This window comes from Ruegeria sp. E8, from assembly GCF_056533985.1.
Genome location: NZ_JBQFOY010000020.1, coordinates 1 through 56,061, shown reverse-complemented (window position 1 = coordinate 56,061; position 56,061 = coordinate 1). Strand labels below are relative to the sequence as shown.

Annotated in this window: 56 protein-coding genes, 1 tRNA gene and 1 pseudogene (1 of these 58 only partly in view); 38 read left to right on the top strand and 20 right to left on the bottom strand. The window is 57.0% G+C overall.

The window, feature by feature from the left end:
- The 11 genes from ACR0LF_RS19820 to ACR0LF_RS19770 form a co-directional block, all read left to right on the top strand.
- A protein-coding gene (locus ACR0LF_RS19820; protein WP_480582962.1) for a TauD/TfdA family dioxygenase crosses the window boundary here: on the top strand, positions 1-237 show its 3' end. 816 nt of this gene lie to the left of the window's left edge; only the last 237 of its 1,053 coding nucleotides appear in the window; its start codon lies off the left edge, out of view; its stop codon occupies positions 235-237.
- 77 nt (positions 238-314) lie between these two features.
- Positions 315-1,700 (top strand): trypsin-like peptidase domain-containing protein, encoded by a 1,386-nt coding sequence (locus ACR0LF_RS19815; protein ID WP_480582959.1) that lies wholly within the window; start codon positions 315-317, stop codon positions 1,698-1,700.
- Positions 1,701-1,703: 3 nt separating this feature from the next.
- Positions 1,704-3,017 carry a replication-associated recombination protein A gene (locus tag ACR0LF_RS19810; protein ID WP_480582956.1) on the top strand — a complete coding sequence of 438 codons (1,314 nt, stop codon included), beginning with the start codon at positions 1,704-1,706 and terminating at the stop codon, positions 3,015-3,017.
- Between the two features lie 95 nt (positions 3,018-3,112).
- Positions 3,113-3,919, top strand: a complete 807-nt coding sequence (locus ACR0LF_RS19805) for a crotonase/enoyl-CoA hydratase family protein (protein ID WP_480582953.1) — start codon at positions 3,113-3,115, stop codon at positions 3,917-3,919.
- 120 nt (positions 3,920-4,039) lie between these two features.
- On the top strand, positions 4,040-5,083 hold the full coding sequence (locus ACR0LF_RS19800) for an RluA family pseudouridine synthase (protein WP_480583012.1): 1,044 nt from the start codon (positions 4,040-4,042) through the stop codon (positions 5,081-5,083).
- Positions 5,080-5,751, top strand: coding sequence for an HAD-IA family hydrolase (locus ACR0LF_RS19795; RefSeq protein WP_480582950.1), 672 nt, complete (start codon positions 5,080-5,082; stop codon positions 5,749-5,751). The genes ACR0LF_RS19800 and ACR0LF_RS19795 overlap by 4 nt, the downstream gene beginning before the upstream one ends.
- A 3-nt stretch (positions 5,752-5,754) precedes the next feature.
- The gene (locus tag ACR0LF_RS19790; RefSeq protein WP_480582948.1) at positions 5,755-6,462 is read left to right on the top strand and encodes an ATP12 family chaperone protein; all 708 of its coding nucleotides are present in this window, start codon (positions 5,755-5,757) and stop codon (positions 6,460-6,462) included.
- A gap of 206 nt (positions 6,463-6,668) precedes the next feature.
- A complete protein-coding gene (locus ACR0LF_RS19785) occupies positions 6,669-7,688 on the top strand; it encodes an amino acid ABC transporter substrate-binding protein (RefSeq protein WP_480582945.1) in 1,020 nt (339 codons plus the stop codon).
- 126 nt (positions 7,689-7,814) lie between these two features.
- Positions 7,815-9,047 (top strand): amino acid ABC transporter permease, encoded by a 1,233-nt coding sequence (locus ACR0LF_RS19780; RefSeq protein WP_480582942.1) that lies wholly within the window; start codon positions 7,815-7,817, stop codon positions 9,045-9,047.
- A 3-nt stretch (positions 9,048-9,050) separates the two neighbouring features.
- On the top strand, positions 9,051-10,349 hold the full coding sequence (locus ACR0LF_RS19775) for an amino acid ABC transporter permease (RefSeq protein WP_480582940.1): 1,299 nt from the start codon (positions 9,051-9,053) through the stop codon (positions 10,347-10,349).
- Between the two features lie 12 nt (positions 10,350-10,361).
- Entirely contained in the window at positions 10,362-11,153 is a 792-nt protein-coding gene (locus tag ACR0LF_RS19770; RefSeq protein ID WP_480582937.1) for an amino acid ABC transporter ATP-binding protein, read from the top strand.
- A 45-nt stretch (positions 11,154-11,198) separates the two neighbouring features.
- Here ACR0LF_RS19770 and ACR0LF_RS19765 read toward each other — a convergent pair whose 3' ends face one another.
- The 12 genes and pseudogenes from ACR0LF_RS19765 to rpmH all read right to left on the bottom strand — a co-directional run bounded on the left by ACR0LF_RS19765 (position 11,199) and on the right by rpmH (position 21,708).
- Positions 11,199-11,696: a SixA phosphatase family protein gene (locus ACR0LF_RS19765; RefSeq protein ID WP_480582934.1), complete on the bottom strand. Its 498-nt coding sequence runs from the start codon at positions 11,694-11,696 to the stop codon at positions 11,199-11,201.
- Positions 11,693-12,379 (bottom strand): ferredoxin, encoded by a 687-nt coding sequence (locus tag ACR0LF_RS19760; RefSeq protein ID WP_480582931.1) that lies wholly within the window; start codon positions 12,377-12,379, stop codon positions 11,693-11,695. Before ACR0LF_RS19760 ends, ACR0LF_RS19765 begins: the two co-directional genes overlap by 4 nt.
- A gap of 22 nt (positions 12,380-12,401) precedes the next feature.
- A complete protein-coding gene (gene argB / locus ACR0LF_RS19755; protein WP_480582928.1) occupies positions 12,402-13,265 on the bottom strand; it encodes an acetylglutamate kinase in 864 nt (287 codons plus the stop codon).
- Between the two features lie 60 nt (positions 13,266-13,325).
- Positions 13,326-13,979, bottom strand: a complete 654-nt coding sequence (gene yihA / locus ACR0LF_RS19750; protein ID WP_480582926.1) for a ribosome biogenesis GTP-binding protein YihA/YsxC — start codon at positions 13,977-13,979, stop codon at positions 13,326-13,328.
- Entirely contained in the window at positions 13,976-14,713 is a 738-nt protein-coding gene (locus ACR0LF_RS19745; RefSeq protein WP_480582923.1) for an MOSC domain-containing protein, read from the bottom strand. Before ACR0LF_RS19745 ends, yihA begins: the two co-directional genes overlap by 4 nt.
- Entirely contained in the window at positions 14,710-16,539 is a 1,830-nt protein-coding gene (gene yidC / locus ACR0LF_RS19740) for a membrane protein insertase YidC (protein ID WP_480582920.1), read from the bottom strand. The genes ACR0LF_RS19745 and yidC overlap by 4 nt, the downstream gene beginning before the upstream one ends.
- A 126-nt stretch (positions 16,540-16,665) precedes the next feature.
- Positions 16,666-18,198, bottom strand: coding sequence for a putative bifunctional diguanylate cyclase/phosphodiesterase (locus ACR0LF_RS19735; RefSeq protein WP_480582918.1), 1,533 nt, complete (start codon positions 18,196-18,198; stop codon positions 16,666-16,668).
- A 61-nt stretch (positions 18,199-18,259) separates the two neighbouring features.
- The gene (gene ttcA / locus ACR0LF_RS19730) at positions 18,260-19,153 is read right to left on the bottom strand and encodes a tRNA 2-thiocytidine(32) synthetase TtcA (protein WP_480582915.1); all 894 of its coding nucleotides are present in this window, start codon (positions 19,151-19,153) and stop codon (positions 18,260-18,262) included.
- 44 nt (positions 19,154-19,197) lie between these two features.
- Positions 19,198-20,814 carry an acyl-CoA dehydrogenase family protein gene (locus tag ACR0LF_RS19725; RefSeq protein WP_480582912.1) on the bottom strand — a complete coding sequence of 539 codons (1,617 nt, stop codon included), beginning with the start codon at positions 20,812-20,814 and terminating at the stop codon, positions 19,198-19,200.
- Positions 20,815-20,881: 67 nt separating this feature from the next.
- On the bottom strand, positions 20,882-21,124 hold the full coding sequence (gene yidD / locus ACR0LF_RS19720; protein ID WP_480582910.1) for a membrane protein insertion efficiency factor YidD: 243 nt from the start codon (positions 21,122-21,124) through the stop codon (positions 20,882-20,884).
- Positions 21,121-21,547 (bottom strand): annotated as a pseudogene (gene rnpA / locus ACR0LF_RS19715) (ribonuclease P protein component). The gene yidD and the pseudogene rnpA overlap by 4 nt, the downstream one beginning before the upstream one ends.
- A gap of 26 nt (positions 21,548-21,573) precedes the next feature.
- Positions 21,574-21,708: a 50S ribosomal protein L34 gene (gene rpmH / locus ACR0LF_RS19710; protein WP_005980833.1), complete on the bottom strand. Its 135-nt coding sequence runs from the start codon at positions 21,706-21,708 to the stop codon at positions 21,574-21,576.
- A 296-nt stretch (positions 21,709-22,004) separates the two neighbouring features.
- Between rpmH and ACR0LF_RS19705 the strand changes: the two genes are divergently transcribed.
- From ACR0LF_RS19705 to ACR0LF_RS19690, 4 genes are all read left to right on the top strand, one after another.
- A complete protein-coding gene (locus tag ACR0LF_RS19705) occupies positions 22,005-22,736 on the top strand; it encodes a TVP38/TMEM64 family protein (protein WP_480582908.1) in 732 nt (243 codons plus the stop codon).
- A gap of 3 nt (positions 22,737-22,739) precedes the next feature.
- On the top strand, positions 22,740-24,158 hold the full coding sequence (locus ACR0LF_RS19700) for a dihydrolipoyl dehydrogenase family protein (RefSeq protein WP_480582905.1): 1,419 nt from the start codon (positions 22,740-22,742) through the stop codon (positions 24,156-24,158).
- An 18-nt stretch (positions 24,159-24,176) separates the two neighbouring features.
- The gene (locus ACR0LF_RS19695) at positions 24,177-25,559 is read left to right on the top strand and encodes an ATP-binding protein (RefSeq protein WP_480582903.1); all 1,383 of its coding nucleotides are present in this window, start codon (positions 24,177-24,179) and stop codon (positions 25,557-25,559) included.
- Between the two features lie 64 nt (positions 25,560-25,623).
- Positions 25,624-25,700 (top strand) — tRNA-Arg (locus ACR0LF_RS19690).
- Between the two features lie 260 nt (positions 25,701-25,960).
- Here the strand turns inward: ACR0LF_RS19690 and ACR0LF_RS19685 are convergent.
- The 5 genes from ACR0LF_RS19685 to ACR0LF_RS19665 all read right to left on the bottom strand — a co-directional run bounded on the left by ACR0LF_RS19685 (position 25,961) and on the right by ACR0LF_RS19665 (position 28,175).
- On the bottom strand, positions 25,961-26,107 hold the full coding sequence (locus ACR0LF_RS19685; protein ID WP_480583009.1) for an alpha/beta family hydrolase: 147 nt from the start codon (positions 26,105-26,107) through the stop codon (positions 25,961-25,963).
- A gap of 1 nt (position 26,108) precedes the next feature.
- Complete coding sequence (locus ACR0LF_RS19680; RefSeq protein WP_480582900.1) at positions 26,109-26,693, bottom strand: malonyl-CoA decarboxylase domain-containing protein; 585 nt, start codon at positions 26,691-26,693, stop codon at positions 26,109-26,111.
- A gap of 170 nt (positions 26,694-26,863) precedes the next feature.
- Positions 26,864-27,079 (bottom strand): hypothetical protein, encoded by a 216-nt coding sequence (locus ACR0LF_RS19675; protein ID WP_480582897.1) that lies wholly within the window; start codon positions 27,077-27,079, stop codon positions 26,864-26,866.
- A 1-nt stretch (position 27,080) separates the two neighbouring features.
- Positions 27,081-27,737, bottom strand: coding sequence for a GntR family transcriptional regulator (locus ACR0LF_RS19670; RefSeq protein WP_480582894.1), 657 nt, complete (start codon positions 27,735-27,737; stop codon positions 27,081-27,083).
- Between the two features lie 51 nt (positions 27,738-27,788).
- Positions 27,789-28,175, bottom strand: a complete 387-nt coding sequence (locus tag ACR0LF_RS19665) for a YciI family protein (protein ID WP_480582890.1) — start codon at positions 28,173-28,175, stop codon at positions 27,789-27,791.
- A gap of 84 nt (positions 28,176-28,259) precedes the next feature.
- Here ACR0LF_RS19665 and ACR0LF_RS19660 point away from each other — a divergent pair, with 84 nt between their 5' ends.
- The 10 genes from ACR0LF_RS19660 to ACR0LF_RS19615 all read left to right on the top strand — a co-directional run bounded on the left by ACR0LF_RS19660 (position 28,260) and on the right by ACR0LF_RS19615 (position 36,469).
- On the top strand, positions 28,260-29,144 hold the full coding sequence (locus tag ACR0LF_RS19660; protein WP_480582887.1) for a fumarylacetoacetate hydrolase family protein: 885 nt from the start codon (positions 28,260-28,262) through the stop codon (positions 29,142-29,144).
- A complete protein-coding gene (locus tag ACR0LF_RS19655; RefSeq protein WP_480582884.1) occupies positions 29,141-29,806 on the top strand; it encodes a malonic semialdehyde reductase in 666 nt (221 codons plus the stop codon). The genes ACR0LF_RS19660 and ACR0LF_RS19655 overlap by 4 nt, the downstream gene beginning before the upstream one ends.
- Before the next feature lie 18 nt (positions 29,807-29,824).
- Positions 29,825-30,280, top strand: coding sequence for an OsmC family protein (locus ACR0LF_RS19650; protein WP_480582881.1), 456 nt, complete (start codon positions 29,825-29,827; stop codon positions 30,278-30,280).
- Between the two features lie 29 nt (positions 30,281-30,309).
- The gene (locus tag ACR0LF_RS19645; RefSeq protein WP_480582878.1) at positions 30,310-31,383 is read left to right on the top strand and encodes a C4-dicarboxylate TRAP transporter substrate-binding protein; all 1,074 of its coding nucleotides are present in this window, start codon (positions 30,310-30,312) and stop codon (positions 31,381-31,383) included.
- Positions 31,384-31,413: 30 nt separating this feature from the next.
- Entirely contained in the window at positions 31,414-31,965 is a 552-nt protein-coding gene (locus ACR0LF_RS19640) for a TRAP transporter small permease subunit (protein WP_480582875.1), read from the top strand.
- Entirely contained in the window at positions 31,962-33,266 is a 1,305-nt protein-coding gene (locus tag ACR0LF_RS19635; protein ID WP_480582872.1) for a TRAP transporter large permease, read from the top strand. The genes ACR0LF_RS19640 and ACR0LF_RS19635 overlap by 4 nt, the downstream gene beginning before the upstream one ends.
- Positions 33,267-33,276: 10 nt before the next feature.
- On the top strand, positions 33,277-34,143 hold the full coding sequence (locus ACR0LF_RS19630) for a dioxygenase family protein (RefSeq protein ID WP_480582869.1): 867 nt from the start codon (positions 33,277-33,279) through the stop codon (positions 34,141-34,143).
- 21 nt (positions 34,144-34,164) lie between these two features.
- Positions 34,165-34,971: an amidohydrolase family protein gene (locus tag ACR0LF_RS19625; RefSeq protein WP_480582866.1), complete on the top strand. Its 807-nt coding sequence runs from the start codon at positions 34,165-34,167 to the stop codon at positions 34,969-34,971.
- A 68-nt stretch (positions 34,972-35,039) separates the two neighbouring features.
- A complete protein-coding gene (locus tag ACR0LF_RS19620; protein ID WP_480856456.1) occupies positions 35,040-35,345 on the top strand; it encodes a hypothetical protein in 306 nt (101 codons plus the stop codon).
- A complete protein-coding gene (locus ACR0LF_RS19615) occupies positions 35,342-36,469 on the top strand; it encodes a cytochrome-c peroxidase (RefSeq protein WP_480582860.1) in 1,128 nt (375 codons plus the stop codon). Before ACR0LF_RS19620 ends, ACR0LF_RS19615 begins: the two co-directional genes overlap by 4 nt.
- A 477-nt stretch (positions 36,470-36,946) precedes the next feature.
- Here ACR0LF_RS19615 and ACR0LF_RS19610 read toward each other — a convergent pair whose 3' ends face one another.
- Positions 36,947-37,600, bottom strand: a complete 654-nt coding sequence (locus ACR0LF_RS19610; protein ID WP_480582857.1) for a GntR family transcriptional regulator — start codon at positions 37,598-37,600, stop codon at positions 36,947-36,949.
- Here ACR0LF_RS19610 and ACR0LF_RS19605 point away from each other — a divergent pair.
- The 12 genes from ACR0LF_RS19605 to ACR0LF_RS19550 all read left to right on the top strand — a co-directional run bounded on the left by ACR0LF_RS19605 (position 37,599) and on the right by ACR0LF_RS19550 (position 51,877).
- Positions 37,599-38,900 (top strand): Gfo/Idh/MocA family protein, encoded by a 1,302-nt coding sequence (locus ACR0LF_RS19605; RefSeq protein ID WP_480582854.1) that lies wholly within the window; start codon positions 37,599-37,601, stop codon positions 38,898-38,900. The two genes, ACR0LF_RS19610 and ACR0LF_RS19605, sit on opposite strands and share 2 nt — an antisense overlap.
- Positions 38,901-38,988: 88 nt before the next feature.
- A complete protein-coding gene (dctP, locus tag ACR0LF_RS19600; RefSeq protein WP_480582851.1) occupies positions 38,989-39,999 on the top strand; it encodes a TRAP transporter substrate-binding protein DctP in 1,011 nt (336 codons plus the stop codon).
- A gap of 30 nt (positions 40,000-40,029) precedes the next feature.
- Positions 40,030-40,605 carry a TRAP transporter small permease gene (locus ACR0LF_RS19595; protein ID WP_480582848.1) on the top strand — a complete coding sequence of 192 codons (576 nt, stop codon included), beginning with the start codon at positions 40,030-40,032 and terminating at the stop codon, positions 40,603-40,605.
- Positions 40,602-41,897: a TRAP transporter large permease gene (locus ACR0LF_RS19590; RefSeq protein ID WP_480582846.1), complete on the top strand. Its 1,296-nt coding sequence runs from the start codon at positions 40,602-40,604 to the stop codon at positions 41,895-41,897. Before ACR0LF_RS19595 ends, ACR0LF_RS19590 begins: the two co-directional genes overlap by 4 nt.
- Positions 41,864-43,789, top strand: a complete 1,926-nt coding sequence (locus tag ACR0LF_RS19585) for a bifunctional sugar phosphate isomerase/epimerase/4-hydroxyphenylpyruvate dioxygenase family protein (RefSeq protein WP_480627642.1) — start codon at positions 41,864-41,866, stop codon at positions 43,787-43,789. The genes ACR0LF_RS19590 and ACR0LF_RS19585 overlap by 34 nt, the downstream gene beginning before the upstream one ends.
- Positions 43,786-44,613 carry a citryl-CoA lyase gene (locus ACR0LF_RS19580; RefSeq protein WP_480582841.1) on the top strand — a complete coding sequence of 276 codons (828 nt, stop codon included), beginning with the start codon at positions 43,786-43,788 and terminating at the stop codon, positions 44,611-44,613. The genes ACR0LF_RS19585 and ACR0LF_RS19580 overlap by 4 nt, the downstream gene beginning before the upstream one ends.
- The gene (locus ACR0LF_RS19575; RefSeq protein WP_480582838.1) at positions 44,603-45,790 is read left to right on the top strand and encodes a Gfo/Idh/MocA family protein; all 1,188 of its coding nucleotides are present in this window, start codon (positions 44,603-44,605) and stop codon (positions 45,788-45,790) included. Before ACR0LF_RS19580 ends, ACR0LF_RS19575 begins: the two co-directional genes overlap by 11 nt.
- The gene (locus ACR0LF_RS19570) at positions 45,780-46,454 is read left to right on the top strand and encodes a hypothetical protein (protein WP_480582835.1); all 675 of its coding nucleotides are present in this window, start codon (positions 45,780-45,782) and stop codon (positions 46,452-46,454) included. The genes ACR0LF_RS19575 and ACR0LF_RS19570 overlap by 11 nt, the downstream gene beginning before the upstream one ends.
- Positions 46,447-47,637, top strand: coding sequence for a Gfo/Idh/MocA family protein (locus ACR0LF_RS19565; RefSeq protein ID WP_480582832.1), 1,191 nt, complete (start codon positions 46,447-46,449; stop codon positions 47,635-47,637). Before ACR0LF_RS19570 ends, ACR0LF_RS19565 begins: the two co-directional genes overlap by 8 nt.
- A gap of 154 nt (positions 47,638-47,791) precedes the next feature.
- Positions 47,792-48,706: a sugar phosphate isomerase/epimerase family protein gene (locus ACR0LF_RS19560; protein WP_480582829.1), complete on the top strand. Its 915-nt coding sequence runs from the start codon at positions 47,792-47,794 to the stop codon at positions 48,704-48,706.
- Positions 48,687-50,096, top strand: coding sequence for an aldehyde dehydrogenase family protein (locus ACR0LF_RS19555; RefSeq protein WP_480582826.1), 1,410 nt, complete (start codon positions 48,687-48,689; stop codon positions 50,094-50,096). Before ACR0LF_RS19560 ends, ACR0LF_RS19555 begins: the two co-directional genes overlap by 20 nt.
- Positions 50,096-51,877: a thiamine pyrophosphate-binding protein gene (locus ACR0LF_RS19550; RefSeq protein ID WP_480582823.1), complete on the top strand. Its 1,782-nt coding sequence runs from the start codon at positions 50,096-50,098 to the stop codon at positions 51,875-51,877. Before ACR0LF_RS19555 ends, ACR0LF_RS19550 begins: the two co-directional genes overlap by 1 nt.
- Positions 51,878-52,333: 456 nt before the next feature.
- On the opposite strand, the gene ACR0LF_RS19545 is transcribed toward ACR0LF_RS19550, so the two are convergent.
- On the bottom strand, positions 52,334-53,434 hold the full coding sequence (locus ACR0LF_RS19545) for a class I SAM-dependent methyltransferase (RefSeq protein ID WP_480582820.1): 1,101 nt from the start codon (positions 53,432-53,434) through the stop codon (positions 52,334-52,336).
- 199 nt (positions 53,435-53,633) lie between these two features.
- On the opposite strand from ACR0LF_RS19545, the gene ACR0LF_RS19540 reads away from it, so the two are divergent.
- Entirely contained in the window at positions 53,634-54,356 is a 723-nt protein-coding gene (locus ACR0LF_RS19540) for a response regulator (protein WP_480582817.1), read from the top strand.
- Here ACR0LF_RS19540 and ACR0LF_RS19535 read toward each other — a convergent pair.
- Positions 54,353-55,711 (bottom strand): sensor histidine kinase, encoded by a 1,359-nt coding sequence (locus tag ACR0LF_RS19535; RefSeq protein ID WP_480582814.1) that lies wholly within the window; start codon positions 55,709-55,711, stop codon positions 54,353-54,355. The two genes, ACR0LF_RS19540 and ACR0LF_RS19535, sit on opposite strands and share 4 nt — an antisense overlap.
- Positions 55,712-56,061 lie beyond the last annotated feature (350 nt).

Sequence of the window (56,061 nt, the reverse complement as noted above, 5' to 3'; positions counted from 1 at the left end):
CGGTTGCAACCCGGAGATATGCAGTTTGTTTATAATCACTCGCAGCTGCACGACCGGACGGGGTTTGTGGACTGGCCCGATCCGTCCGAGCGGCGGCATCTGTTCCGCCTGTGGCTGTCTCCGGACGGGGACCGGGAACTACCTGACGTATTCAAGCAGCGCTACGGATCGATTGAGGTGGGCAACAGGGGCGGGATCATCACCAAAGGGACCCGACTGCACGCACCCCTGGACTGAAAACAGCTCAGATCGCCCGCTTGCAATAGCGCGTCCATAGTCGCATATCCTACGAAGCTTTTGAGGTAGAGGTATCCATGCTTCGCGCGACACTTATCGCTTTAACCTGCGCATGCGCCACGATTGCGACGGCGGAAACACGTGTACCGCAGTCGCAGGCCGAGATTTCTCTGGGCTTTGCGCCGGTGGTGAAAAAGGCTGCGCCCGCAGTGGTGAACATTTACGCCAAGATCGTGCGGCAGGGGCGGGCCAGCCCGTTTTTCTCGGACCCGTTCTTTCAGGATTTCTTTGGCGGCGGCTTTGGCGCGCCGCAGCCACGGGTTCAGAACTCGCTGGGGTCCGGAGTTATCCTGTCCGATGATGGCTATGTCGTCTCCAACTATCACGTGGTTGGTTCTGCGACCGAGATCCGGGTCGTGACCACTGATCGCCGAGAGTTTTCTGCCACGGTCGTGCTGGGGCACGAGGAAAGCGATATCGCGATTTTGCGATTGGAGGAGGCAGAAGATTTGCCCTACCTGACCTTGCGGGATTCCGATCAGGTCGAGGTCGGAGAGCTGGCGCTGGCCATCGGCAACCCGTTTGGTGTGGGGCAAACGGTGTCTTCGGGCATTATCTCGGGTCTGGCGCGTACGGGTACGGCAACTGGCAGTGGGCGGGGGTATTTCATCCAGACGGACGCTGCGATCAACCCGGGCAATTCCGGTGGGGCGCTGATTGACGTGAACGGGGACCTGATCGGGATCAACACCTCCATTCTCACGCGCTCCGGCGGATCCAACGGTATCGGCTTTGCGATCCCGGCCAATCTGGTGGCTGAGTTTCTGAAACAGGCGCAGGAAGGCAACGACAGCTTTGTCAGCCCATGGGCCGGTATGGCCGGTCAGCATATGAGCGCGGATATCGCGGAATCACTCGGTCTGGTTATCCCGCTGGGTGTCGTGATCTCGGATTTGCACGAGCTTAGCCCGCTCCGCGAAGCGGGGCTCAAGGTGGGCGATGTCGTGACACATGTCGACGGGGACGAGGTAAACTCGCCCGCCGAGATGAAGTTCCGCATGTCTGTTGCTGGGGTTGGCGGGACGTCGGTTTTGACCCGATTGCGCGGAGAAAACAGCGATGAGGTCGAGGTTGCCTTGATCAAAGCGCCAGAAAAACCGGCGGCCGAAGAGACCACTCTGGATGACAACACGGTTCTGCCGGGCCTCGTTGTTTCGCGGGTCAACCCTGCGGTCATCAGCAAGCTGGGTCTGGTTTTGTCCCAGACAGGTGTCGTTGTGGTTGATCCCGGCCCTTATGGCGCGCGGGCCGGATTGCGGCCCAGCGATGTCATTGAGACGATCAACTCGGTCGACATCCAGCGCCCTAGCGACGTCGAGCGTGCAATGACCAACCCGGGCCGCCGCGTTCAGATGGGCATTCAGCGCGGTGGACGTTCCATCTCTTTGCGGTTCCGGCTGTAAATCGTGAGTGATCTGTTCGATACCGGTTCGACTGAACCCGCCGCTGTCCCACACCGCCCGCTGGCCGACCGATTGCGGCCACAGTCGCTGGGCGACGTTATCGGGCAGGAACAGGTGCTGGGCCCCGAGGCACCGTTGGGCGTGATGCTGGCGGCTGGCAGCCTGTCCAGCCTGATTTTCTGGGGCCCGCCCGGTGTTGGAAAGACGACGATCGCGCGGCTGTTGGCGCAGGAAACCGATCTGCACTTTGTTCAGATCAGCGCGATTTTCACCGGTGTTCCCGATCTGAAGAAAGTCTTCGAGGCCGCAAAAATTCGCCGCCAGAACGGGCAGGGGACATTGTTGTTCGTTGACGAGATCCACCGATTCAACAAGGCGCAGCAAGACGGGTTTCTTCCTCATATGGAAGACGGCACTATCCTGCTGGTGGGCGCCACAACCGAAAACCCGTCATTTGAGTTGAACGCCGCTGTGCTGAGCCGGTCGCAGGTTTTGGTGTTGGAACGACTCAGCCTCGCCGACCTTGAACGCCTGACGCAGCGTGCCGAGAAAGAGCTGGACCGCGCACTGCCTTTGACCCCCGCTGCACGCGATGCGTTGCAGGAAATGGCGGATGGTGATGGCCGGGCGTTGCTGAACCTGATCGAACAGGTCGCAGCCTGGAAGGTGGATGGGCCATTGGACCCGGATGCTCTGTCGACGCGCCTGATGCGGCGGGCAGCGAAGTATGACAAATCGGGCGATGAGCATTACAACCTGATCTCGGCCCTGCATAAATCGGTGCGCGGGTCTGACCCGGATGCGGCGCTGTACTGGTTCGCACGCATGCTGACCGGAGGTGAAGACCCGCGCTATTTGGCGCGCAGGATCACGCGGATGGCGGTTGAGGATATCGGTCTGGCAGACCCGCAGGCACAGGCGATCTGTCTGCAGTCCTGGGAGACGTATGAGCGGCTAGGGTCCCCCGAAGGAGAGTTGGCGCTGGCTCAGGCGCTGGTTTATCTGGCCTTGGCCCCGAAATCCAACGGGGCGTATGTCGGCTACAAGGCGGCGATGCGGCTGGCCAAGCAATCGGGCAGCGAGCCGCCGCCCAAACATATCCTGAACGCGCCCACATCTCTGATGAAGGATCAGGGGTATGGTGCAGGTTATGCCTATGACCACGATGCCGAGGATGGGTTTTCCGGTCAGAACTACTTCCCCGAGACAATGAAACGCCCGGTTCTGTACCAGCCGGTTGAACGCGGATTCGAGCGTGAGCTGAAAAAGCGCCTCGATTACTTCGCCAAGCTGCGGGCACAGCGCAACAGCTCGTGACGCAGGGTCAGTTCTGGACATGCCGCCGCGTCACAGGCGACAGGTTTGGATTTGAACGCTTCCCTCGGGTCAAGATCTGCTAGGGAGGACAGGAAATGCCGGTTTCAATTGAAAAGACCCGGGACGTCTGGACCATCATCCACGACAGACAAGATGCACGGAATGCCGTTGATACGGACCATGCAGAGGCATTGGTCGAGGCGTTCCAGAGTTTTGGGTCAAGTTCAGCCAAAGCTGCGGTGTTCTGGGGCAAAGGTGGCAATTTCTGCGCGGGGTGGGATCTGAAACTTGCCGCCTCACTGGCTGATCCGGATCTGCGTGAGGCGTATTTCGACAAGCATGCCTTCCCAATCGGTTCAGCCACCTCGACACTTGGGCCGTTGGGCCCGTCCCGGCTGGAGCTTTCGAAGCCGGTCATCGGCGCGATTGAGGGCGCAGCCGTGGCCGGAGGTATGGAGCTTGCCCTTTGGTGCGACATCCGTGTGATGGCGGAAACCGCATACATGGGTGTTTATTGCCGCCGCTGGGGGATCACCCTGATGGATAGCGGTTCGGTTCGTCTGCCGCGTCTGGTGGGGCAGGGCAAGGCGCTGGAGATCGCCCTTACCGGTCGAAAGGTCGAGGCCGAGGAATGTTATCGGATCGGGCTGGCGGAAAAGGTCGTCCCGCATGGCCAGGCGCGTGCCGCAGCGGAAGACATGGCCCGGGAAATCGCCCGTTTTCCGCAAGAGGCCGTTCGCGCCGACCGCCGATCGATTATCGAAACGCGTGGAATGCCGGTTCGCGAAGCGCTCAAGGTTGAATGGGCCAACGGGTTGGAATCGATCCGTCGCGAAGGAACCTCGGGCGCGGGTCGATTCCGGGATGGGGCGGGGCGGCACGGAGACTTCTCGAACATCTGAACACAAAGGCCTGACACCTTGACTCTTGCCGCGTTGCGCGCGACAGACGCCCATGATTTCTGGGACACGGACAAAGACGCAATCCGGGCGGATCAGCCGCGCGGCGCAAGGGGCAATGGCATGAGTGGCGTACAGATGATTACAGTCGCTGAAGGGGACGGTGACCAGCGTGTGGACCGCTGGCTGCGTCGCCTGTTCCCGCATGTCAGCCAGGGCCGTATTGAAAAGATGTGCCGCAAGGGTGAATTGCGCGTGGATGGTGGCCGTGCCAAAGCCTCGACCCGGTTAGAGGTCGGGCAGGTTGTTCGGGTGCCCCCATTGCCGGACGCAGATCACAAACCGGCTGAAGTCAAACATCGTATCTCGGATGCGGATGCCAAGATGATCCAGTCCTGCGTGATCTACCGCGACGATCACATCCTGGCCCTGAACAAGCCGCATGGCCTGCCGGTGCAGGGGGGCAGCGGGCAGACCCGGCATGTCGACAGCCTGTCCGAAGCGCTGCGGTTTGGCTATGACGAAAACCCACGCCTCGTGCATCGCTTGGACAAGGACACATCCGGAGTTCTGCTGCTGGCCCGCACGCGTGACGCCGCCAAGGGTTTGACCGCCGCTTTCCGTCACCGCGATACGCGCAAAATCTACTGGGCATTGGTGGCCGGTGTTCCGACGCCTTACCTGGGTGAGATCAAGACCGGCCTTGTCAAAGCCCCCGGTCATGGCAAGCACGGCGAGGGTGAAAAGATGATCCCCGTGCACATGAACGAGATCGACAGCACGCCCGGTGCGAAACGCGCGCACACGCACTATGCGACCCTTTACCGAGTAGCGGGCCGCGCCGCCTGGGTCGCGATGGAGCCGATCACCGGACGTACCCACCAATTGCGGGCTCACATGGCTGCAATCGGCCATCCGATCATCGGAGATGGAAAGTATGGTGGTTCGGGTCAGGAGAACCTTGGCGATGGCTGGGGTGCGCAACTGGGCGGGATCATCAGCAAGAAGCTGCATCTGCACGCGCGACGTCTGTCATTCCTTCATCCAACGACGCGCAAGCCAGTGACGGTGTCTGCGCCGCTGCCTGAACACATGAAACAAAGTTGGGACACCTTTGGCTGGACCGAAGATCTGGCTGCCGACGACCCGTTTGAGGAACTGCAATGAGCGCACCCTTGTGTTTGGTCCTGTTTGATGTCGACGGTACCCTGGTCGACAGTCAGGGCAGCATCGTGCACTCGATGACAACCAGCTTTCAGGCGGCTTCGGTGCCTGTGCCGACGCGTGAGGCGATCCTGTCCATCGTTGGCTTGTCCCTGCCGCACGCCATAGCGCGGCTGGCGCCGGACCAAGCGTCCTCGGTTCAGAACGATCTGGTTGAGGGGTACAAAGAGGCATATCACGCGCATCGCCTTGATTTGGGGGCGGCCAGTTCTCCGCTCTATCCCGGTGCAAGAGAAGCGATTGAAGCACTGCACGCCGTGCCCGAGGTACTTCTTGGGGTGGCCACCGGCAAATCACAGCGCGGGTTGGATGCGCTGATCGAAGCGCACGGGTTGGAGACGTATTTCGTGACCCGGCAGGTTGCGGATCACCACCCCTCAAAGCCGCATCCATCCATGGTGCAAACGGCGTTGGCGGAAACCGGTGTTGATCCGGACTGCGCGGTGATGATCGGCGATACAAGTTATGACATGGACATGGCAGCGGCTGCCGGGGTGCGCGGTATTGGCGTGACCTGGGGGTATCATGACCGGTCGGCGCTGACCTCGGCCACGTGTGTAATCGAAACCTTTGACCAGCTGCCCAATGCGCTGGCCGGGATATGGAATTGAATCATGAGCGACTGGAAACCGAAACGCTTCTGGAAAGACAGCACGGTTGCAGAGGCTGAGGGCGGGTTTACGGTTGAACTGGACGGTCGCCGGGTCAAAACGCCCGCCAAGGCGGGGTTGATCCTGCCGACCCGTCCCATGGCCGAAGAAGTCGCGGCGGAATGGGATGCTCAGGAAAAAGTGGTTGACCCCTCGACGATGCCGTTCACCCGCTCGGCTAATGCAGCGATTGACAAGGTTCGCATTCAACACGGTGAAGTTGCCGACATGCTCGCAGATTACGGCGACTCTGATCTGCTGTGTTATCGGGCAACTCATCCGCAGGAATTGCAGGATCGGCAGAGCGCTGAATGGGACCCGGTGTTGGATTGGGCGGAGGTGACGCTTTCTGCCCGGCTGCTGCCTGTCGCGGGGGTCTTGCACCAACCTCAGTCGGGTATGGCGCTGGAGACGTTGCGAACACAGGTTCATGCGCTGGATGCGTTTCAGCTTGCGGCCTTCCACGACCTTGTCAGCCTGTCGGGGTCCTTGATTCTCGGGTTTGCGGCTGCCTTGGATTGGCGCAATCCGGACGAAATATGGCGCATTTCAAGACTGGACGAAACTTGGCAGATTGAACAATGGGGCCACGACGACGAAGCCCACGCAGTCGCCGAGACAAAGAAGGCGGCGTTTTTGCATGCCAAGCGCTTTTTTGACCTATCGACTTGAGCCTTCCTGAGCTGAATTTTGGGTGTAAACGTAAAAACCTACCGGGTTGACCCATCGTTTTAGGTTATCCAACCCTTGACGTTTGTTTATGATTGCGCCCAAACTCATGCCCACTAAAGGGGAGACACCTTTGGGGTAACCTTTCCGGCATCCACTTGCCGGACAGAGCCGTTCCATACGGGACGGAAAATCAGGAAGAGGTAAAAATGAAAAAATCCGTAATCTTGGGCGCGGCAACAGTTGCCGGCCTGGCCGCAGGCGCAGCCGTGGCAGGTACTGTAGACGACGTAAAGGCGCGCGGTATACTGAACTGCGGTGTGACCACTGGTCTGGTCGGCTTCGCCGCACCCGATGCAAATGGTGAGTGGAAAGGCTTTGACGTTTCGCTGTGCCGTGCTGTTGCAGCAGCTGTTCTGGGCGATGCGAACGCGGTTGAGTTCGTTCCCACCACCGGCAAAACCCGCTTTACCGCGCTAGCGTCGGGCGAGATCGATATGCTGGCCCGTAACACCACCTGGACCTTCAGCCGCGATGTCGACCTGAAATTCGAGTTTGTGGGCATCAACTACTACGACGGTCAGGGCTTTCTGGCCCCTAAGGCACTGGGCGTAAGCTCGGCCAAGGAACTGGACGGCGCAACAGTTTGTGTTCAGACCGGCACCACGACCGAATTGAACCTGGCGGATTTCTTCCGCTCGAACAACATCAGCTATGAGCCGGTTCCGGTCGAAACCAACGCGGAAGGCCAGCAGCAGTATCTGGCTGGCGCATGTGACGTTTACACCACTGACGCATCAGGCCTGGCAGCAACCCGCGCCACGTTCGAAAACTCCGGTGATCACGTAATTCTTCCCGAAATTATCTCGAAAGAGCCGCTGGGCCCGTTGGTCCGTCACGGTGATCACGAGTGGGGCGACGTTGTCCGCTGGACTCTGAACGCGCTGATCTCGGCGGAAGAACTTGGCGTCACCTCGGCCAACCTGGAAGAGATGGCAGGTAATCCCGAGGCAAACCCGGAAATCAAACGTCTGCTGGGCGTAGAAGGCACTCTGGGTGAGATGCTGGGACTGGACGCCGATTGGGCCGCTCGAGCCATCGCGGCTGACGGCAACTATGGAGAAGTATTTGCCAAGAACATCGGCGAGGAAACTCCAATTGGTCTGGCACGCGGCCTGAACGGTCAGTGGACTGAAGGTGGTCTACTGTACTCGCCGCCGTTCCGCTAAGGCATAGATGGATGAGGGCGCAAGGAAACTTGCGCCCTCTTCTTTAATAAACTGCTGCGGGCAGATGCAGAGCGGGGACAACCTCGCCGAAGTAAAGTAGCCCGCAAGCTACGGGGATCCCAAAATATGTCGACTATGACTGACCCACCGAAAGCTGATTTTCGGTTGTCGATGCTCATAAACGATACCCGCTATCGCTCTCTTACGTTTCAGGTGATCGCGGCCATCGTTATTGCGCTATCCATCTGGTATCTTGGCAACAACCTGATCCAGAACCTCCGGGCCGCAGGCCTGAACATTTCCTACTCGTTTCTGAGCGATCCCGCTGGGTACGACATCAACCAGCGTCTGATCGAATATGACAGCCAGTCCTCACACGGGCGTGCCGCTGTCGTAGGTATTCTCAACACGCTTCTTGTCGCCTTTCTGGCCTGTATTACGGCCACTGTATTTGGTGTGATTGCAGGCGTTCTGAGGCTTTCGAACAACTGGCTCGTGTCGAAACTGATGGCCGTATATGTCGAGATCTTCCGGAACATTCCGGTTCTGATCTGGATCATCATCATCTTCACCATCATGACCGCAGTACTGCCGGGGCCGCGTGCGTTCCGCGGGGAAAACGCGACATCGAGCATGCTGTTTGATGCCTTTGCGTTCACGAACCGTGGTGTCTATATCCCACGCCCCGAGTTCGCACATGGCCTGTTCAGCGTCACATTGCTCAATTGGCTTGTGGTAATCGCAGGTTTGATCGGATCGTGGTTTGTCGCGCGTGAAATCGACAAGCGGGCAACGCACAAGCAAGAAGTAACCGGCATTCGCCCAAAAACCCTGATGCCGAAACTGGCCGTTTGGTTTGGTCCGTTTGTTGTGTTGATGCTGGTGATGGGCCTGACCTGGGACATCCCGGAACTGAAGGGCTTTAACTTCAGCGGAGGCATCAAAGTCGGTGGTCCTCTGATCGCACTGTGGTTCGCGTTGTCGATTTATACCGGTGCGTTCATTGCAGAAAACGTCCGCGCCGGTATTCAGGCAATCTCGAAAGGTCAAACCGAGGCCGCCGCGGCGTTGGGGCTGCGTCCGGGTCGCGTCATGAACCTCGTGGTTTTGCCTCAGGCGCTGCGGGTGATCATCCCGCCGCTGATCTCGCAATATCTGAACATCACCAAGAACTCGTCACTGGCGATTGCCGTGGGTTATGCGGACATCACTGCGACCCTGGGTGGTATTACGCTGAACCAGACTGGACGCGCGATCGAATGCGTTCTGTTGCTGATGCTGTTCTACCTGACCGCGTCGCTGCTGATTTCGATGGGGATGAACATCTACAACGCATCCGTCAAGTTGAAGGAGCGCTGAGCCATGGCCGATCAAACAACCAATCCGATCGCTTTCGTGGCCGAAGGGACAATCCCGCCGTCGCCACCACCGGCCAACCAAACCGGTTTGGTGAAGTGGCTGCGTGAGAATCTGTTTTCCGGTGTGACAAACACCGTCCTGACGGTTCTGTCGCTGGTCCTGATTTACCTTCTGCTGAAAAACACGTTGCCGTGGATTCTGAACGGGGTTTGGAATGCAAACTCGCTGGCGGAATGCCGTGAGATCCTGGCGGGCAAGACAGGGGCGTGTTTCGCGGTCCTGACCGAACGCTGGCCGCAGCTGATCTATGGGTTCAAATATCCCGCTGATGCCTACTGGCGTCCGAACCTGGCGTTTGTGCTGATGCTGGTTGCCATTGCTCCGGTTCTGTTCTTCGATCTGCCGCGCAAGCTGCTGATCTTTACCGGTCTTTACCCGTTTATTGCCTTCTGGCTGATCTGGGGTGGCACAATCCTTACGCCACTGGTGGCTCTGGTCGGTTGTGTGGCTGCGGGTGCCGTATTCCAGAAACTGGGCAAGAACAGCTTTGCCGCCGGGTTTTTCGGGGCCATCGTCGTTGCACTGATCGTGTGGAACGTTGGTGCGGCTCTGATCCCCGAAGGTGCGTCGGAAAACGCCTGGCTTTCGGCTGTTCCCAGCCGGGACCTTGGTGGCTTCATGCTGAACATGATGCTGGGCGTGACCTGTGTGTCGCTGTCGGTGCCGCTGGGCATTGCCTTGGCGCTGGGCCGTCAGTCAGACATGCCGCTGATCAAGTGGGTCTGCGTCATCTTCATCGAATTCATCCGTGGCGTGCCTCTGATCACGCTGCTGTTCGTGGCTTCGGTGATGCTGGCCTATTTCTTCCCGCCTGACAGCACGGTCGACCTGTTCCTGCGCGTTGTGATCATGATCACCATGTTCTCTGCCGCCTATATCGCCGAGGTGATCCGCGGCGGTCTGGCAGCGCTTCCGCGCGGGCAGTATGAGGCAGCAGATAGCCTTGGTTTGGATTACCCGCAGGCGATGCGTCTGATCATTCTGCCGCAGGCTCTGAAGATCTCAATCCCTGGTATCGTGAACGTGGCCGTTGGCCTGTTCAAGGATACCACGCTGGTTTCGGTCATCTCGATGTTCGATCTGGTGGGCATGATCCGGGGTCCAATTCTGGCGTCGACCGAATGGAACGGCGTCTATTGGGAGCTTCTGGGCTTTGCCGCGCTTCTGTTCTTCGTCGTCTGTTACGGCATCTCTCAATATTCTCAGTGGCTCGAGCGTCGCCTTGCCACAGATCATCGTTAAGGAGTTCAACACATGTCTGAACTTGCAATTGACCGCGAAATCGACCGCTCCAAGATGCAGGTGAGCGACGAAGTCGCCATCGAAATCAATGGAATGAACAAGTGGTACGGATCGTTCCACGTGCTGCGCGATATCAATCTGACCGTCAATCAGGGCGAGCGGATTGTTATCGCAGGCCCGTCGGGCTCGGGTAAGTCCACCCTGATCCGTTGCCTGAACGCGCTGGAGGAACACCAGCAGGGCAAGATCGTCGTGGACGGGATCGAGTTGTCCAATGACCTGAAAAACATCGACAAGATCCGGTCTGAGGTTGGCATGGTGTTCCAGCACTTCAACCTGTTCCCACACCTGACCATTCTGGAAAACTGCACGCTGGCTCCGATTTGGGTGCGCAAGACGCCCAAGAAAGAGGCAGAAGAGCGTGCGATGCATTTCCTGGAAAAGGTGAAGATCCCGGAGCAGGCTGACAAGTATCCGGGTATGCTCTCTGGTGGTCAGCAGCAGCGTGTGGCGATTGCCCGCTCGCTCTGCATGATGCCGCGGATCATGTTGTTCGATGAACCGACCTCGGCGCTTGACCCGGAAATGATCAAAGAGGTGCTCGACACCATGATCGAACTGGCCGAGGAAGGCATGACCATGCTGTGCGTGACCCACGAGATGGGCTTTGCCCGTCAGGTCGCCAACCGCGTGATCTTTATGGATGCCGGTCAGATCGTGGAACAGAACGAACCGGAAGAGTTCTTCAACAACCCGCAGAGCGAGCGGACCAAGCTGTTCCTCAGCCAGATTCTGGGTCATTGATCCCTGCTCAATTAAAGAAAAGGCGGGGTAATGCCCCGCCTTTTTCTATTCGATCAACTCACGCGGGATGGTGAACCCCAGCACTGTGCCGGATTGCCATTGGACCTCGGCCCAATTGTCTATGTCAAAAGTCATGACTGTTGTGGCACAGGTCGGATAGTCGAAAAAACGCATGTGGTCCGGGGGCTGCTGCACAAGGCGGTTGGCGAAATCGGCGATTCCGGGATTGTGGCCCAGCATCAACACAGTTAGTTCCGTGGCTCCGGAAAGCTCTCGCAACATGTCTTCTGAATCAGCGTGGTAGAGCGTTCTGTGAAAACGAACCTTTTCGGCCTGAAAGCCCATCCGGTCCCAGGTTTCGCGGGTGCGGGTTGAAGTCGAGCATAGCACTTCATCGGGCAGCCAGCCGTTTTCCCGCAACCACCCAGCAATAGCGGGGGCTGATCTGCGTCCACGCTTGTTCAGCGGACGTTCATGATCGCCCAGCTCTGGATGATCCCAGCTGGATTTCGCGTGGCGCGTCAGGATCAGTGTACGGGTCATGACGGGTGAAAGGCCCTCATATGATGGGCCGACTGTTCGGGATCGCGCCGCGCGCCTGCGCTGAGCGGGCAGGCGAGGCGGGCCAAACATCCACCTGTCATGCAGGTCTGACCTTCTGGTGTGTTTAGGTGATCGCGGCAAGCGGCGATGTTATAGAATTCCTGCGCATTCAGCGCCCCGACCGGGCAGGTCGTTGTGCAAGGCGCGGCGCAGGTTTCACAAGGTGACACGCCGGAGTTTTCGGGGATGGCGAATTCTCCTGCAAAGTGCAATGCGCCGCGATACGAAATCATCATGCCAACGGTGTCATGCACCAGCGCGCCAACCGGGCTGCTGAACGTACGCCCTGATTTGAGCGCCCAGTCAATGAATGGCGTGTACGGGGGACCCCCAAATGGGAAATAGGCCCGAGCGCCGAGCGTTAGCGCCATCTTGCTGACCACCCGTGTCGACCATCTGTCTACCGGGTCGGGCTCTTGCCATTCCGGCGATGCTTTCAGGATGGGCCAGAAATCCGCGCCGGCCCCTAACAGGATCAGTGTCCCAGTCTCGAGCTGCTTGGTTGCAGCACGACGTGGATGCAGCGCGCCCATGACGATCAATCCCGCCCGACGGGCTGCGTCCTCAACCTGTTCGTATCTCGCAACACTGGGATCAGAGGAAGGTCGTGCAAGATGTGTCATGTCTCCTCCTCTCGTGCGGGGTTCAGTCTGGTCGTATCAGCGACCCAGCCCCGTGTTCCGTGAACAGCTCCAACAGCACAGCATTCGGTGCGCGCCCGTCAAGTATGACAACAGCACGTACGCCACTGTGCAAGGCATCCAGCGCGGTTTCGGTTTTGGGGATCATGCCGCCGGCAATGGTACCTTCGCGGGTCATCTCCCTGATCTGGCCCGCCTTCAGTTCGGTCACGACGTCGCCCGCCGCGTTCTTGACACCCGAGACGTCGGTCAGCAGCAACAGACGGTCAGCTTTGAGCGCCGAGGCAATGGCCCCGGCGGCTGTATCACCGTTGACGTTGAATGTCTCACCGTCTCGGCCCGCACCTAGCGGAGCGATCACCGGGATCACGTCATGTGAGAACAGGTCATGCAAGATCTTAGGGTTCATGTCAGAGGGGGTGCCAACAAAGCCCAACGATGCATCTGTCTGGTCGCAGACCATCAGGTTCGCATCCTTGCCAGACAGGCCCACTGCAGAGCCGCCCTGATCGTTGATCGCCTGAACGATGCGCTTGTTGACGAGCCCGGATAGAACCATCTCGACCACTTCGACAGTCGCCTTGTCGGTCACACGCTTGCCGTTCACGAAGTCGGACTGGATATCAAGCTTGCCCAGCATCGCATTGATCATCGGGCCGCCGCCATGCACAACCACAGGGTTCACACCCACCTGGCGCATTAGAACCACGTCACGGGCAAAGCTCTCCATCGCTTCGTCGCTGCCCATGGCGTGCCCGCCCAGCTTGATAACGACGATAGCCCCGTCATAGCGCTGCAGATAAGGCAATGCACTGTTGAGTGTGGCTGCGGTGGCGATCCAGTCCCGGTTCATATCTCGTGTCTTCATGGCTATAGTCCCTCTGGAAAACCGTGTTAGGACCTTTGCACGGCGCTGCCAAGGGCGAAGCTATTCCAGATGCGCAATGATGGACCGTAGGGTCGCGATTCCGTCGCCCTTTTCGGATGAGGTCAGCACGATTTCCGGGAATGCCGCGGGATGTTTGGACAGGGCCGCACGGGTCTGTTCCAGCACCTTCTCACGGTCCTTGGTCTTTACCTTATCTGCCTTGGTCAAAACGCACTGAAAGGTCACGGCACTGGTATCCAGAAGCTTCATGATTTCGGCATCGACCGGTTTCACGCCGTGTCGCGAGTCGATCAGGACAAAGGCACGGCGCAAGGTCTGGCGACCGCTGAGGTATTGTTTCAGCAGCTTCTGCCATTTCTCGACCACTTTCACCGGGGCGTTTGCATAGCCATAGCCCGGCAGGTCCACGAGATATAGCTCGGGGCCTTGGGTGAAAAAGTTGATCTCTTGCGTGCGACCGGGGGTGTTGGAGGCGCGAGCCAGGCCTTTCGTGCCGGTCAAAGCGTTGATCAGGCTGGATTTGCCAACATTCGAGCGCCCGGCGAAGCAAACTTCAAGCCGGTCAGGGGCAGGTAGGCCGTTCATTGCGACAACGCCTTTGACAAACTCGGACGGGCCCGCAAACAGCTTGCGTCCGCGTTCCTTGGCGAATTCGTCCGGCTCTTCGGTCAGTGGGAAGGGAAGCGTTGTCATAGCACCTGCACCTCATCGTTCAGTCGGATCTCACCGCCTTGTAGAACTTCAGCATAGACGCCGAAATCCTGATGGTCCCAGCTGCTCAGAGCGCGCAAGGTGTCCGCGTCCCGTTCGCCGGTTTCGGGGTTGGCGGTGGTAGCCATACAGCGCGTGATACGTTCGCGCACTCTAAACACGGCTTCACCAACGCGAACGTCACGACCCAGCCAGTCAAACTCCTCCCACAAAGGCAGACCTTCGAACCAGATATTCCCGCGCCATCTGACGGTGGACAGTTTCTGGTCCAGTTTCTGTTCGACCGCGCGGTGCGAAGCCATGTTGCACAGGCTGACCGACGGAAAGTCACTGTCGGTCATGCCCCGCCCCGGCACCCGGACAATCCGGGCCGATGCGGCGCGGTCTGCGGGCATAAGCGGCTTCACCCAATCCAGAAAGACGTCTTGCTCGGTGTCGGGCTGAAAACTCAGATCCGCTCGTTCGGGGTGGCGCAAGGTCACTCTGTCCCCCAGCATCTCTGCCGAGATTGCCGCCAGTTTGGGTGCTTTTGCCGCACGGCTGAAGTTCGAACAGGGGGCCCAGTCCGAACCATCGGTTTTCGCCGCTTCATGAGCAACCGCCCAAACGCGATCCCCGGGCATGGTCTGCCCGGGGATGACTGTGACTTGGGTCAGGGCTTCACGCCCATGGCTTTTGATCGGGTGGCGCCAAAGGCCTGAGACCGTTCCGCTCATTTGTTGTCCGTCTTTGGCGTCCGCTTGAAGCCGGATTTGATGTTGCCGAATACATCAGGCTTGTAGCCCTGGCTGCGCATGATCAGATATTGCTGCGTGAACGTGATCGTGTTGTTCGCGATCCAGTACACGACCAGACCACTGGCGAATCCGCCCAGCATGAACATGAAGACCCATGGCATCCAGGCGAAGATCATCGCCTGCGTAGCATCGGTTGGTGCCGGGTTCAGCTTCTGCTGTAACCACATCGAGATACCCAAAAGCAGTGGCAGAATGCCGATGAAGATCAACGCCATCAGGCTTTCGGGTGCAGGTGCGGCCCAGGGCAGCAAGCCAAAAAAGTTGAAGATCGAGGTCGGATCCGGCGCACTCAGGTCCTGGAACGGGCCGAACCATGGGGCCTGACGCAGTTCGATGGTGACGAAGATCACTTTGTACAGCGAGAAGAAGATCGGAATCTGCAGCAGGATCGGCAGACAGCCCGCGGCGGGGTTCACCTTTTCCTTCTTGTACAGTTCCATCATGCCCTGCTGCATCTTCTGGCGGTCGTCGCCTGCGGCCTCTTTCAAGGCTTCCATTTGCGGCTGCAACTCCTTCATCTTCGCCATAGAGACGTAGGATTTGAACGCCAGCGGGAATAGGATTGCCTTGATGATCAGCGTCAGGCCGATAATAGACCAGCCCATGTTGCCGATCAGTGCGTTGATGTTGTGCAGAAGCCAGAAGATCGGTTTGGTCAGGAAGTAAAACCAACCCCAGTCGATGCTGTCGATGAATTTCTGAACGCCTTCGGCTTGATACTCACGAATGGTTTCCCATTCCTTGGCACCGGCGAACAGCTGGGTTGTGACCTCTTCCGCAGTGCCGGGCGCGACTGTCAGGGTCGGCAGAACGGTTTCTGTCTGGTAGATTTTGCGACGCGCGTCGTATTTGGCAGCGGCTTTGAAAGCGGCACCTTCTGCCGGGATCAGGGTGGTCATCCAATAGTGATCGGTGAAGCCGATCCAGCCGCCTTCCTTGACCTGAAAGACCTCTGCCTGCGCACGTTCGTTGGGGTCAATGTCGAAGTCGCGTACATCGCCATAGTCGATTTCGTCCAGAACGCCATCGGCCATGACCATCACACCTTCATGAAGAATGAAAAAGTTCTTCAGATCCGGCAGATCGCCATCTTCGCCGATGCCATGTCGCGCCAGAATGCCGTAAGGGGCCATTCCAACCTCGGTTTCGGTGGCGTTCTCGACCGATTGGGTCACGGTGAACATATAATTCTCGTCCACAGCGATGGTGCGGCGGAAGGTCAGGCCGTTGCCGTTGTCCCAGGCCAGCGTCACCGGCGTGTCAACACTCAGGGTTTCGCCCTGCTCAAGCGTCCAGAGGGTGTTGGGGCCGGGAACATCCGAGCCCGATACGCCTGCGCCGGGGGCCCAGCCATAGAGGGCGTAATAGGCGGATTCGCTTCCGACCGGTGACAGAAGCTCGACGATCGGAGAATCCTCGGCCAGCGAAACCTTGTAGTCTTTCAGCGACAGCTCATCAATTCGGCCACCAGCAAGCGACAGGCTGCCGGTCAGACGGGGCGTGTCGATGTTGACGCGGGGTGCTTCGGCTTCGGGCTCAGCTTCGGTGGCGGCTGTGGTTGTTTCACCGACTGTGCCGGTGTCAGCGGCGCTGGGCGTCTGAACCTCGTTGCCTTCGACGCTGGCAATTTCAGCCTGCTCTGTGGTCGGTGTTGGTTCCGGAGGCGGAAACAGCACGAACCAGACCAGGATCACGAGAAAGCTGAGCGCGGTTGCGAGGATGAGATTCTTATTCTGATCGTCCATCTGGGACAGCCACCTTGAGCAGTGAAAGACACCCGCTGGGTTCAACAGAGTGCAGGCCCAAAGGTCAAGTGGAATCGCTCGTCATTTCATCACGGATTGGTCTTCTGCGGCGCTTAATCCGGTTCTTTAGCCCGTTTGTCGTCCGATTTTGGGTATTCTGTCGATCTTGTTGCGGTAGGATGTAATCCAGTCTGCGGTTTTTTCGAAGGGCATCGGCTTGCCGATGCCAAATCCCTGAACGTGGCCACAGCCCAGCTGGGCCATCAATGCATGTTCGCCTGGGGTTTCGACGCCTTCAGCCAGTGTTTCGAGATGCAGCCGTTCTGCCATGGTCAGAATTGCGCTGGCCAGTTGCTGCTGGCTTGGGTCCTGATCCGCCCTGGTCACAAACGAGCGGTCGATCTTGATGCGGGACACGTTGAACCGCTTGATGGACGCGATCGAGGCATGACCGGTGCCGAAGTCATCCAGATCAATACAACATCCCATCGCAGCCATACCCGTGACATTGCGCGTGATCACGTCATCCGGCCCTCTGGAGAACACGGTTTCCAGTACCTCGACCGCCAGCCTATCGGGTGTCAGGTCGAATTGATCCAGTTCCCATTTCAAGCGGTCGATCAGGCCCGGGTCGCGCAACTCGTCCGAAGAAAAGTTGATGCCGATACGTGGCACGGACAAACCGGCTTGGTCCCAATCGCGCATTGCGGCAAAGGCGTGATGCCGAATGGCTTGCCCCAGCCGCCCCATAAGTTCGGCCTGTTCGGCGAAGGGCAGGAAGACATTGGGGGCCAATACTCCTTTTTTTGGATGTTCCCATCGAGCCAATGCCTCGAAGCCGGACACACGGCCAGTGTCTGTCGAAATCTGAGGTTGAAACCAGGGACGAATTTCACCGCTGTCCAATGCTGCGTCAAACTCCTTGCGCAGATTGGTTCTGACGAGCGCCCGACGACGTGTTCCGGATGAAAAGGCACGAATCGTCGAAGGCCCGTTTTGCCGCGCCTCAAGCAGAGCGCTGTTTGCAGCTTCGCACCAGTCCGTCGCGGAACCATCCGGGACATTGCTGCTGAGGCAAAAACCGATAGAGCAGGACATGTAGACGCCGGTTCCGTTCAGCATGATGGGGTCTTCGACGGCGGATTGCATACGGCCCGACATCTGAATGCAGGCTTCCAGATCAAGCTGCCTTGCGGGGTGAAGAACAACCATCATCTTGTTCTCATCGAGCCAGGTTGCACTATCGTTCGTACGGATCATGGACATGACACGGGAACAGAATTGTTGGGCCACGTGGTTTGCGGCCGCCTGGCCGTGCAGGTCGAGCAATTGCGCATAGTCATCCAAGATCACAGCGAAACAGGCCGACGTTTCACCCTTGCGGCGGCTTTCGGCGAAAACTTCTGCCAAACACTCGTCGAACCGGCCCTTCGACAACAGGCCACCCTGTCGTTTTTTCTGGCTTGTCGGGGTAGGTACAATTGCGCCGATACCTGCGAGCAGCAACGGCAAACCAAGTGCCATTGCGATCAATGCGCGTTCGCCACCGATCCAGAACGCACCCAAGCTTAGTGCCGGACCAAACGCCAGCACGGCAGGGCCGTTAACAACGGTTTTCAAGAATTGAATAAAACGGTCGACAGAGAGTTGGTTCCACATCGGGTTCTGGCCTTGGGCACTAATTGCCCATCAACCCTAGGAAACCAGTCTGAGTCAGTCGTTAACGCAACAGCGGAATTTCCGCTGAATTTTCGGATTTTTCGTCTGGATTTAATGAAAGTTTAATGAAATCAAAGAGTTTCGTGTCCAGAAGATGCGAAGGGCGCGCATTGGTTAACGCACGGAACATGACCTGCCGCCGACCCGGACTGTTCTTTTCCCATTGATCGAGAATCTGTTTGACCTGTTGCCGCTGCAGCCCGTCCTGACTGCCGCACAGATCGCAGGGGATGATCGGATATTGCATGGCGTTGGCGAATTTTTCGCAATCGGCTTCTGCGACATGGGCAAGCGGGCGGAAGACGAACAGATCGCCCTCTTCATTCACCAGCTTCGGTGGCATGGTGGCCAGACGACCACCGTGGAAGAGGTTCATGAAGAAGGTCTCAAGAATATCGTCGCGGTGATGGCCCAGCACGACGGCGGAACACCCCTCTTCCCGCGCGATACGATACAGGTTGCCGCGGCGCAGGCGTGAACACAGGGCGCAATAGGTGCGGCCCCGCGGGACCTTGTCCATCACAACGGAATAGGTGTCCTGATATTCGATCCGGTGCGGTACACCCATCCGATCCAGAAACTCGGGCAGGACCGTGGCCGGAAAGCCGGGCTGACCCTGATCCAGATTGCAGGCCAGCAGATCAACAGGCAGCAAGCCGCGCCATTTGAGTTCGTAGAGAACCGCCAGCAGCGTATAGCTGTCCTTGCCCCCCGAAAGGCAGACCAGCCAGCGAGGTGGCTTACCATCTTTGTCGTGGGCAGACGGGTCCACCATCCCGAATTGCTCGATGGCTTCGCGGGTCTGGCGCACGATGCGTTTGCGCAGCTTCTTGAACTCGGTGGTCGAGGGCGCGCCGGCAAAGAGCGGGTGGATATCGTCAGCTTCGTCAAACATGCGCAGCCCCTACAGCAGTTGGCGCAACCGGGCAAGGGCGCGGGTCAGCCAAGACGGGCCAGCACGGCATCCACGTCCAGCCCGGCGACCGATCCGGGGATGCGCCCGCTGTCGCCGGTCAGGCGTGTCCCGATGAAGCCGTCTGCGACTGCGCCGGGTGCGTGACGTAGCAGTTGCGCCGCCGTCAGCAGTAATGCGGTACGTTCCGCATACCACCGCGCCTCAGCCTCGGGCGGCAGGCCGGGCCAACGATTTCGATGCGCGGTCAATGCCGCGTCATATCCCCTGTCTGCGCCTGTCGCGGCGTCCAGTTCCGCCTTCAGCACATCAGCTGCCAACGGGTCGCGCGCCAAAGTGCGCAGGATGTCGAGGCAGATCACATTGCCTGACCCTTCCCAGATACTGTTCAGCGGTGCTTCGCGATAGATCAGGGGCAGGGGCGTGTCTTCGACATACCCCATGCCGCCCAGCACCTCCATCGCTTCGACCACGACGACAGGGCAGCGTTTGTTGTTCAGGAATTTGGCCAATGCGACACTGATGCGGGCAAAGGCTTTGTCTTCCGGCGTGTGCCCGTCAAATGCCTGCGCAACGCGCATCCCTAAAGTCAATGCGCCTTCCCAATCCAGTACAAGATCAGCCAGTACGGCGCGCATCAGGGGTTGGTCGATCAAACGGCGTTGAAAGGCACTGCGATGTGTCACCCAGTGATGCGATTCGTTCAGCGCGGCACGCATCAGGCCCGCCGGAGCCATGGCGGTGTCGAGTCTCGTATGATGCACCATCTCCAGAATGGTGCGCACGCCCGCGCCCTCCTCCCCCAACTGATACGCAAGTGCGTCGTGATATTCGATTTCGGATGAGGCGTTGGATGTGTTGCCCAGCTTGTTTTTCAGGCGCATCAGGTGGATCGCATTGCGCTCGCCCTCAAGCCAGCGGGGCACCAGAAAACAGGTTAATCCGCCGGGGGCTTGTGCCAAGGTCAGGAACCCATCGGACATAGGGGCGGAACAGAACCATTTGTGCCCGCGCAGACGCCAGTGATCGCCGTCGCGGGTCGCGATGGTGGTGTTGGCGCGTACATCCGAGCCGCCCTGTTTCTCGGTCATGGCCATACCCAGCGTTGCGCTGGCCTTTTGTGCGATGGGCTTTATCGAAGGGTCGTAGGTGCGGGCCGTGAGTTTCGGCTGCCAGAGGGATGCAATCTGGTCATCGGTTGCGAGCGCCGGGATTGCCGCGTAGGTCATCGTCATTGGGCAACAATGGCCGGGCTCAATCTGCCCGGCCAAATAGACCATCGCCGCGTGGGTTGCATGACCGCCGGGCCGCCCATCCCAAGCCAGGGCGGCGTAACCGGCGGATTGGCTGATCTGCATCATCCGGTGATAGGCCGGGTGAAACCGCACCTCGTCCAAACGCCTGCCGCCCTGATCGAACAGACGAAGCTCGGGCGGGTGCCGGTTGGCTTCGCGTCCAAACTCGCGCACTTCTTCGGTTCCAAGCGTTTTACCATAGGCGGCCAGTTCCGCAGCACGCCCACTCGCCATGTTCACCACGTTTTGCAGGACCGGGTCGGACGACCAAAGGTCGATGTCACCACGCACGGGTGGTTGATTCAGGACGTCGTGGGTCGGCAAGGAGCGGCGCGCTGGGGATGTCATCTGAACCTCGGGTTGAACTGGTCCAACTGTTCAGGCGCGCCGCGTACCGGTCAAGTCTGACGAGGGGTCAGGAGGGGTCGTTATGCTTGCAATCGGGTACCGGATCATACCCATCGCCGCCCCAGGGGTGGCACCGGCAAATTCGGTGCGCGGCCAGATAGGATCCTTTGATGGCCCCGTGTTTCTCAAGTGCTTCAAGCGCGTAGGCTGAGCATGTGGGCTGATAGCGGCAGTTAAAACCAACCCAGGGGCTGAAGATCAGCCGATACGCCCGAACGGGCAGGGCGACGATATGGGACAGAAGGGTCATTTGCCCGAAGCATGCACCTTGCGAAGCGCATAGCGCAAGTCGTCCAACAATGCGTCATAGGGGCGGTTGGCTGTGACCTCGGCGCGTCCGATCAGCACGTAATCCCATCCATCGCGGCCGGATACAGGCAAAACGGCGCGCGCGGCTTCGCGCAGACGGCGCTTGGCGCGATTACGAGCGACGGCATTGCCGACTTTCTTGGAGCAGGTAAAGCCCACGCGAATCCCTTGGGCTTCGTCTGCGGCGCGTTTACGGGCCTGCACCATCATCGAAGACGTTCCTTGCCTGCGCGCGCGGGCCGCTTTCAGAAAGTCGGAACGTTTCTTGAGAATGCTCAGGGTTTCAGGCGCGCAAACGGACGCCGCCGGGGGCGTTTCCACGGGCTGGTTCTTACCATCCACGAGGGGCCTCCGGCGGCGTCATGTTCATAACCTGACAGGTCGAGCGGTTTACGCGCTCAGCGACTTGCGGCCACGTGCGCGGCGCGCGTTCAGGATTTTGCGGCCGGCCTTGGTGGCCATGCGCGCGCGGAAACCGTGGCGGCGTTTGCGAACCAGGTTCGAAGGCTGATAGGTGCGTTTCATCGCTCCGTCTCCAATCTATGCGGTGGGGTGCGGCGCGGATTCGCCTGGCCCTAGTGTTCGAAGCCCGTCCTCTACTGGGTAGCGGGGGTTAAGTCAAACCCCTAGGTGGGGGTTTTCGCGCCTTTTGCAACAATTCTGTAATCCAGAGGGGCCAAAGGTTTCAAAAATCCGGGTCAGCCGCCCCAAACCCTCACATTCCCTGCTATACTCATCAACGCAGCGTGAGGCCCCTGTTGCCGGCGTCCCTGTCGGCGCATGTTACATGAAGAATGAAACGTACAAAACCGGACAGCTTCATGAGCGATACGACACAGGCCCCGCGTAGCGGGCTTGCGCGCCATATTCCTTTACTGGTGATTCTCGCCGTCGCTGCGGTGGGGTTCTTCACCTTGGGCAATTACCTGACTTTCGAGACGTTGCGCGACAACCGCGAGGCGTTGTTGGCCTGGCGTGATGCCAACTATTGGGCGATGGCGACAGCTTTTGTGGGCATCTACATTGTCATCGTCGCGTTTTCGTTGCCGGGTGCGGCGGTGGCGTCCATGACCGGCGGGTTTCTCTTTGGCCTGTTCGCCGGAACCGTGTTCAACGTGTTCGCGGCAACCATCGGTGCGTCGGCGATCTTTCTGGCGGCGCGCTGGGGGTTGGGTCAGTCTTTGACCGCAAAGCTGGAATCATCCGAAGGCACCGTCAAAAAACTCAAAGACGGGCTGCGTGAGAACGAAATCTCGGTTCTCTTCCTGTTGCGTCTTGTTCCTGTCGTACCGTTCTTTGTGGCCAATCTGGTGCCGGCGCTGGTGGGAGTGAAATTCCGCAATTTCCTGATCACGACGTCGCTGGGCATCATTCCCGGCGGCATCGTCTATACCTGGATCGGTGTGGGCTTGGGCGGCGTGTTCGACCGGGGCGAGACGCCGGATGTCTCGCTGCTGTGGGAACCCTTTGTGATCGGCCCCATCATCGGCCTGTGCGTCTTGGCCGCTTTGCCGATTATCATCAAATCCCTGCGTGGTCGAAAGGACGACTGATACATGCAAGAGCTGAAAACCGATATCCTGGTGATCGGAGCCGGGTCAGGCGGCCTGTCCGTCGCGGCCGGGGCCAGCCAAATGGGGGCCGATGTCATCTTGCTGGAAGGGCACAAGATGGGCGGCGACTGCCTGAATTTCGGCTGTGTTCCGTCCAAAGCGCTGATCGCCAGCGGCAAGGCAGCGTACGGGCAGGCACATGCGTCGGCGTTGGGCGTGGCGAATGTCGTACCGCAGGTGGATTATGTCGCTGTAAAGGGTCACGTACACGACGTCATCGCCCAGATTGAGCCTATGGACAGTCAGGAACGGTTCGAAGGCTTCGGCGTCAAGGTTATCCGAGAATACGGCAGCTTTGTCTCTCCGACTCAGGTGCAGGCGGGCGATCGCCTGATCACTGCGCGGCGCGTGGTGATCGCGACCGGTTCGTCGCCGCTGGTGCCGCCGATCCCGGGGCTGGATCAGGTGCCTTTCTTCACCAACGAGACGATATTTGACCTGCGCGACAAGCCCGAGCACCTGCTGATCATCGGCGGCGGCCCCATCGGGATGGAGATGGCGCAAGCCCATATCCGTCTGGGCTGCGAAGTCACGGTGATCGAGGGCATGCAGGCATTGGGGAAAGACGATCCCGAAGCGGCCGAGATCGTGTTGGACACGCTGCGGACCGAGGGCGTGGCCATTCATGAAAAAGCCATGGTGGCACAGATTCGCAACAACAATGGCTTGGTCGAGGTCGTGACCGAGAATGGTGAGATTTTCACCGGCTCGCACCTGTTGCTGGCAGCAGGGCGCAAAGCCAATACCGACCGCCTGAATCTCGCTGCCGCCGGGATCGAACCCACCCGAACCGGGATAAAGGTCGACGAGGCGCTGCGCACCACCAACCGCAAGGTCTATGCCATCGGGGATGTTGCAGGCGGGATGCAATTCACTCATGTCGCGGGCTATCACGCAGGGATCATCATCCGCTCGGCCTTGTTCGGCCTGCCATCAAAGGCGAAGACGGCGCATATCCCATGGGCCACTTATACGGACCCTGAATTGGCGCAGGTTGGCCAGACCGAGGCGCAGGCACGCGCGCAACATGGCGACAGGGTCGAGATCGCGCGCTTTGACTATCATCACAACGACCGCGCCATTTCCGAGCGCAAGACGAGAGGCTTCATCAAAGTCATGGTCGTAAAAGGCCGACCGGTCGGCGCTACAATCGTGGGGCATCAGGCGGGCGAATTGATCAACTTGTGGTCGCTGGCCTTGGCCAATAACCTGAAGATGGGGCAGATCGCTGCAATGGTTTCGCCCTATCCGACGATTGGAGAGCTTAACAAACGCGTGGCGGGTGCCTATTTCTCGCCAAGGCTGTTTGAGAATCAGACAGTTAAACGAGTGGTCGGGTTCGTCCAGCGCTGGATGCCCTGACCGGAAAGGGAGCGCAATTTGAACTCGCTGTCAGGCCGATTTCTGATCCTGACCACGGTCTTCGTCATGTTGGCCGAGATATTGATTTTTGTGCCCTCGATTGCGCGCTTTCGCGAAGACTTCCTGCTGAACCGGCTTGAACGTGCGCAAATCGCCTCGCTGGCGCTGTTGGCCGACGACATGCTGGCCGAAGACCTCGAGGCCGAACTGCTGGCCAATGCGGGTGTCTACAACGTGGTGCTGCGCCGGGACGAGGTGCGCCAGCTGATGCTGTCTTCTCCGATCCCCGAGGCGATCACCAAGACCTACGATCTGCGCGATGCCGGGCCGTGGGTTTTGATCCGGGACGCGTTGAGGCGCCTGTTCACGCCGGAAAACGAAGTCATCCGTGTCATCGGTGAACCGGTCAAAGGGGCGGGGCTTCTGATTGAGGTCACCATCGACAGCATGCCGCTGCGCATGGCAATGACCGATTATGGGCTGCGCATTCTGGGCCTGTCCTTTGTGATTTCAATTATCACTGCATTCTTCCTGTTTCTGGCCGTGCGCGTTGTCCTTGTGAAACCGATCAAAAGCGTTGTCGGCTACATGCAGCGCTATGCGGGCGCGCCGGAAGATGCGCGTGGGATCATCTCACCCAATTCAAAAGTGACCGAACTGCGCGAGGCGGAAGAGGCTCTGCAACAGTTGCAGAAAGAACTGACGCAGGCCCTGAAACAACGAGAACGCCTGGCGCAATTGGGCGGGGCGGTGGCCAAGGTCAGCCATGATCTGCGCAACATCCTGACCTCGGCGCAACTGTTCACGGACCGTATCGAGGCCAGCGACGACCCGCTGGTCCGGCGCATGGCGCCGAAGCTGGTAAACTCGATCACGCGGGCGGTGTCATTGTGTGAAAGCACACTGGCCTTCGGTCGCGCCGAAGAGCCCGCCCCGACGCTGACCATGGTGCGCCTGCGCGATGTGGCCGAGGATGTCGTCGTCAGCGAACGGCTTGCCGTATCAGACACTGGCGTTGAAATCGTTAACGACGTGCCCGAAGATCTGGTCGCCCGTGCCGATCCAGAACAGATATTCCGGGTCATAATGAACCTGGTCCGCAACGCTCGTCAGGCGCTGGTGGCGTCCGGCAAACCCGGCAGGATCACGATTGCCGGATGCGCGTATGAAAACGACTGGTGCGTGGAGGTTCGCGATACCGGCCCCGGTCTGCCGCCCAAAGCGCGCGAGAATCTGTTCACGCCGTTTCAGGGCGGGGTGCGCAAGGGAGGTTCGGGTCTTGGACTTGCGATTTCGCAGGAGCTGGTGCGCGGACATGGCGGCGATCTTGTGCTGACTGAGACCGGGCCGCAGGGAACGACGTTTGAAATCAGGCTTCCTCGGGGCGAAGTGACTTTTTAAAAATTTATTGCAGAATCGACTTGCACGTCCCGAACACCGGGTCTAAATACCGCCTCACCAACGCGGACCGATAGCTCAGCTGGATAGAGTACTTGACTACGAATCAAGGGGTCGGGGGTTCGAATCCTCCTCGGTCCGCCATTAAATCAACGACTTAGATTTTGGCGGTTGCTTCTGAGGCCTTGTGGGCGAGACAGGAGCGAGACAAAACGAGTCGATCTACGCAGATCAAAAGTAAATATTTCCGGTCACATATGCGAGCGAAGGTAATTCGCAAGGCTCATACTCACCCGAGCGTACGACTTGTCCAATCTTCACGATGCGGGGCGCAGAGTCGTCGGCCAGCGCCGGATCCCGAACGGATTGAGTTGACACATTCGCTCTTGGGGCTGACGACCGATCTAATTTCTGATCCCGTCGATCCACGCCGCAACCGCAACCGCCATCGACTTCAAGTGGTCCGCGTGGGTAAAGCCTGAAATGCGTTTGCGTGATTTCAGGTCGTGATCTCCCTCTTCGAACCAAATTGGTCTCGCGCTCTCTGACAGATCAGTGTTGGTGTTCGTAGGTTTCGCAGATGTTTAGTGCGAAGTTTTTCGGGGTTTTCAGATAGGATGGTACGGATATCGGCGACAATGTCACAAAGGTATCAAGCTCGCGAAGCTCCCGCGAAAGCTCGGTCACAACCTGCTTTATCAATAGATTCCCAAAGCTGATGCCCGCCAAACCCTTTTGGCAGTTTGAAATGGAATAGAACGCCGGGACCTTTGCCTGCTCGGCTTCGATCGGTTCTCGTGCTTCGGATAGAAGCGTATCTATTGCATTCGGGATTTGAGCGGTCAGAGCGACCTCAACAAAAATCAGTGGCTCATCTGGCATCGAGGGGTGGAAGAACGCAAAACAACGACGGTCTGGCGGGAAGAGCCTTCGCCGCAAATTGTCCAGATCGTTGATATGGTGCACCGCTTCATAGGCGATGATCTTATCCAGAACGCGGGCAGGGGTGTCCCAGCTGATTTGCTTGAGGACAAGAAAGCCTCGGTTGAACCAGCTGCGCAATAAATGGACGAAATCGATATCCGTTCGTTTGAGTTCCGGTTTGGACTTGAGAAAGCTCAGCAGATCAACGCGCATGGCTACAAGTTCCTGCGTCGCACCAGACGGCTGGTTCAGCCGTCACAATAACTCTTGCCGCCGTGGCTCTGAAACTTTACTAAGCCTTTGATAAAGATTGACACTTTGGTCGCTGTCGTAGTGGCGGGCTGCTTCAGAAAGCTGATTTGCGTCCAACTCAAGTTGGTCATTCAAATAGACAAAAAGTCTAGTTTCTCCGCATCATTCAGGGTGTGGTAGCGCTCAAGGATCGTAGACGCGAGCGTGAAGCCGGAAACTTCACCTTCGGCAGATAAAAGCGCCTCACATAGTTCGGCAATGGACCGTTTGTCATCCTTGCCACGCCTTTTGTCGGGACGGTCCAGCAATTGGTTTAGTAGATCACCCAGAAACCAATTCCGCTGCATTTCAGGGCTCCATCTGGCTGCTCAAGTACTCGCCTGTTCGCCGGTAGTGGTCGACCAAATGCCGAGTTGCGCTGTCTGCGTCGTGGTTCAAAGCGGCGTCCAGGATTTGCTGATGTTCGGCGGCGATGTCTCGCTTTTTATAGCTCGACCCGCCGGCCGCCAGATAGCGGTAGCGAATGTTCAGGTCATAAAGCTGCGAGCAATACCGCAGCAGCAACGGCAGTTTCGAATTGTCCAACAAGGCCAAGTGAAACGCCTTATGAGCGTCCTCAAAGTCGCGCGCTCCGTTCTGGCTGGCCTTTTTCATATGATGGTGACGCAAGACAAGCCGATCTTCCCAGGCCGCATCCGCATTGCTGATGGAAGCACGCAACGCGGTTTCTTCAAGGTTGCATCGAAGCAGAAGGATTTCCTCAAAGTTACACTTGCTGACTGGCGCTGCCCGAAATCCGCGCTGATCAATCCGTTCGACCAGCATGTCCGAAGTCAAAAGGCTAAGCGCTTCACGAACCGGACTAGCGCCAGTGTCCAAAAGCCCGCGAAGCTGTTCGATCTTGAGTTTTTGACCCGGAGGTAATTCTCCGGTCAGGATCATTTCGCGCAGCCTTCGATACGCTCCATGAGTGGCTGATGTCTCTTTGCCCTCAGTATCAAGCATGGCGTCCATATCCGACTGTTCCTATTTCGCGGCAAATACTCTTGAGTGCACTTAACTGAAGGCACTCGTTCCAGTCGATAGACCAACTGAAAGGTTCAGCGAGCCTTCGTTGATCAACCAGCGCCGAAGCACAAAGCTACGCGCCCTGCTTTTGTGCATAGGATCGTTTTCGGCCAGCTTCCGGGCGGACTCAAGGCTGTCGGCGCGATAGATGATCAGCCCCATCCCCTTCATATGCTCGCCGGTTTCATCCGACATGGGGCCTGCAAAAGCCAGTTGCCCCAAACGTTCAAGCTGCGCCTGGTACGCCAAGTGATCTGGCAGTGACGCCTTTACATCATCCGGCGCTTTGGCTGGCGTGCTCAGCGCGACGTAAAGCTCCAAAGCAAGCGCACCGCGGCTTTTTGCTTCTGATTTGTAGTCTGCCCAAGCAACCATTTGCCGCCTCCAAAAATATCGATATTATTTGACATATGGCAAAATAGTCGGCAAAAATCAAGCAAACTGACATGGATGGTGAAAATGAAATACCTGGTGGGAGAGACTTCGGAAGGCACAGCGGTTTTTGCCGTAAACGGCGAAAACGCAGTGAATCTAACGGCTTTGGACCCTGCCGTCGGTTCGGATTTGATGGGTTTGATAGCCAAGCCCGAACTGGCCGACTCACTTGCCAGCAAAATTGACGCCGCAGACAGTGTGCCCGTGTCTTCCATCACTCCTGCATTGCCCGTTGCCATTCCCGGAACGATCATTTGCATGGGGTTGAACTACACGGATCACATCAAGGAAGGCGGGTATGATATCCCGGAGTATCCGACGCTGTTCATGCGCGGGAAGAACTCAATCATGGCGGCAGGGCAACCTATGGTGCGGCCTGCCTGTTCCGATAAGCTCGACTACGAAGCCGAACTTATGCTGATCGTTGGAAAACGCGGTCGCCATGTCTCGGAGCAGGACGCACTGGACTATGTCTTTGGCTACACTGTATTCAACGATGGTTCGCTGCGGGATTATCAGCGCAAAACCGTTCAGTGGACGCCCGGGAAAAACTTTGATGACACTGGCGCGATCGGACCTTTCACCGTGACGCCGGATGAGTTGCCCGAAGGCGCATCAGGTCTGAAGATCGAAAGCCGTGTGGGGGACGAAATCCTTCAAAGCTCGAATACCGCCAACATGATCTGGGGCGTTCGTCAGGTCATCGCGACGATTTCGGAGTACACCACTCTGGAGCCCGGCGATCATATTGCTCTGGGAACACCACCGGGTGTTGGACACGCCAAGAAGCCAAATCCTCGTTGGTTGAAGCCCGGCGAAACCGTTGAGGTCGAGATTGAAGGCATCGGAATTTGCGCCAGCCCAATCATTGACGAAAAAGACGCCAAGTCCAAGGTGGCCGCAGCATGAGCGCACCAACCGGAGCAGAGCTGGAGGCACTTCGCGCCAAGGCGCAGCAAGATCACCGTGATCTGCGCGAGCGCATTCCACGCTTGTCGGATGACGCGATCGCCTTGATCCTGCGCGAATCCAGATCGCACTACGCGTGGACCAACAAGCCTGTTGCTGATGACATACTTGAAGAGATCTACGACATCACGATCAACGGCGCGACCAGCATGAATACGTTGCCCGCGCGCTTCGTTTTCGTGAAAAGTCCCGAAGGGAAAGAGCGGCTTGCAAAGTCTTTAAAGCCGAAGAATGTGCCAAAGATGATGGATGCTCCGGTCACGGCGATCATCGCCTATGACATGGACTTCTGGAAGGAACTGCCCTTTCTTTTCCCGCACGAAGACCGTCGGCCATTGTTCGAAAACAAGCCCGACTACGTGGCGGACACGGCCTTTCGAAATGGCACGCTTCAGGGCGCTTACTTCATGATTGCGGCCCGGGCTGTCGGGTTGGACGTCGGCGCCATGTCAGGTTTTTCGAACAAGATCGTCGATGAGGAGTTCTTCGCGGGCACGACGCTCAAGTCCAATTTTCTTTGCAATCTGGGCTACGCGGACGAGACCGGATTGTTCCAGAAGCTTCCACGTTTTCCATTCGAAAAGGTTTGCTCTTATGCATGAGGAGGTGACGCTGTGGCTATGAAAGTGAAACCCGTCGTGACTTACCGCACGACAGCTCAGTGCCCGACACATGCGCGGACTGAAATACCAATTCGCGATCTTGATGTTGTTGTCGATGAACCCGTCGAACGCGGCGGGACAAATCTTGGTCCGTCTCCGACCGAAACCGCAATGGCAGCCCTGATCGCCTGTACGAATGTCATCGGGCACAAGAACGCACATCGGTTGGGAGTTGACCTCGGCACTGTGACAATCGACGCGAAATGCAGGCTGGATCGGCGCGGTGTCCTGATGGAAGAGGAGATCGATGTTCCGTTTCCGGAAATCGAACTCACCGTGAATTGTGAGACGCCCGCCAGTCAGGAGGAACTGACGCGCGTGGGCGAGGAGACAGCCAAGTATTGCGCCATCGCAAAACTGTTTGAAGCGGCAGGCACGGACCTGACCGTCAACTGGGTCAAAGCAAAAAAATAAAAAAGACCCGACTTTCTGGGAGGAGAGAAATGAAAAACTGGACCAAACGCAGCCTGGTGGGCGCTGCTCTGGCAGGCGTCATGGCGATGCCCCTCGCGGCAGAAGAGACCATCTCTGCCGTCGTAATTGATGGCTATCCCGACCGCGCGTTGTGGGTGAAAGAATTCACCAACTTCTTCATTCCAGAAGTGGACAAGCGGTTGGCCGATTCCGGCAACTACAAGATGAGCTGGCAAGAGAATTACGGCGGTTCGATCGTCAAGCCCAAGGGCGTTCTGGAAGGTATTCAGCTGGGCTTAGGGGACATTGGCATCGTTACCACAATCTTCCATTCTTCGAAGCTTCCCAGCCAAGGAATATCGGGCTCGACACCTTTTGTGGCATCGGATTCCCGCGCCGTCGCCAAGGCTGTTGATGAAATCGCTCGTGAATACCCGGCGATGCAAAACGAGTTCGCCGCGCAGAACCAAGTTTATCTTGCTACCGGCGTTGTGCTCGACACCTATCAAATCTTCTGCACGGAACCTGTTTCTTCGGTTGCCGATCTTGAAGGCCGCAAAATCGCAGGAGCAGGCCTGAACCTGCGTTATCTTGAAGGGATTAAGGATGCCGCCGGTGTACGCGGGGGACTAACCGATTTCTACAACATGCTTCAAACCGGCCTCGTCGATTGCGGCATGCTTTGGCCCGAAGCCGCAAAGACGTTTAAGATCGCGGAAGTAGCGCCGTACATGCTCAAGGCTGATCTGGGAGCAGTGAATTCCAAGACCATCACCGTCAATGCCGACTACTGGGCTGGCCTCCCGGACGAAGTCAAAGACGTGTTAAAGGCCGTTGCCATCGACTACCGTGACCATGTCGCCGGCATCGCGATGGATCGCGCCGCTGCTTCGCGGGATGCGTATGTAGAAGCGGGTGGAACAATCGTCGAGGTTTCGGACGAAGACCGTGCCGCTTGGGCAAACGCCATGCCGAATGTCGCGCAGGAATGGGCCGCGACGCTGAACGATAACGGCGAGCAGGGCACAGAGATGCTGGCCGCTTACCTCGGCAAGCTTCAGGATGCCGGATTCACCGGCGTGCGTGACTGGACGGCTGAGTAACTGTCTGGCGATCCACGAAAGGGGCCTTTCATGCTGAAGACCGCAGTTGCTGGCCTGTCGCGGGTCGCCAATTCGCTCGCAATCGCCGCCAACGCCTTGGGTACGCTCGTCGTCCTTGCGTTGGTGGTCATTCTGAACATTGACGTGATTGCACGCGGTCTTTTTTCGGCTCCGCTGCGCGGAACATATGAAATGGTGCAATTCTCGGTCGTGATGATCGTCTTTCTGCAATTGGCAGACGTTGTAAGAGTGGATCGGTTGACGCGTTCAGACGGGTTCCTGAACTTGCTGCACCATCGCCGCCCGGGTCTGACAGCCAGCCTGAGGCGCATCATCAACGCCATATCGGCAATCTTTATGGCTTTGATTGCGTATGTAACCTTCCCAGAATTTCTTCATATGTGGGAGACACAGGACTACTTCGGAGTACCCGGTCTTTTCACATTGCCATGGTGGCCGGTCAAACTGGTCATCGCGTGTGGTACTGCGCTTGCCTGCGTGATCTTCCTGCTCAAGGTCGTCACGGCGCAGGACCGCCCGCAACTTATTCGCACCCCAGAGCATGACGAGGCGGAAGAATGACGCCGATCGAGATTGGCCTGATCTCGGTCGTTGCCATCGTCTTTTTGATTTACGCGGGCGTCTACATTCCGATTGCTTTGGGCGTGGTCTCCTTCGTGTCGATCTGGCTGATGCGGGATAACTTCACGCTCGCGCTCAACCTGCTGAAGGTTGCGGTGGGCGACAGCGCGATGGAATACAGTTTCGCGACAATCCCGCTGTTTACCTTTATGGGGCTCATCGTTTCAAAAGCGGGGCTAGGCAGGGACATTTACGAAGTCATGACCATGCGGTTCCGCAAGGTCAAAGGCGGTATCGGAATGGCGACCGTCGGAGCAAATGCCGTGTTTGCGGCCGTTACCGGGTCGTCCATTGCGTCCGCATCCGTGTTTACCAAGGTCTCGGTACCGCAGATGATGGCGCAGGCATATAATCCACGTTTTGCGGTTGGGGTTGTGGCCGGGTCGTCGGTGCTGGGCATGATCATCCCACCGTCGGCGATGCTGATCATCTATTCCTTTGTCGCCGAGCAATCTGTGGGAGACATGTTCCTTGCGGGGGTCATTCCGGGGATTATGCTGGCCATCGCTTATGTCGGCGCGATTTGGGTCATGGGGCGTTTCACACCGGCATTCGTGGGTGGCCGGGTCGTCGAAGATACCGAATGGATGTCCGGTCGTGAGGTTGCATCCAAGACACTGCCGACGCTGTTCATCATCACCATTGTCCTGGGCGGAATTTACACAGGTTGGTTGACCGCAGTCGAGGCAGGGGCCGCAGGAGCCTTTGTTGCGCTGATCATTGCTATTGCCCGCAAGTCGATGTCACCGCGCGCGTTCTGGGACGCATTGCTGGAGACCGGGCACATCACAGCGGCGATCCTGTTCCTGATCACAGCGGCTTCGATCTATAGCCGTATGCTTGGTTTGGCAGGCTTGCCCAACCAATTGCAGGACCTGCTTGCTGGAAACTCAGCGTCCTTCTGGTCGATCATGCTGCTTTACGTCCTGTTGATGCTTTTCCTTGGAACATTGCTGGATACAGCGTCCATCATTCTGATCGTTGTCCCGTTGTTTCTGCCCATGGCCGAAGCACTGGATATGTCGTTGATCTGGTTTGGCATTATCACAGTTGTCGGCGCCGAAATCGGACTTTTGACCCCGCCTTTGGGCATATCTTGCTTCGTCATCAAATCGACGATCAACGATGACCGAATATCGCTCAAGGATGTGTTCATGGGCGCACTTCCCTTTGCGTTCGTGATGCTAATCGTTCTGTTTATTCTGATCGAGTTTCCGATCCTCAGCCTTGCCCTGATTTAAGGAGGCCCAGATGCGCTCTGTCACCAAAGACAATATCACCGACGTGTTCATGGGATACCTGTCCAAGGACACCGATCCGCGGATGAGAGAAATCATGGGGTCTCTGGTCAAACACCTCCATGACTTCGCGCGAGAAACCAACCTGACACATGACGAATGGCGCGCCGGGATTGCATTTCTGGAGGGCTGCGCTGCGGTGGAAACCGAGGACAGGCATGAATTCGTGCTCGCCTCGGATGTGCTGGGCCTTTCGTCATTGGTGGACATGCTGCATTCTAGTTCTAATGCAACAAGTTCATCCGTACTTGGCCCCTTCCATGTCTCTGGCGCGCCGCCTCTGCCATTCGGCGGGGATATGAAGCGCCACTACGGTGGGCCTGTGCTGCTTGCTGAAGGCGTGATCCGGGATACCGATGGTAATCCGATTTCCGGTGCAGAGCTGGATATCTGGCAAACCGCACCGAATGGAATGTATGCAAGCCAGGACGAAGAACAGGACACCTATTCTTTTCACGGCCTGATGACTACCGGTGACGACGGTAAGTATGCATTCACGACCGTCAAGCCAGTTGAATACACGGTACCGTCAGATGGGCCTGTCGGGGACATCCTGCGCGCCTGCGGCCGCCATCCCTGGCGACCCTCGCACCTGCACTATATCGTCAAAGCTCCTGGCTACCGTTCTTTGGTCACTGAGATTTTCCCCGACGACGATCCTTATTTGGATCAGGATACAGTGTTTGGTGTTCGGGATGATCTGGTGATGACCTATGTTGAAAGGCCAGTTTCAGAATTTCCTGATGGCATGGAGCTTTCTGGTAAGATCACTGAACCATTCTTGCACGTGAAGTTCGATGTGAAGCTTGCCAAAGTCTGAACGATATTGAGGAGGCTTGAGGTGCTGAAACATATCTTCATATTAGGTGCCGCGCTGATTTGCAGTAGTGCTATCGCAGAAGAGCGCCCGATCTTTGACGCGCATATTCATTACAGCCACGATGCCGTCAAACTGGTTCCTCCTGAACAGGTGGCTAATATCCTTCGGGATGCGGGCGTGCGTAAAGCCCTGGTTTCCAGCTCGGATGACAATGGTACTCAGCTGTTGTTGGCCGCAGCACCAGATATCGTTGTTCCGGCACTGCGCCCTTACCGGCGTCGCGGTGAAATCAACACCTGGATGCACGATGAAACCGTAATCGACTATTTGGAAGCAAATCTGGCCAAGAACGACTACGAAGCCATCGGCGAGTTTCACGCTTACGGAGACGACATTAAGACGCCGGTTATCCAGCGCATGATTGCACTGGCGAAAGAGCGGAACCTCATTCTACACCACCACGGCGATCGAGAGGCAGTTGACCTGATCTTCGAAACCTGGCCTGAAGCTCGGGTACTGTGGGCCCACTCTGGCTTTGATGATCCAGCGAGTGTTGTTGACGCGCTGGACACCTATCCCAGGCTTTGGGCCGATTTGGCATTTCGTTCAGACATGGTCTCACGAGGCAGTATCGACCCGAATTGGAAGGCTGCGTTCGAAGCCCATCCCGATCGGTTTATGGTCGGTACGGATACATTTGCGCCGGAACGTTGGTACTATGTCGGCCCCCACGCAGACTTTTCGCGTGAATGGCTGGATTTGCTGCCGGACCAGATTGCGGACAACATCGCCTATGCCAACGCAGAACGTTTGCTGGCATCAGAATGATCCGCTGCGCTGTCTGGTTTATGATTTGGTCCAGCACGGCTTTTGCTTGTGACGTAACTGGGCAACGTATGAATTCGGAAGTTCAAAACGCACCCGAAGTTTATCTGTCCGTCGATGAAATTCCGTTGGCTCAACCGTTTTCCGTACTGGTTTCTATTTGTAGTGAAACTGCCGTGGGCCAAATGCATGTGGATGCAATCATGCCGGCTCATCGACACGGTATGAACTATACCCCCAAAGTTACCGCCTTGGGCGGCGGAGCGTTCCGTGTTGATGATATGCTGTTTCACATGCCGGGTTTGTGGGAGTTGCAGGTCGATGTCGACATCAATGGCCAATCAATATTCTACTCGTCAGAAATTACGCTGAAATGAAGCTGTGGTTTTCAGCTGCGCTCATAGCCCTGACAGGTGCAGTGCGTGCAGAGGTCTTGTTGTCTGCAGACGAAATTGAACAAACGCTTTCCTTTGGGCCTTGGCCACCATCCTTCCAGTCAGACCCAAGCAATAGGGTTTCGAACAATGCCAGAGCGATCGCGCTTGGAGAGGCCTTATTCAACGATCCGGTGTTATCCGTCGACGGTGCATTTTCTTGTGCAAGTTGTCATGATCCTGAACAGGCGTTTACAACGTCGGAGGCGCAGGCGCTCGGCCGTGTACTGTTAGACCGAAACACTCCATCACTGCGGAACCTGGCCGGACTCCGCTGGTATGGGTGGGGTGGCAAAAGCGATAACCTTTGGGCAGCCAGCCTGCATCCGATCATCGAAGAACAAGAGATGGCGCACAGCCCCGAAAGCCTAAAAACAGCAATCTCTGAAAGTGTCTACATTGATGACTTTGAAGTCATATTTGGCGACATTCAGGTGCAAGATTCAGAGCTTGTGCTGGTGAACATTGCCAAAACTCTATCCGCCTACTTGGAAACTTTGGCTACGGTCCGAACACAGTTTGACGAATTCCGCGATGCATTGGAGAATCAAGATTTAGCAGCGGCTGCGAGCTACCCCGAAGCTGCACAGCGAGGTCTTCAGTTGTTCATAGGGCGTGGAAACTGTGTGTTGTGCCACAATGGTCCGAGATTTTCCAACAACGAGTTCCATGACGCTGGAGTGCCATATTTTCTGAATGAAACCGAGGTCGACGAAGGGCGGTTCGGTGGGCTGAACTTTTTACTCTCAAGCCCCTACACACTGGACGGCAACTGGAATGATGATCCGAACAGGCAAGGTGCTTGGGCGGTTCGAAATGTACGCCGGAGCCACGCTGATTTTGGAACCTTCCGCACGCCCAGCCTGCGCGGAGTGGCTGAAACCGCACCGTACATGCATGACGGCAGCCTAAAGGATCTGAACGCTGTGATCCGACATTACAGCAAAATCAATACGGAAAGGCTGCACGCCGACGGTGAAGCCATTCTCTCGCAATTGAATTTGTCTGAGCAAGAGATTTCAGACTTAGTTGCGTTTTTGATGACGCTGTCCAAGGCGCCTTACTAAAGCGTTTGCGTTTGTAGTGGGCCATGTCCTAGGCCTTTCATGCAGTTTCTGGACTACATGGCACCCTCCACCGGTTGGCTTGTTTCTTTCGGGCCGGGCTCGGATAGACGGTCGAAAACGCAGCCGGTCTGAATATTGGTTTAGGCAAGCAAAATCAAGTTGACGGGAAAATGCCGCTTCAGGTGGTGTTAGGTGATTTGGCCGGTAGGCTGTGGGCGGATGGACCACTCAACCATAGATCCCTTCACATAACACCCGGTCAGTAATGTTCGCGGTTTGTTAAGGCGGTGCAGAGCAACCTTTGGTTGCAGAAGCTTGGCGTTTTCATGCCTGCTCATACGGCTGCCTGATGCAGCGGGGTTAGGATGTTAAATAATGAACTTACGAAATTCATCTGGTAAGCACAGAAATTAAACTTGCCTGTCAGGCCCCGCGTCGCTGATCCAGGTGATGGTGATAGGCAGCAACAACAGCGAGCTACATAGCCTCAAGCGTATGTGAGAGACCGTTTCGGATGTGATCTTCCAACAGCTTCTTTGCGGTGCTCGCGTCTCTGGCCAATGCGGCATCGAACATGCCCTTGTGCTCCTTGACTGCCTCTTCACCGCGATAGGTCAGTACGAGCATCTGATACCTCAGATACTTGTCGTAGATGATCGAGTGCAGAGACAGAAGGTTTTTGGAGTTGCAGGCCGCGATCATTGCTTGGTGAAACTCCCAATCATATCGTTTCCAGGTTTCGTTTTCGGATTCGTCGCCCTTAAGAAGCTGCTGTTCCATCAGGTGCAGTTTGTGATGTGCGGCAACGAGGTTGCCTTCCCAGTCCGTGTCGCCATTCGCGATGGACAACTCCAAAGCGTGGCATTCCAACAGGACCCGCAGCTCTGCAATCTCGGTCAGGTCTTCTCGTGAAACCGGTGTGACCAGGAAACCCCGTTGCTCGGGAGCTTCGACAAATCCGTCGCTGGCGAGCCTGTTCAGCGTTTCACGAAGTGTCGAAAGGCTTGCCGAGTAGCGTTCCTTCAAGGCGTCCAGCTTCAGTTTGGAGCCGGGCTGCAGCTCCCCGAAGATGATGTCCCGCTTGATGCGCTGATAAGTGCTTGCACCTATCGTAGATGGCTGTTTCGCCATGCGTTTCACCCGATATTATCAGTTTCCTCGTTCAATTAGCATTTTTCAGAGAAATCAGCAATCCAAACTGATGTATGGTAAAAATAAAAATATCATACATTATTGCGGAATCGCGAAAACCCCAATACGGTCGTGGCCAAGTTGGGCAAAGCAGCCCGATCGCAATCATCGGTTTCGGGATTTTCCGGACCCTCCGGAAGGAAGCAAAGTGTCTAAGAACTTTCGCATTGCCATTGTCGGCATTGGTCTTGTTGGACGCCGCCACGCAGACGCGATCCGAGCGTTGCGCCATGTTGATCTCGTCGCGGTGGTCGACCCCAGCGATGAAGGTCGTGCTTACGCCGTTGAGCACGGGGTCGCATGCTACGAGACCCTCGAGGAAATGTTTGCAAATCAGACGCCAGACGGAGCTGTTCTTGCGACCCCGACCACGCTTCATGTTGATCAAGGCCTAACCTGTGTTCGACATGGCTGTCCCGTTCTTGTCGAAAAACCGATCGCCGTGGAAGCCACCGCTGCACTTGAGCTTGTTCAAGCAGCGGAGAAGGCCAATGTGCCCCTGATGGTCGGACATCATCGTCGGCACAATCCTCTGATCCGGTCGGCTAAGGAAGCCATTGTCGATGGGAAGATTGGAGATGTGCGCGCTGTCCATGCGAATTGCTGGTTCTATAAGCCAGACGAGTATTTTGATGCTGCACCCTGGAGAAAGAAACCCGGTGCAGGGCCCATCTCGGTCAATCTTGTCCACGATGTGGACCTGCTGAGGTACCTGGCCGGAGAAGTCATGTCCGTACAGGCTCAGTCGGCTGCATCGCAACGGGGTTACGACAACGAAGATGTTGCCGGAGCGTTGTTGACGTTCGAAAGCGGGGCGATAGGGACCATAAGTGTGTCCGACAGCATCGTTGCTCCATGGAGCTGGGAGATGACGTCTCAGGAATATCCAATCTATCCTTCAACCACTGAGAGTAGCTACATGATAGGTGGCTCTCATGGTTCGTTGTCTGTTCCCGATCTTCGCCTGTGGAGTTACCAGAGAGAGCAAAGGGATTGGTGGACGCCAATCTCATCAACCGCGTTGAAGAAAGGTGCGTCTGACCCTCTGGTCAATCAGCTTAGGCACTTTGTTGAAGTAGCCCGGAACGAAGCAGAACCGATTGTATCTGGATGGGAAGGTTTCAGAACGCTTCAAGTTATTGAAGCTATTCAGAATTCTTGCAGAACTGGCGAGACTGTCAGGATAAGAAACCTTCAGGAAACGCAGCAACAGAGATTACAGGCAATGAAAAATATCTGATATTTTGTAAAAAATCTTGCAAAATGTCCAAAATAGGTCAAAACTCAGAATCGGAAAAATGCATCATGATGTCTCAGGGAGGAGCAAAGTGATTACCAAACTTACCCGCCGGGCTGCTGTGTCAGCCCTGGTTGCAACCGGTGTTCTGTTTAGCGCAACAAGTGGTGCGCTGGCGGACGACAAAGTCCAACTTCGCCTCGCAACATCAGGATCGGAGACCGACCAGCGCTCGGTCGCCATGGCCGAAGTGTTCGCGCCTATGGTCGCTGATTTCGCAAGCTATGAGCCCAGCTATAATGGCACCATCTTCGCCCAAGGCACTGAGTTGGACGCCATCAGCCGGGGTAACCTGGAAATGTCGATTACCTCAGCGCAGGAACTGGCACAGTTCTTCCCCGAGTTTTCGATCTTTACTGCAGGCTATGTCCACCAGGACGCCGCGCACCAGGTGGCTGTCTTCAACGATCCCTTGATGGATGCCTTCAAGCAAAAGGCCGAAGAAGAACTGGGCGTCAAACTGCTGTCGGTCATGTATCTGGGCCGTCGTCAGGTGAACCTGCGTCAGCCCAAGGATGAACTTACCGTCAGCACTCCGGCTGATCTGGAGGGTGTGAACCTGCGGATGCCGGGTACAGATGCGTGGCAGTTCCTTGGCAAAGCGCTGGGTGCCGCCCCGACACCAATGGCGTTCTCAGAGGTTTACACAGCTCTGTCGACCGGTGCCGTTGACGGTCAGGACAACCCGTTGCCGACTGTGGTCGATGCCAAATTCTACGAAGTGACCAATCAGATCGTCCTGACATCGCATCTGGTTGACCTGAACTATATCGCCATCGGCAAAGAGGTTTGGGACGGTTTGACACCGGAACAGCAAGCCAAGGTTCAGGAAGCTGCGGATGCAGCGGCTGAATCCGGTCGCCAGAAGCAGCTTCAGAAAGAAGAGGATCTGGTGAGCTTCCTCAAAGAGCAGGGAATGGAAGTTTACGAGCCCGACCTCGCAGCGTTCCGCGATCAGGTGCAGTCGATGTATCTTGAAAGCGAATTCGCCGGGTCATGGCCGGATGGCGTGCTCGAGCAGATCAACGCTCTGGGCAACTAAGCTCGTCTACACAAGGGAGGGAGAACCACAATGAAAGGCTTCATAAAGGGGTTCTCCCGACTGACCGAAGCGATTGCCGGCGGGATGCTGGCGGCAATCTTCCTGATCTTCCTTCTGCAAATTCTCTTGCGTTACTTCTTCACCCCCGCTGGCTGGACGCTGGAATTGATCGGCATCCTCTGGGTCTGGGTGATCTTCTTCAGCTGCGCTTTCATCGTGCGCGAGAGAGATCACGTGAAGTTCGACATCATCTACCTTTCAGTGCCAATGCGCGTGCGTCAGGTCTTTGCCATGCTGGCCGCCGCGGCGATTGTCATTGGAATGCTCTACAGTTTCTTGCCGACCTGGGACTACATCGACTGGATGAAAATCCGCAAAACCTCGACCGTGCGTAATCCGTTCTCGGGCGAGAAGATACCATTGCGCACGGTGTTCTCAATTTATGCGGTGTTCATGCTGGTCGTGGCTGCGCGCTATGGGTGGCTGTTCTTTGACATCCTGCGCAATGGACCACCTAAAACCGAACTTGAAATGGTCGTGGGATTTAACGTGGTCGACGATCATCCCCGTGTCGATGTGGAAGACGACGAGGACGCTGACAAATGAGCTTTGAACTTCTTTCCTGCCTGCTGACGCTCTTTGTTCTGGCAGGCATCGGGACACCTATCGGCTATTCCATCCTTCTGGCCTCATTGATGTATCTTGGCGCGGCGGGTTTGGACGTCGCTCTGGCGGGTGAGAAGATCCTGCAGGGCTTCTACAAAAGCACGATCCTGCTTGCCGTGCCTTTGTTCATCGTCGCCGCGAATATCATGAACGCTGGGTCGATCACGGACCGTCTGTTGAACTTCTGTGTCGCTGCTGTCGGGCGGTTCAAGGGCGGCCTCGGGCACGTCAATGTTGTGGCGTCGTTGATTTTCTCCGGCATGTCCGGCTCGGCAGTCGCGGATGCCGCGGGGATCGGCAAGATCATCATTGAGATGATGACCAAGGATGGTCGCTATAGCCGGGGCTACGCAGCCGCAATCACCGCAGCGTCGGCGACGATCGGCCCCATCATTCCGCCCTCGATCCCAATGGTTCTGTATGCGCTGGTCTCAAAGGCGTCTATCGGGTCGCTGTTCCTTGCTGGCATTCTGCCGGGTCTGATCATGGGCATCGTCCTGATGGCGATGAACTATTATCTGGCCGGAAAGCGGAACTTTGCATTGGAAGAACCTGTTCCGCTGCGCGAGTTGCCGGCTAAAACCGCTAATGCGTTCCCTGCACTGCTGATGCCCGCAATCCTGCTCTACGGCATATATGGGGGCGTCACTACGCCGACCGAGGCCGCCGCAGTTGCTGCATTCTACGCCCTACTACTGGCAGCGTTGTTCTACCGCGCGCTGACCTTCCGTGGCCTTTATCAAGTGTTCGTCGACAGCGCGCGCTCGTCTGCCGCCGTCGGGGTGGTCATTGGTGGCGCGTTCATCCTGAACTTCATCGTCATTCAGGAACAGATTCCGCAGTCGATCTCAGCCTTGCTGGAGGGTTCGGATGTCAGCCCAATTGTGTTCCTGATCCTCGTTAACCTGCTGATCCTCGCGCTGGGCTGCGTATTGGACGCGACGACAATCATTCTGGTGATCGTGCCCCTGTTCATTCCAACCTGCGAAGCGCTTGGGATTGATCTGGTACACTTCGGAGTGCTGGTCGTCGTGAACTCGATGATCGGTCTGATCACGCCGCCCTATGGCATTCTACTCTTTGTGATCAACGCTGTGACGGACATTCCGCTGCGCGAGATTATCTCGGAGATTTGGGCTTTCCTGGCGGTGCTCATCTTCGCCCTGGTGATCATGATGCTGATGCCGGATTTGGTCCTATGGTTGCCACGTCTGTTTGGGTATCAGGGATAATGTGCCTGTCGGTTTCGACAACATCCATACCCGGTGATTTGGCAGAGAAGTTGCACGCCATCGCCGGTGCCGGATTTGACGGGGTTGAACTGCATGAACCGGATTTGACGGCCTTTGACGGGGCGCCATCTCAGATCCGGAATATTGCCTCAGACCTAGGGTTGAAAATCTGCCTACTACAGCCGTTCCATAACCTTGAAGGACAATCTGGCAGCGGTCGGCAGCGCGCCTTTGATCGGCTGAAGCGCAAACTCGACCTGATGAGCGAGTTGGGAACAGACTTGCTGCTTATCGGGTCCGCGTTCGAGGTCGATGCCGATGCGACCGAAGAACAGGCAATCGCAGATCTTGGCGAAGCGGCCGAGATCGCGAAAGAGATGGGGTTGCGTCTGGCCTATATGGGCTTGCCATGGTCGGATCTTATTCACTCGGATGAACAGGCGTTAGGCGTCGTTGAAGCCATCGACAACCCCCATTTCGGGTTGGCCTTGAACTCCTTCTTCTCGCTTGCCGACGGGTCCAAACCAGCCCGCCTTCGGGACATTCCTGGAGAGCGGCTGTTCCATGTGCAACTGTCCGATGCACCCCGACTTGAGATGGATATTCGCAGGCTCAAACGTCATTTTGGGCTTCTGCCGGGGCTTGGGTCGCTGAACCTTGCGGGCTTTGTGCGGGTGTTGTCCCGCGCCGGATACAAGGGGCCTTGGTCCATTGCGCGCGTCAACGAAGCAGCTCCTCAACCCGGTGGCCGGACACTGGCCCGAGACAGCTACAGGTCGCTGGTGAACCTGTTAGATGAGGTTGCCCGGACCGAGCCGGGAACCGATTTTGGCATCCCGGAACTGCCGGAGCGCGTCTATGCGTCAGGCTTTGAGTTCGTCGAATTTACAGCCGATGAATTAAGCGGCGCGCAGTTGGCAGACATTCTGTCAGCAATGTGCTTTCGAATGGAGCGAAAACACGTCACCAAGTCCGTCGAGCTGTGGCGGCAGGGCGCGATAAACATCGTTGTGAATACCGAAAAGGAAGGTTTTGCCCATTCGGCGTTCCTGGGTCACGGCCCCTCCGTTTGTGACATGGGGTTGCGTGTCAAAGATGCGGATCAGACGGTTCAGAGGGCGACCGCATTGGGCGCACCGAATTTCTCACAGCCGGTGGGAACAGGGGAACTGGATATCCCGGCCATTCGGGGCGTCGGCGGCAATGTCGTCCATTTCATCGATGAGAAATCCGATCTCCATCGGGTATGGGACATCGAGTTCGAGCCGGTTGCGAAAACCAAAGCCACCCAACCTGCCGGTCTGCGTCGTATCGACCATCTGGCCCAGACGATGCGTCACGATGAGATGCAAAGCTGGCTGCTCTACTACATTTCGACTTTCGAGATGGCGAAATCGCCGATCGTGAACGTCGCCGACCCGTCCGGTGTCGTGCAAAGCCAGGCTATCGAAAGCCCCGAAGGGGAAGTGCGCTTAAACCTGAATGGGGCAGTTGGGCGTCGAACACTGGCGGCTTCGTTCCTTGAAGATGGGTTTGGGGCTGGTGTTCAGCACATCGCCTTCCAGTCGGATGATATTTTTGAGACCTCAGCTCAATTGCTCAAGTCCGGCTTTCCCAGCCTGGCCATCCCTGAAAACTACTACGCTGATCTGCAAGCGAATTTCGGATTGGATGACGATCTGATCGCCCAAATGCGCCGGGGTAACATACTCTACGATCGGGCAGCGGGTGCTGAGTATTTTCAGATATACAGCCGCCCCATCTTTAACGGCTTCTTTTTCGAAATTGTTGAACGCCGCATGGGCTATGCCGGTTACGGTGCGCGTAACGCGCCCATTCGCCTCGCCGCACAAAGCAAAACACAGGCGGTGAAAGAGGTGCAAACGCAATGACCGCGCAGATGACAAGCGATGAGCGTGCCGTTCGCCAATGGTGGCGTACCTCCATAATCGACATGAAACCCGGCCAGATCGCCTTTCGAGGCAACGCCATTGAGGACCTGATCGGGAACGTATCTTTCCCGCAAATGATCTGGCTGATGGTGCGGGGCGATCTGCCCAGCGACGCGCAAGCGCGCCTGTTCGAGGCGGCTTTGGTCGCAGGCGTGGATCATGGTCCGCAAGCCCCCTCGATCGCGGCGGCGCGTATGGCCGCGACCTGCGGTGTGGGTCTTAACAACGCGATGGCGACTGCGGTGAACATGCTGGGCGACGTGCACGGCGGGGCAGGCGAGCAGTGTGCAGAGCTGTACTATGATATCGCGGCCCGCATGGATGCGGGAGCTTCGCTGAATGACGCTGTTCGGGATGGCTTGGACAGTTGGCGCGAGACCTACGGCAAGATCGTATCGGGCTTTGGTCACAGGTTTCACAAGCCCGTCGATCCACGCGCACCACGATTGATGCAACTTGTTCGTGATGCGGCGGTAGAAGGCACAGTTTCTGGCCGGTTTGCCGATATCGGAGAAGAGGTTCAGGCCGAACTCGGTCGTCAACGAGGCGGTCGGCCAATTGCCATGAATATCGATGGCGCGACAGCTGTGATCTTCTGCGAGCTTGGCTTTCCTGCGCCCTTGTCGCGGGGGCTGTTTTGCCTGTCCCGCTCGGTTGGAATACTTGCACACGCCTGGGAGCAGATGAACCAGGGGGGGCGGAACAAAGGGCCGATGCCCCCGAATTACTTACCCCTCTACGAAGACAGGAATGATGACACGTGAGACATCGAAATCCTTCCGGGTCGGCCTTATAGGCTGTGGTCGTATCAGCGATATCTATCTAAAGACACTATCCAAATTCTCAAACGTCGAGGTCGTGGCTTGCGCAAGCCTTGATCCTTCGGAAAGCCGCGCCAAGGCGGATCAATACGGAATCGCCACGGCCTGCACGCCAGATGACGTGTTTGACGATCCGACAATTGACTGCGTTCTGAACCTGACAATTCCGGCGGCGCATGCCGAAGTCAGCCTACGTGCGTTAGAGGCGGGCAAGCACGTCTATTCCGAAAAGCCACTGGTTATGAACCGAACGGATGGTAAGGCGATCTTGCACATGGCCTCCGAGATGGGGCTGCTGGTCGGATGTGCGCCCGACACGTTTCTGGGCGGTCGCTGGCAGACCGTTCGGCGCTTGATCGATGAAGGCGCTATCGGAAAACCAACAGGGGTTTTTGCCCATGTCGGGACCCACGGGACGGAACGCCACCATCCCAACCCGGATTTCTACTATAAGGCAGGTGGTGGGCCCTTGCTGGACCTTGGGCCATACTACCTGACCGCCATGATCTGCTGCCTTGGTCCCGTTGACCGGGTCGCCGGAATGGCCCGGCGCACGTTCGACAATAGGATGATCGAAAACGGTCCTCGCAACGGCGAATGGATGGATGTCGAGGTCGACACACACTCCTTAAGCCTGCTGCAGTTCTCTTCAGGAGCTATAGGATCGATGACCATGAGCTTCGACGTCTGGGACAGCGAAACTCCGCGGTTCGAGATCTACGGTGAAAACGGAACCATCAGCATTCCTGATCCTGACCCGGTTCACGGTGCCAATATCTTTCAAGGGGATGTCTGGCTGAAAACGCGGGACACCTCGCGCTGGTCTCATCAGCCTCGTCCAGCCGGCCGCGAAGACTGGCAGGTGGTCGAAAACAAACACGGGTTCAACGAAGACAGCCGCGGGCTCGGCCTTTTGGATCTGGCCCTGGCGGCACAAGAAGGACGCCAACCCCGTGCAAGTGGAGCGCTTGCCTACCACGTTTTCGAGGTCATGGACGCGATTGAACGAGCGCCGAAATTCGGCGCCTATCAGACAATAGAAAGCCGGTGCGTAGCACCGGAACCTCTGCCGGTCGATTTCCTGAACGATGAGAGGAAGGAGTTGGTCCATGCCGATTGAGACACTCGACTTTGCCCAGCCATTCTTTCGTGTTCAGCACATCACTGATGAAGACAGAATATCTGTCGAGGGTCGCGCCATTGTTCTGAATCTCGGGGAGAGGGGCCTCTCTGTCGAGGATCAAACCGTTGCACCGCTTTCCTCCGTGATCGTGCAAGACAGCACGCTTAGCGGCGTGAAACGTGCAGTCATTGTCCACGGTTTCGACGCCCATGCCGATGAAAACGAGTTGTTCGCATGGGTGAAAGATACATGGCCATCTGCTTTTGATGTTCGCCAAGAGGAGCGTCTGCGCGGTGTCAGTCATTACATGTCGCCCAAGGTCTTCGTGGGTAACGTTGGGCTGACCATGTACCATTCCGGCTCGGTCCCTTTGAACGTCGGATTGCACAAGGATCATCCGTTCTGCCCGGTACCGGGGTTTCGCGAAGTGCATACGCAAATCGTTGGCTTTGGCAAAATGCAGCAATGCCGCGAACGGGACGTTGAAACCCTTTACCTCGAAGAATTCATGGCCCCCGGCACGACGCACAGGCCGATGTATGACGCTGAAGGCAATTATCCCTGGCATCAATACGAGACGATTACCCCCAGCATTTTCATGGCGGTGGAGATGCTGCCAGATGGCGTACGCGTCCCGGAAATGGAGGTTCAGAATGGCTGAGAGACTATTACCCGAAGACCTGAACTTTGATGGTCCTTTCCCCCGCCTGTCTCGTCGTTTGCGGCTGGGAGTTGTTGGCGGAGGACGTATCTCTGTTACGCAGGCAACGGCTGCGCGGATGACCGATCGGTGGGAGGTCGCCGCAGGCGCGCTCAGCTCTGACGCTGTGCGCAGCAAGGCGCGTGGGGCTGAGTGGTTTCTGCCAGCAGACAGGTGCTATGCGTCGTTCGACGAGATGGCACAGGCAGAGGCGGCGCGCCCGGATGGCGTAGATGCCGTTATGATCACTACCCCGAACCACGTTCATTTCGAAGCGGCCAAAGCGTTTCTAGAGGCGGGCATTGACGTGCTGTGTGATAAGCCGCTGACGAACGAAGTCGCCGAGGCCGAAGGGCTGGAAAAGGCCACCGCGCACACGGGGCAGGTCTTTGCTGTCGGCTATGCGATGTCGTGTTTTCCAGTAATCCGTCAGGCCAAGCAGATCGTGGCGGAAGGCGGCATCGGTAAAATCAACCAAATCCACGTCGAGTTCATGCAAGACTGGATGACGCCCGATGATGTGGCTGATGCGCCCCATGTCAAATGGCGGCTGGACCCAAAGATTTCTGGTCCGACCAGTTGTGTCGGCGATATCGGCACCCATGCCGCGCATCTTGCCAGCTTTGTCTCGGGCCTGCCCATGACCGATCTGCGGGCCGAGTTTCACGTCTGCGGCGCGCCCAAGCCGTTGGAAGACACGGTGTTCATGTTCACTCGTTACCAAAATGAGGTTCCAGGCACCCTCATGGCAACACGCCTTGCCCCGGGAAATCGAGGCGGTTTGCGGTTGCGCATATTCGGGAGCGAAGGAGGTCTCGAGTGGGACTTGGAGAATTCGGAGCAGCTGAAGTTCAATCGGTTTGGTGAGTCGGATCGTATCATCAGTCGAGGTCACGGACATGGCATCGGCCTCGGTGCAGAACGTCTGATCCGTACCGCGCGCGGCTTCCCCGAAGGGATTATTGAAGCCTGGGCCAACCTCTATACGGAATTTGCCATGGCCGTAGCCGCGCGTCGGGATGGCGTTACCGTTCCTGCCGATTGGCTCTCTTATCCCAGTGTCGATCAAGGCGCAGACGGTGTTCGCTTCATTGATGCCTCTGTGCGATCTCACCAGTCCGGAGGGGGCTGGGTCACTCTCTAAGGCTCTGCCAACACGATTGAAAAACACGCCCGGGCCGTTGCCTGGGCGCTTTCATTTTCGGCTCACCATTAAAAGTTGATATTTTTAAAAATACCAGATATTTTTTACTACATGTGATGAAATTGAGATTCGCAGACACGTGGAGTTGTCGTTCATGGTGAAACCCGAAGAGGCTGGCGCAAGCCACTCTCTCTATTCCTTGGCGCATCTGACGCTGATCGGCTGCACGCCGCCCGAGCTGGTCTATATCGCCGCGCGGGCTGGGTACGATGCCGTCAGCCCCCGGTTCATTCCGATGCATGTGCCCGGTGAATTCACTCAATCCCCGATCGACAAGGCACAGGTGCAGGCGACTAAAACGGCTCTGTCTACTACCGGTTTGAAGGTCCTTGATGTCGAGCTTGCGCGTATCACCGAAGATGTCGATCCGCGCAGTTTTGAACCTTCTCTTGAAATCGGTGGAGAATTGGGCGCTAAACGCATGATCATGAGCGCGTGGACCAATACCCGCGATGATCGTAACTTCCTGATCGACGTCTATTCCGAGACCTGCGAACTGGCGGCGCCCTACGGGCTAACAGTGGACTTGGAATTCCCAAGCTTCTCTCGCTTGCGTACTCTGGATGAGGCGCTTGATATCGTGCGTGCCTCCGATCAGCCCAACGGCGGTATTCTGGTCGATACGCTTTATCTGCACCTCAGTCGCGTTGATCTCGGAGAGCTTCTGCACGTCCCCTCGGACCTCTTTCACTTCTTGCATATCTCTGACTGCCTGCCCGGCATCGCCGATACGCGCGAGGGCATGATCCAGCTGGCCCGTGACGCAAGGTTGTACCCCGGCGAAGGCTGGATCGATTTCACCGGCATCATCGAACGGATGCCGCCCGTCGACTATTCTATTGAGCTGCCCAACCAAAGCCGCGTTGCCGAGTTGGGATATGAAGAACACGCGCGTCGCTGTCTCAGCCACGCCAAACGAACATTCGGCGAGGCGCGGTCACAGCGTCGTATGCCCGATGCAGCAATTCCAAAACACCAAGAGGATTATCATGGGCAAAGAGCTCACTGAAAACGACCGCAACATGGCGGCCGATATGCTGGCACGCGCCCGCGCTGCCATGGCCGAGATCGAGGATTGGGATCAGGACAGGCTGGATCGCCTGTCTCAGGCCATCGCGTGGTACGCAGGGAACGAGAAAACCTTCACCCGTCTGGCACAGCAGGGTGTGGATGAAAGCGGTATCGGAGATCGCGAAGGGCGTCCTGCGAAACGGTTCAAGATTCATATGGTGCTGCGCGATGTCCTGCGCACGCCATCGACCGGTATCGTCGAGGTGGATGAGGCAAAAGGTCTGGTGAAATATGCCAAGCCCGCCGGTGTGATCGCGTCGCTGATCCCGATGACCAACCCGGCGATGACACCGCCGGTGACTGGCGTGTCCGCCGCCAACGCCCGAAATGCGGTTATCTTCAGCCCGCACCCTCGAACCGCACATACCACCTTTGAGATGGTCGAGGTCATGCGCGCAGCTTGTCGAGCAGCAGGCGCACCCGAAGACCTGTTCCAGTCGATCCGCAAACCGTCGATCCCATTGACGCAACATCTGATGGAGATCTGCGACCTGACTTTGGCGACGGGAGGCAAGCCGATGGTCAAAGCGGCGTACAGTTCAGGGCGACCGGCCTATGGTGTCGGCGCGGGCAATTCGTCCATCGTCATCGATGAAACGGCTGATCTGGACATTGCCGCGCAGAACACTCGTGTTTCAAAGACCTCCGACTTTGGGTCGGGCTGCTCGGCCGACGGCAACATCATCATCCAGCGCTCGGTTTATGACGATATGGTCAAGGCGCTGGAGGCCGAAGGTGGATACCTGTGTTCGGACGAAGAAAAGGCCATGCTCGAAGCGGCCATGTGGGATGAAAAGGGAAACCGTACGTTTCCGACCATTGCCTGTCCGCCGCAGCAAACGGCCAAGGTCGCTGGTTTCTCGATCCCCGAAGATCGCAAATTCCTGATGGTCGAAAATCAGGGGCAAATCGGCCCGCAGCACAAGTTCTCCAAGGAAAAACTGACCACGCTGATGGCGCTTTATCACTTCGACACATTCGATGACGCGCTGGAAACGGTCAGCCAGATCTACAACACCGGGGGCAAGGGCCATTCCTGCGGCATCTACAGCCACAATGACGATCACATCGACCGGCTCGCGCGTCTGGCTCCGGTCAGCCGCATGATGGTTCGACAGCCTCAGTCCAAGGCCAATGCGGGTGCCTGGACCAATGGCATGCCTATGACCAGCAGCCTGGGCTGCGGCATCTGGGGCGGCAACATCACCAACGAAAACGTCACCATGAAACATATGATGAACTACACTTGGGTCAGCCGCCCGATCCCTGAGGATCGCCCCTCGGAACCGGACCTGTTCGGTGAGTTCTACGGACAGGAGGTCGCGTGATGGACGCAAGCAAACTGGACGGTAAAACCGTCGCCGAACACATCGTTGATTTCCTGGAACGTCGTGAGGTCAAACATGTGTTCGGCCTGTGTGGCCACACGAACATCGCGGTTCTGGCCGCGTTGGCGGAAAGCCCGATTGATTTCGTCACAGTACGACACGAACAAATCGCCAGCCACGCGGCGGACGCATATGCCCGCGTGACGGGCAAGGCCTCGGTGGTCTTGTCTCACCTCTCCCCAGGTTTGACAAACTGCGCCACCGGGGTCGCTAACGCCGCACTGGACTGTATCCCGATGGTCGTGATCGCCGGTGACATTCCCACGCATTACTACGGGAAACACCCGCATCAAGAGGTGAACCTGCACGCGGACGCTGCCCAGTGGGAGATCTATCGCCCCTTCGTCAAACGTGCCTGGCGGGTAGACCGTGCAGACTTGATGGCCGAGATTCTGGAAAAGGCGTTTCATCTCGCTGAAAGTGGTCAGCCAGGGCCGGTGCTGGTCAATGTGCCGATGGACATCTTCTCGGAAGTCATCCCCTCGGACAGCTTCGACCGCATTCTCGGCAACACGCGCGCGCTGAAGAAACCGTCGATAGACGATGAAACCGCGCGCGTGATTGTCGAGGCCTTGGCGCAAGCCGAAAACCCGGTTGCCTATGTCGGCGGCGGCATCCTATTGGCGCAAGCCAGCGAGGAGTTGCGCGACTTCGTTGATCATATGGGGCTGCCGGTCGCGCATTCCCTGATGGGTAAAGGTGCGTTGCGGGACGACCATCCGCTTGTGTTGGGAATGACCGGGTTTTGGGGGACCGAGCTGGTCAACCAATCCTGCCTGAATGCGGACTACATCTTTGCGGTGGGAACACGGTTCAAAGAGGCCGATTGTTCCAGCTGGTACCCTGGCTACACGTTCAACATTCCCGGATCGAAGGTCATTCATATCGACATTGAGCCGCAGGAGATCGGTCGGAACTATCCCACCGAGATCGGCGTCGTCGCGGATGCCAAGGCCGCATTGCGCGTCCTCAACCGGGTCGCCCGCGAGATGTATCCGGACGGCTTCAAGCGCCCCGCGCTGGAGCAGAAGATCGCTGACTTCCGGACGGACTTCAAAGCGCGCAACGTGGAAATGGCGACCTCATCGGCCTTTCCGATGATGCCCGAGCGCATTCTGGCAGATACCCGCAAGGCTCTGCCCGAGGATGCCATCATCACCACGGACGTCGGGTGGAACAAGAACGGTGTCGGGCAACAGTTCGACATTTTGACACCGGGTTCAATCCTGACCCCAGGCGGGTTCGCGACGATGGGTTTTGGTCCGCCGGGAGCGATCGGTGCGAAACTAGCAGCGCCAGATCGCGTGGTGATCAGTCTGGTTGGCGATGGCGGTTTCGGTCAGAACCCGTCAATGCTGGCAACGGCCGTCGAACTTGATCTGGGCATCATCTGGCTGGTTATGAACAACAACGCTTTCGGCACCATCGCAGGTCTTCAAAAAGCGCATTACGGTTTGACCTATGGAACCACGTTCCCCGGATCAGCCGCAGCACCAGCAAACGGACCGGGTTATGCAGACATAGCGCGAGCCTACGGAGCGGAAGGGCACAGGCTCAGTGCTGCTGATGAATTGTTGCCGGCATTGGAAGCGGCAATCGCCAGCGGCAAACCAACTGTCCTTGATGTCCCGATGATCAACAATCCGACGCCAACTACCGGGCATTGGAACATCCTCGACATCTATTCGCCAGACAGGGATGTTTCGCACGTCGCAACCTGACGTAGTTTAGAATTTGGGTGTACTTCTACGCATAAGGCACTTGCCTATGTCTGCGAAACAGAACGGCAAACCTGCAGATGTTCGAACGTTGATACCAATTGCTTGTTCACTAGGTCCAGGCGCTTAATTCCGCCTGCGACCAAGTTTGAACCCACACCGTATCAACAGCGCCTGCCTTGATGAACCAACCCGCCCGGACTGCGGGCCAGTCATTTCTGCTCTGAGGCAGTGTGCTGCGCGATGCAAAATCCGTCTTCAGCGCAAACTGTGAAATCGCCCTTCCTTAGTTTTTGCACCTGCAGCGAATGACACGTTCGGATAAGCTGCGCCACGACGCGAACCAGTGAGATGAGTGACTGGGATGGGCCGATTTCCCATCAAAATACGGAGTGCTGCTAGAGTAGGTTTCAGCCGAAACACTCCACAGATGCTTGTAGTGCGAATGTCCGTCTCTTGTTACTTTCTGCGGAGAACAACAACGAGGTGCCAGACTTCGCATGCGTACTTGCTCGTTTTAGCCTCATAGAGCCGCGCGAGACGGCTGTAAAACTCGGCCATAAGCTGGTCGAGCATTTCAGCGCTGTCGCAGTTGGGACCGAACAGTTGCGTTCTCAAAGTGGAATCGGCAAAGGCCCGGGTGTATCCAACGTATTTCTCGGCATAGGTGCCAGGATCATCGATGTACTCCTTGAAGATGTCGTCAGCTTTGATCGGGGCAGGTTCCACACTGATCTTGCATATTTCGAACGCAGCCCTCACGTCGGCGTCGTGCTCGAGAGCATTGCGTGCCTCTGCCTCTGTCATAAACCAAAGCGAGAACAAAAATGAATCGAGACTTTCGGGGTTGATGAGGCCATCGTCGGCCGTCGTCTGAGCTACAACTTGAATCGCTCGATAGATACCACGCCCCGATGCGGCGATGCCGTTGTGCTCGGATGGGTCGGGAATTGAACCAAGTGTTCCGACGACAAGATATCCTCCCGCGCACATTTCTTGTGATCGTTGAAGCAGGAATTGGGTCCAATCCTTTTGCGCGATCCGGTTGACGGCCTGCCATGCATCGCCTTCCAGATCAGCGAACCAGAAGGTCCCTGGTGAGTTCAGTTGAATGCCCTGGCTCAACCAATGGCTTGCAAAAATACATGACCCGATCGACACCGACGCCGGGGATGCCACCCGATCATAAAACGATCCAATAGCTGCTTCAGTGCGGATATTCTTGGAGATATTTGTATATCCTGTCGGACCTTCGACCATTTCAAACAAGGTGTTCCAGTCGTTGCCAACCTGATCGGAATGGCAAACAACGATTGGTGAGTTGCCGAACGTCTCCAAACACGCCTCAATAGCTGGTCTGACCATCTCAATGGAGTTCACACCCGGCCCACACCCATAGTCCACGATTTTGAACTCGGTTTCAGGCTCGTCCATTGAGGAAACCAAACTGCGAACAAGTGGGCTCAGCAGTCGTACCAATTGCAGCTGCGCAGAGGAGTTCTCGTTGTAATCAACCATGCCTTCGGTCGATTTTCCCGATTGGATTTGTTGTTCCACCATGTGCTGGTCCTCAACGCGATACCGACTATCAAATGACGAAACACTACGGGTCTGGAAGCGTCTTGTCAGGTCAAACCGTTGCCGGCATTCCTGATAGATCGGTTTTGAGCCGTGCAACGTTTGTTGGCTGCGTCGTTGACACTGTGCGACGCCCGATGCTGTTATCAAAGCGGAAAACTTCTCCGGAGGAGCATACAGAATGAATGAGGCCGCGGACGGGTCTAGTGTTATCGACGAACGGATTCTAATCTGTGACGACGACGTGGAATTTGCCGAGAATGTCTGTGTTTTCCTGAGAAACAAAGGCTACCACATTGATCACGCGCCAAGTGTTCCGGCGGCCCGGGAAAAGTTAGAAACCGAGGATTATGATCTTTTCCTGTTGGATCTCGTGATGCCAGGCACAAGCGGCAAAGTGCTGTGTCGAGAGATTGCCTCGCGGCTTGATGCCGGGATCATCATGATCAGTTCGGTCGACGACGATGCCGAACGTATCTCGTTGCTCGAGCTGGGCGCGGACGACTACATTATCAAACCCTTCAATGATCTTGAGCTTTTGGCGCGTATTCGGGCGCTTATGAGACGTCGGCAAACGGGTCAGAAAAGTCAAAAACGCCTGACCCGATTTGGACCTTGGGAGCTTGTCGAGAACGAGCGACACCTCAAACACGAAGATGGGCGCGTGATCACCTTGACTTCGAGTGAGGCGCGGGTCATGCGATTTTTCGTCGAGAATTCGGATGTTCTTTGCACGCGGGAAGACCTTTTGGCCGTTGCGCGCACACGGCAGCACGGTGGGGCAGGGGACCGCAGTGTCGACGCCTTGATCAAGCGGCTACGGTCCAAGATCGAAAGCGACCCTGCCAATCCTGAACATATCCGCACTGTCTGGGGGCAGGGTTACATTTTCCGTCCCGGCTAATTGTGCTTATCGATCGGTAGAAAGACGCTCGCTCTAAGACCACCGCCTGCGCGGTTTTCCAACGACACTGTACCGCCTTGATCAACAACAATGGTTCTGACAATCGCCAGTCCAAGCCCACTGCCGGGCCCCTCAGCGCCAAGCCTTTGGAATGGCTCGAATGCGGTCTCTAACTGTTCGGCCGGGATGCCCGGTCCTTCATCGTCGATGTGAATTGCGGCCATGTCTTCTACTCTAGTCAGAGTAACATTTGTACGGCCGCCATATTTGACCGCGTTCTCCAGAAGGTTTCTCAGAACACGGGTGAGCGCATTGTGGCGCCCGTTAACTATGGCAGATTGCTCGATGGTGTAGGTCACATCGCGGCCCGCATCCACCTGCTCTTCGACCAGAGCTTCGATCAATGAGCGCAGATCCAATCGCGCAAGGTCTCCATCGTGGTGGGTCTCGCGATTGAGGTCGGTGACAGAGTTCACAATCTCGCTGAGGGCATCCAACCGCTTGAGAAGCTGCTCTTTGGGGGCCGTTGGCTCCAATTTCTCGATGGCGTCGTGCATCCGGGCAATCGGCCCTTTCAGGTCATGCCCTAAGCTGCGAAGCAAGGTGGTCTTGTATTCAAGCGCCAGAACAATCCGGGCTTCCATACGGTTGAACGCGATGATCGTATGGCGGATATCGATGGCACCTGTCTCAATCAGCGGACCGACCTCTTCACCCCGGCCAATCAACTCGGCATTGACGGCCATGGCGCTAAGCGGACGCATGACTTTCTGGATGAGAAACGCGAGAATACAGAGCAGGGTAAGTGCGACAAGACTGTCGATAGAGCCAACAACGACCAAAGGCGCGATGCTTTTGTTTTGCATCAGCAAATAGCAGTTCAGCCACTCCTCGTCATCTTTGAGCCGTACCGAGAAAACGCTTACCAGAAACGCGTCAACGCTTTCTGCGTCGAGGGGTTCGCCCGCGTGGCTCATGAACAGTTGAAGCAGCGCGCTTTGGTCGTGTCTGGCGTCAATGACCGTCTCCGCCACGGACAGTTCCGCGACAGCGATCCCTCGGTGTTCCAGTCGCACCGCCAGCCAGTCTGCCATATCCGGGCGTTGGCGGCCATTTGCCAGAGCGGTTGCTGCATCCTGCGTACCTACTCTGACGCTCCATTCTGCGGGAAAGAATCCAAGCGCTGCTTCGGCGCGGCTGTCAGGCGGCACGCGGGCCAGGGTCGAAACGACCTGAGCAAGAAAGGCATCGCCCCGATTTCGGATCTCTTCAGCGCGAGAACTGCGGATCTGAACCAAGTCGGTGACAACCGAGAAAACGCCAACTATCGCCCAACTGATGAGCACAATGCTCATAACCTGTGTTCGAAGTGTCAGATCATTCCAGCGCATCGCATCTACGTTCCTGTCCCATCCCCTTAGATTGGACGCTAGTTCAAATTCGCCTGCTCTCCCAAGCGGAAATTGCATCTTTGGTGCAGCGGAGGATGTTTGGGGTCTGGGCCCTGGCCCAGAACATGGCTGAGCGTGCGGTTCAGTCCCTTCGCCCCGCTAAGGGCAGAAAAGCCAATTGAATCAAAGTGTGACAAAGCCTTGGGGCTTTCTTTGCGGGCTCCCACGTATTTCCGACAGACATAATTTTTGGAGGCCCGTTATGAATTCGCATTCGTCCGTTCACCCGCAACTCGTCGGCGCGCGTCGCGCAC

Excerpts from the sequence above, each read along its gene's own strand:
- yidC (WP_480582920.1), bottom strand. The coding sequence starts at position 16,539 with ATGGACGATCAGAATAAGAATCTCATCCTCGCAACCGCGCTCAGCTTT.
- ACR0LF_RS19725 (WP_480582912.1), bottom strand. The coding sequence starts at position 20,814 with ATGACATCCCCAGCGCGCCGCTCCTTGCCGACCCACGACGTCCTGAAT.
- ACR0LF_RS19615 (WP_480582860.1), top strand. The coding sequence starts at position 35,342 with ATGAAGCTGTGGTTTTCAGCTGCGCTCATAGCCCTGACAGGTGCAGTG.
- ACR0LF_RS19665 (WP_480582890.1), bottom strand. The coding sequence starts at position 28,175 with ATGGTTGCTTGGGCAGACTACAAATCAGAAGCAAAAAGCCGCGGTGCG.
- ACR0LF_RS19760 (WP_480582931.1), bottom strand. The coding sequence starts at position 12,379 with ATGACACATCTTGCACGACCTTCCTCTGATCCCAGTGTTGCGAGATAC.
- ACR0LF_RS19780 (WP_480582942.1), top strand. The coding sequence starts at position 7,815 with ATGTCGACTATGACTGACCCACCGAAAGCTGATTTTCGGTTGTCGATG.
- ACR0LF_RS19770 (WP_480582937.1), top strand. The coding sequence starts at position 10,362 with ATGTCTGAACTTGCAATTGACCGCGAAATCGACCGCTCCAAGATGCAG.
- ACR0LF_RS19555 (WP_480582826.1), top strand. The coding sequence starts at position 48,687 with ATGGGCAAAGAGCTCACTGAAAACGACCGCAACATGGCGGCCGATATG.
- ACR0LF_RS19640 (WP_480582875.1), top strand. The coding sequence starts at position 31,414 with ATGCTGAAGACCGCAGTTGCTGGCCTGTCGCGGGTCGCCAATTCGCTC.
- ACR0LF_RS19645 (WP_480582878.1), top strand. The coding sequence starts at position 30,310 with ATGAAAAACTGGACCAAACGCAGCCTGGTGGGCGCTGCTCTGGCAGGC.
- ACR0LF_RS19540 (WP_480582817.1), top strand. The coding sequence starts at position 53,634 with ATGAATGAGGCCGCGGACGGGTCTAGTGTTATCGACGAACGGATTCTA.
- ACR0LF_RS19815 (WP_480582959.1), top strand. The coding sequence starts at position 315 with ATGCTTCGCGCGACACTTATCGCTTTAACCTGCGCATGCGCCACGATT.
- ACR0LF_RS19700 (WP_480582905.1), top strand. The coding sequence starts at position 22,740 with ATGCAAGAGCTGAAAACCGATATCCTGGTGATCGGAGCCGGGTCAGGC.
- ACR0LF_RS19590 (WP_480582846.1), top strand. The coding sequence starts at position 40,602 with ATGAGCTTTGAACTTCTTTCCTGCCTGCTGACGCTCTTTGTTCTGGCA.
- ACR0LF_RS19635 (WP_480582872.1), top strand. The coding sequence starts at position 31,962 with ATGACGCCGATCGAGATTGGCCTGATCTCGGTCGTTGCCATCGTCTTT.
- yihA (WP_480582926.1), bottom strand. The coding sequence starts at position 13,979 with ATGACAACGCTTCCCTTCCCACTGACCGAAGAGCCGGACGAATTCGCC.
- ACR0LF_RS19580 (WP_480582841.1), top strand. The coding sequence starts at position 43,786 with ATGACCGCGCAGATGACAAGCGATGAGCGTGCCGTTCGCCAATGGTGG.
- ACR0LF_RS19545 (WP_480582820.1), bottom strand. The coding sequence starts at position 53,434 with ATGGTGGAACAACAAATCCAATCGGGAAAATCGACCGAAGGCATGGTT.
- ACR0LF_RS19745 (WP_480582923.1), bottom strand. The coding sequence starts at position 14,713 with ATGAGCGGAACGGTCTCAGGCCTTTGGCGCCACCCGATCAAAAGCCAT.
- ACR0LF_RS19570 (WP_480582835.1), top strand. The coding sequence starts at position 45,780 with ATGCCGATTGAGACACTCGACTTTGCCCAGCCATTCTTTCGTGTTCAG.
- ACR0LF_RS19595 (WP_480582848.1), top strand. The coding sequence starts at position 40,030 with ATGAAAGGCTTCATAAAGGGGTTCTCCCGACTGACCGAAGCGATTGCC.
- ACR0LF_RS19660 (WP_480582887.1), top strand. The coding sequence starts at position 28,260 with ATGAAATACCTGGTGGGAGAGACTTCGGAAGGCACAGCGGTTTTTGCC.
- ACR0LF_RS19585 (WP_480627642.1), top strand. The coding sequence starts at position 41,864 with ATGGTTGCCACGTCTGTTTGGGTATCAGGGATAATGTGCCTGTCGGTT.
- rpmH (WP_005980833.1), bottom strand. The coding sequence starts at position 21,708 with ATGAAACGCACCTATCAGCCTTCGAACCTGGTTCGCAAACGCCGCCAC.
- ACR0LF_RS19610 (WP_480582857.1), bottom strand. The coding sequence starts at position 37,600 with ATGGCGAAACAGCCATCTACGATAGGTGCAAGCACTTATCAGCGCATC.
- argB (WP_480582928.1), bottom strand. The coding sequence starts at position 13,265 with ATGAAGACACGAGATATGAACCGGGACTGGATCGCCACCGCAGCCACA.
- ACR0LF_RS19630 (WP_480582869.1), top strand. The coding sequence starts at position 33,277 with ATGCGCTCTGTCACCAAAGACAATATCACCGACGTGTTCATGGGATAC.
- ACR0LF_RS19775 (WP_480582940.1), top strand. The coding sequence starts at position 9,051 with ATGGCCGATCAAACAACCAATCCGATCGCTTTCGTGGCCGAAGGGACA.
- ACR0LF_RS19705 (WP_480582908.1), top strand. The coding sequence starts at position 22,005 with ATGAGCGATACGACACAGGCCCCGCGTAGCGGGCTTGCGCGCCATATT.
- ACR0LF_RS19560 (WP_480582829.1), top strand. The coding sequence starts at position 47,792 with ATGGTGAAACCCGAAGAGGCTGGCGCAAGCCACTCTCTCTATTCCTTG.
- ACR0LF_RS19765 (WP_480582934.1), bottom strand. The coding sequence starts at position 11,696 with ATGACCCGTACACTGATCCTGACGCGCCACGCGAAATCCAGCTGGGAT.
- ttcA (WP_480582915.1), bottom strand. The coding sequence starts at position 19,153 with ATGTTTGACGAAGCTGACGATATCCACCCGCTCTTTGCCGGCGCGCCC.
- ACR0LF_RS19605 (WP_480582854.1), top strand. The coding sequence starts at position 37,599 with ATGCGTTTCACCCGATATTATCAGTTTCCTCGTTCAATTAGCATTTTT.
- ACR0LF_RS19575 (WP_480582838.1), top strand. The coding sequence starts at position 44,603 with ATGACACGTGAGACATCGAAATCCTTCCGGGTCGGCCTTATAGGCTGT.
- ACR0LF_RS19650 (WP_480582881.1), top strand. The coding sequence starts at position 29,825 with ATGAAAGTGAAACCCGTCGTGACTTACCGCACGACAGCTCAGTGCCCG.
- ACR0LF_RS19805 (WP_480582953.1), top strand. The coding sequence starts at position 3,113 with ATGCCGGTTTCAATTGAAAAGACCCGGGACGTCTGGACCATCATCCAC.
- ACR0LF_RS19670 (WP_480582894.1), bottom strand. The coding sequence starts at position 27,737 with ATGCTTGATACTGAGGGCAAAGAGACATCAGCCACTCATGGAGCGTAT.
- ACR0LF_RS19535 (WP_480582814.1), bottom strand. The coding sequence starts at position 55,711 with ATGAGCATTGTGCTCATCAGTTGGGCGATAGTTGGCGTTTTCTCGGTT.
- ACR0LF_RS19620 (WP_480856456.1), top strand. The coding sequence starts at position 35,040 with ATGAATTCGGAAGTTCAAAACGCACCCGAAGTTTATCTGTCCGTCGAT.
- ACR0LF_RS19790 (WP_480582948.1), top strand. The coding sequence starts at position 5,755 with ATGAGCGACTGGAAACCGAAACGCTTCTGGAAAGACAGCACGGTTGCA.
- ACR0LF_RS19735 (WP_480582918.1), bottom strand. The coding sequence starts at position 18,198 with ATGTGGAACCAACTCTCTGTCGACCGTTTTATTCAATTCTTGAAAACC.
- yidD (WP_480582910.1), bottom strand. The coding sequence starts at position 21,124 with ATGACCCTTCTGTCCCATATCGTCGCCCTGCCCGTTCGGGCGTATCGG.
- ACR0LF_RS19680 (WP_480582900.1), bottom strand. The coding sequence starts at position 26,693 with ATGCGCGTTGATCTGCTGAGCTTTCTCAAGTCCAAACCGGAACTCAAA.
- ACR0LF_RS19800 (WP_480583012.1), top strand. The coding sequence starts at position 4,040 with ATGAGTGGCGTACAGATGATTACAGTCGCTGAAGGGGACGGTGACCAG.
- ACR0LF_RS19785 (WP_480582945.1), top strand. The coding sequence starts at position 6,669 with ATGAAAAAATCCGTAATCTTGGGCGCGGCAACAGTTGCCGGCCTGGCC.
- ACR0LF_RS19565 (WP_480582832.1), top strand. The coding sequence starts at position 46,447 with ATGGCTGAGAGACTATTACCCGAAGACCTGAACTTTGATGGTCCTTTC.
- ACR0LF_RS19655 (WP_480582884.1), top strand. The coding sequence starts at position 29,141 with ATGAGCGCACCAACCGGAGCAGAGCTGGAGGCACTTCGCGCCAAGGCG.
- ACR0LF_RS19550 (WP_480582823.1), top strand. The coding sequence starts at position 50,096 with ATGGACGCAAGCAAACTGGACGGTAAAACCGTCGCCGAACACATCGTT.
- ACR0LF_RS19675 (WP_480582897.1), bottom strand. The coding sequence starts at position 27,079 with ATGCAGCGGAATTGGTTTCTGGGTGATCTACTAAACCAATTGCTGGAC.
- ACR0LF_RS19795 (WP_480582950.1), top strand. The coding sequence starts at position 5,080 with ATGAGCGCACCCTTGTGTTTGGTCCTGTTTGATGTCGACGGTACCCTG.